The organism is Prevotella corporis DSM 18810 = JCM 8529 (assembly GCF_000430525.1).
In the GTDB taxonomy this organism is placed as follows: Bacteria; Bacteroidota; Bacteroidia; order Bacteroidales; family Bacteroidaceae; genus Prevotella; species Prevotella corporis.
Window position 1 is genome coordinate 1 of sequence record NZ_AUME01000025.1, and the last position, 45614, is coordinate 45614.

Consider the following 45614-nt stretch of genomic DNA (forward strand, 5'->3'; position numbering starts at 1 on the left):
CTTGCCCGTGCGCAAATCCGTCCATCGTCTGCGACGAATTTTCAAGATCACCTTATGGCCTCGAATAGGGAAGTCGGTTATATTAACTGCTTCCATGAACCCCTTGGACTCGAAGGTGGCATTACCTGACAAAGTCTTGTCCATACGTTCGTCAAGACTAATATGAAACTCAGGTCCAACCTCGCAGACAGAAACGATAGTAAAATAATCTAATATTTGAGAAGGCAAAACAAGAGTTGCCAAGGTGCGTAACATTTTTTCTTCCATAATGCGAAGGTCGGAATTATTAAGATAAATAACAAATTATTCCCCCATTGATTTTCTACTGAGCCTTAATTGTAAGTTTATAGTCTAATAATCAATTTTAGGTTAAAAACAAAAAATAAGGTGTAGATAATTCTACACCTTAACTGTTGCGGAGGCAGGACTCGAACATGCGACCTCCAGGTTATGAGCCTGGCGAGCTACCAACTGCTCCACTCCGCGATATTTACCATTTTGCAATCATTGTGAATATATCACCTTCTTGAATGCGAGTGCAAAGGTACTACTTTTTTCTCAATTAACCAAATTTCATTTTGAAAAAAATTCGTTATGCATATTTTTCACTCATTAAATTTAGCTGTATTCTTCGTGTATTGGCATGTCTTACAATTATATTCGCATACTTTAGAAATCTATTGTTTTAATAAATATACATTTCTCAGACTAATTAAAATCGGCCAAAAAGAACAGAAGGCACTCTCCTATCGATCGTTTTTCAACTACAGCTCTGCAAAAGGTGACCTTTTGAACGGTAATAGGTGTCAAATGATTGATTAAAAGATGACCTTTCGTGCCATGAGAACTATCATGTTAATTATCAGGAGATTGCAGTTACATTCTTTTAGGGCAGCCTTGTTTATTTTTATTAGCCTGAATTACAAAAAATAGCCATTAGAAATTCATGCATAAAGATGACATTTTTTCAACTCAAATTGAATTGACATTTGAACGAGTTTCGAAAATTGAATTAACTAAATCAACCAAACATAGTTTTAAAATACGATGTATATAAATTACGTTAATGGCAAAGATCAGTATGCGTTTTAAAAATACACCATCACTCATTGTAATAAGCTAAATCCAATGAATCGAAGTTTTTTATTAAATAATTTGTCAATTAATATTTTTTTTCTACTTTTGCACATACTATTTGTATTGTGCAAATAGTCCTAACTTAAGGATAAAAAAGATGTCTATTTCAAAAACAAGACAAAAATTAGTAGATGTTGCCCGGCAATTATTTGCCAAGAACGGTATTGCAAATACCACAATGAATGATATTGCCAAAGCATCTGGTAAAGGCCGTCGCACTCTTTATACCTATTTTAAAAGTAAAGACGACGTCTATTATGCTGTAATAGAAGCTGAACTTGAAAGATTGTCAGACAAGCTCGACGAAGTTGCAGCCAAAAAGATACCCCCTCATGATAAAATCATAGAGCTCATCTATACACACCTGAGCATGATAAAGGAAACTGTCATGCGCAATGGTAATTTACGGGCAGAGTTTTTCCGGAATATCTGGATGGTTGAGAAGGTCAGAAAAAACTTTGACGAAGATGAAATAGAACTTTTTCAAAAAGTATATACAGAAGCCAAGGCTGACGGCGATTTCGATATAGACAATGTTAAACTGGTAGCAGACATAACCCACTATTGTATCAAAGGCTTGGAAGTACCTTTCATTTATGGCCGATTGGGACATGGCTTAACAGAAGAAACAAGCCGCCCATTAGTTGCTAAAGTCGTCTATGGCGCCTTGGGAAATAAAGGAGTTAAACAGATTCCAGAGGATTCATCCATTAACCACAACATATACAATCATTAATAAATTAAAGAATAAATAACAAATGGGATTATTAACAGGAAAAACAGCCCTTATTACAGGAGCTGCAAGAGGAATTGGAAAAGCAATTGCATTGAAATTTGCAGAAGAGGGTGCAAACATAGCATTCACTGACCTTGTCATTGATGATAACGGAAAAGAAACCGAGAAAGAAATACAAAAGATTGGCGTAAAATGCAAGGGATATGCAAGTAATGCTGCGGACTTCGCACAAACGGAAGATGTTGTTAAACTTGTTAAGGAAGAATTTGGCAGTATTGATATTTTAGTAAACAATGCAGGAATTACCAAAGACGGGCTCATGATGCGCATGACCGAAAATCAATGGGATGCCGTCATTGCAGTCAACCTTAAGAGCGCTTTCAATTTTATCCATTCATGCCTTCCAATCATGATGCGACAGAGATATGGAAACATCATCAATATGGCAAGCGTTGTCGGAATCCACGGAAATTCAGGACAAGCAAATTACGCAGCTTCAAAAGCGGGGCTAATTGCCTTGGCAAAAAGTATTGGTCAAGAGATGGGGCCAAAAGGTATTCGAGCCAATGCCATTGCCCCCGGATTTATTGATACAGCAATGACTCAAGCATTGCCTGATAACATTCGTAAAGAATGGATTTCTAAAATTCCACTTCGTCGGGGCGGTAATACAAATGACATCGCAAACACGGCCCTGTATCTTGCTTCAGACCTTTCAAGTTATGTTTCTGGACAAGTCATTCAAGTCGATGGCGGAATGAACATGTAATCTTGATTATAATAAATTGACAAAATTGTTTCCTAAAAATTAATTGGAAACAATTTTGTCAATTTTATATTAACATTTAATTCAATTTAAATTGACTCCTCTTTACGAAGATAACCATATTATCATTGTTTACAAAGAATGTGGTGAGATAGTGCAAGGTGATAAAACTGGGGACACTCCACTTTCTGAGTCTGTTAAACATTGGCTGAAGGAAAAATATGATAAGCCAGGTAATGTTTTCCTTGGTGTTGTGCACAGACTTGACAGACCTGTCGCTGGAATAGTCGTTTTTGCAAAAACATCAAAAGCACTAAAAAGACTGAATGATATGTTTCGCAAGGGTGAAGTGTCGAAGACATATTGGGCAATCGTTCAGAATGCCCCAGAAAAACAAGATGAGACATTAATCAATTGGCTTGTTCGTAACGAAAAGCAAAACAAGAGTTACGCCCATGAAAACGAAGTACCAAACTCGAAGAAAGCCATTCTACATTACAAAGTTTTAGGATCGTCAGACCATTATACCTTATTGGAAATTAATCTCCAGACAGGACGTCATCATCAAATTAGGTGTCAACTTGCCCACATGGGCTGTACCATCAAAGGAGATTTGAAATATGGAGCGAGGCGTAGCAATCCAGATGGGGGAATTTCACTCTTGGCCCGACGAATAGAGTTTGTGCACCCGGTTTCTCATGATAAGATAATGGTAGAAGCTCCCCTACCCAATGAAAAATTATGGCAAGAAATTACCCCCTGATGACGATAGATTTTATGTTAGTGGGGTTATACTGAACTATAGCATATTTTTCAAGCTGAAAAGTATCATACTGTTCGACATGTAATCATGTCTCGCCAATTCAAGATTCCTCCAACATTAAATTGAGGCATAATAGATATCTGATAGGCTAAAACATACCTATATTTCCGACCACAGAATTCAAAATCACATCGTTACATCATAAATGCTGATGATGTAACAAAAATGCTGTCGGTTGAACTCCCTATTAAGGTGAGGAAGTTGAACCGACAGTAATTACTAATCGTATCTTATTTTTTATAAGGCTTCTATTATATATTAGAAGAAGATGTAACGGTGGTCAACAACGTTTGACTTCAAGATAAGATCTTGGATAAAGTTGCCAACATATTGCATACTCTGTTGAGCACACTGTTGCATCTGAACCGATTCATTATATTTAGAGCCTACGCGCATTGCCTTCTTAGTAACCTGGAACATATAAACACCAGAGTTTCCTTTCACTGGTGCTTTGCAGAACTTGCCTACCGGTGTAGCAGCGACAGCCCCAGACAAAGCTGGCTCAACTGCGCCCATACCCTGGATAAATACCGGTGAAGCAAATGTTATCTGGTTAACAGTGCTAACTTTCGCACCTTTAGCCTGAGCCGCAGCAATACTGTTTACACCTTTCAATTTAGCAATCAGCTTTTCAGCCTTCTTGTCTTTCATCACCTCACGTTTAAGCATCTCCTTCACTTCAGGATCATCCCATGTTCTATAACCCTGTGGATGAACCTTAGTCAATGAAACTACCATAAAGTGATCATTATTACCACACTCATACAGAGGCGAAACATCACCTTCCTTGGCATCAAAAATCCACTTCAAGGCATCACGAGTACCACGAACACCAACAACATTATGCTCTGCAGTTGTGATATTCTTCTGTTCTTGAACCTTGTAGCCGTACTTAGAAGCATTCTTTTCTATATCCGCAAGTGTAGTACTCTTGGCAACAAATTCAGAAAACTTATTGAATGCCATGCCACGTGTATCTTTAGAGAAATCAATAACTTTCTTTATAACAGCTGCAGTTGTCTTTGTCTTTAAGGCACGCTTGTCAAGTACCTGGAGAATGATATTTCCCTGTGACAAGGCAATATTACTTACTTTGGTAATCTCGGCATTCATAATTGCATTAATGAATTGACGGTTTTCCTGATTCATAGAGGTGGCATGCTCATACTGCGAGCCAGTAAACCATACTTTCTCACCCGTCTGACCATATCTTTTAGCAATGGCTTCAAAATCTGCACCATTAGAAAGAGCCTTCTGAATAGAGTCTGCCTTTGACTTGGCAATTTCTGATGTCGCTGCAGCAATCTGAATCTGACGGAACTGTACAGAGTCTGGCAACTGAGCTTTATTCATCACACGGATGATGTTCAATGTGTTGTCCTTTTTGTTTTCAGTGACGGCAGTCGTACCAACACCCAAAGAATCAATCTTAGATGCAATGTCAGGATATGCCTGATAAGCTGCACTACTTACAGGTAAACCAAGATATGGAATTTCGCTACCACTCTTACTTACAACCTGTGATGGATCAGCAGCCTGGCTCAACTGTTGCTGGAGATTTTTCATTTCCTTAACTATAGCATTTCTGTCAGAGGCACTCGCCATAATCTGGAAATCAACATATTTAATATCTCGCGTTTCAACTGTTTGACGAAATGCAGGCTTTAATTCCTCATATTTTGCTTTCAAGTCCTCATCAGAGATTGTAACATCCGCATCCTTAATTGAGCTGTATGGCAATGATGCCAACTGGATTTCAGCTTCTTCATTTTGTTCTGTGAATGCCATTTTGGCTTCTGCCTTGTTTGAAAGCACGCAACTTGCCACCAATGCTTGATATTTCTGACCTAAAAGCTGGGTACGTAGGTTCTTTTCTACAAACATCCAATAGTTATAGGCAACTTGCATTTGCTCTGCCTGCTGAGGGTTCGATGATTTCGCTTTATTATATCCCTCCAGGAACTGTTTCAAAGTATTAACATCAAAGCGACCTGTCTGTTGGTTAATGAAAGGTGTTTGAGCCAATAACGGGTTGGTGCCGTCATTCAACACTGCTTGCAACTCATCTTCGGTAACAGTAAGTCCAACTTTCTCTGCATCTGCCTGAAGCACCTTGTTGCTAACCAACTGTTGCCAAACCTGATCTTTCACTTGATTCAATTCATCTTCTGACAAATTATCACGCTGCATGGTAAACTTTATAGCATCCTGATATTCATCAACCATTTTTTGGTAGTCTTGTACATTGACCTTCTCACCTGAGATTTCGCCAACTTGCTGTCTGGCTTCGCCCTTAATACCATTGCAAGAGCGGAATGCCTCTTCAGCAATAAATGCAAAAAGGCCCAAACCGATAATTACAATCAGTGTGATTCCTCTGCGTCTAATTTTTCCTAATGCTGCCATTTTATTATAATTTTGTATTTTTATTTAATGCTAACTTTGGCAAATTGCCTACAAAAATACGAAGAAAAAGAGAATTATTATAATCTTTTACAAAGAAATCTTTTATAAATCGACTTTTAGCTTAACTAATTCTATTTTTGTCATTGTACTCTTGATGATTTTAAACTTAAACTTGCCTATTTGAATCTCTTCATTCAGTTTTGGAAAACTTTGGTAATTGTGTAAGATGAGCCCTCCCAATGTCATGTACTCATCACTATCAGGCAACTGAAGTTCGAAAAGATTATTAATTTTATCAATCTCCAAACGTGCGGAGAGCAGATACTCGTTCTCTCCTGTCTGTTTTGCTATATACTTATTACTGTCATGTTCGTCTTCTATCTCACCAAATATTTCTTCGACGATATCTTCCAATGAGACGATACCACTGGTACCGCCAAATTCATCAACAACCACTCCTAAGCTTTTTTTCTGCTGCAAGAAAATCTTCATCAACTTTTGGGCAGCCATTGTCTCTGGCACAAAGGGCATTCGACGAATATGAGATTTCCAATCATCACGATTTCGAAACATTTCAGAAGAATGGATATAACCTTCTATATGATCGATATCGTCATTATATACTATTATCTTCGAGTTACCACTTTCAATGAACATCTGTTGCAACTCATCGATTGAACAGGATTTATCAACGGCATTGATCTCCGTTCTCGGCACCATGCAGTCTCTTACTTTTGTATCGGTAAATTCCAAAGCATTCTGAAAAATTTTCACCTCTTCTATCTTGCCTGTATCTTTAGCATTCTCAATAGAACTTTGTACAAGGTAGTCCAGTTCTACTTTTGTGAATGTTCCGTCGCTCTTCTGCTCGGTGATTTTAACACCAAAACATCGAAGCATGATACGTGAGAGCAAAGTAGAGAATCGACTGATAGGCCAAAGGATGATGAAAAACGCATAAGCCGTGGGGGCAAATAACGTGAGCAATTTATTGGGATTGCTCTTGAAGAAAGCTTTAGGAAGAAACTCTCCTGTGAACAGAACAATAATTGTTGACAAAATAGTGTTGAGCAATACTTGCGTAGCAGGTGCAAAGTCCAAGAATATAGTCTTGTTAAAAAGTTCGGCAAATAAAATACCATACAAGACAAGCACAATGTTATTACCAACCAACATGGTAGAAACAAATCCGTTGGGATTGTGAAAAAAGACTTGAATACACCTTTGAGCAATTCCTCTTTTGCCTTTATCCATCTCAGCAAGCATTCGGTTGCTTGACACAAATGCGATTTCCATGCCTGAAAAAAATGCAGACAAGACCAAGGAAAAAAAAATGCCTATGACTAAACTAATATCCAATTTTTATTTATCTTTTAATTACTGGCCCCTTCAGCTTATCGTGCCTAACGGTATCAATATTCAAGGTTGACTGTATGGCAGATTGGTCTCCGCCTGAAGAAAATTCTCTTTTGTCTATAATACTCCAACCTTTTATCTGTCTAATCTCGTAATTTGTCATTTGTTCATCACTCTTAAACCAGTTGCCCTCAAGCTCCTTGTCGGGTGTCTTTAGGTGAGAATATGTATTTGACCAAATCAGATGATTTTGTTCATCCCAAAACAGATTGTTCGTTTGAAACTCAACACCCTGTGAAGTTAAGATTCTTACGTGCCCATTGAGCTTCCAGCGTCTGTCTTTATCGAAATAAACGGCCGTATCACTCTGAATATAACCTACAACATGTTTGGTGAGATCGAATTGTGTAAGAAGGATTCCCTTATTGAATATCCAACGAGAAGGATTCTTATTTTCATTAACTTCCCACTCTTCAGCAACGACGCGATATTTAATTACCCCTGAATCAGAAATGAGCGTATTAACACCATAAGTCACCATTACAGGGACAGAATCCTTGTCACGAATTGCAGGCGCTGTATGCTCATACCCTTCTGAGCATGATGCTAAAAAGGACAGAAATAAGCATATTAATAACAAGTAGGTAAACAAAAGATGAGTAAACCTCATAATAACAGTTTATGAACGAAAAAATCTCAAAGTTGCTATTCTACTTTAAATTTAGCGAACCAACGCTCGTTGAAAGTGAGGCCGATATTGATACGATACATGTTTTCTTTGATAAGCCCTTTCGCATTCTGATTAACCCATTCGCCGCTGATATTCAAAATGCTTCTATTGTTATATCCATTAACAATAGGGATTCCAAAGCCAATACTTGCAGATATTTCACGTGGTCCATCCTGACCATTTATCTTTAAATAGGATGTGGCATAGCTAACACCTGCCCTATAATGAATTCGATTAAAGAAACCTCTGTACCTCTCCCCCTTACAATATTCACCACCTAAAGTATATTTGTGTCTATTATTGAATAATCCACTTGTAATAGAATAATTAGCAACATTATTTACGACTTTAAACTGTGGCATTTCAATATTTTTCCATTGTTGCAATTGGTAGTCAAATCCAATCTTCAACCGATTATTATGATTCAGTAAGAAACCAACACCATAAGTGTGAGGAATGCTCAACACATTGTTAGTAGAAAAATGTGTGGTATCGGACACTAACGTCTGTTGGTTTGTAGAAATCACGTCACAAGTAGCGTCGGCTCCCAACTTATGCCCCAAAGTATATGACGCACCTAAGTTTATCTCATCTTTAGAGGAAACTCTTTGGGTGAACTGTAATCCAAAGTCTAGTTTATAACTCTTAATATCAGCGGAATACGTCTTTGATAATGTGTTTATATAATTGTCGCTATAACGGTTTACAATATCACGATTCAAAGATCCCCAGAAATAAGAAACATTAGCACCAAACGAAACGCACTTGAAAGGTTCCCAACCAAAGCCGAGATACACTTGACGAAGTCCGCCTTTACCAGAAAAAGTATTTGAGTAAGTTGCATTGGGGGAAGAAGGGTTTTGGAAAGCATTGACATTTTCAGTGTTGCTATAGTTATAACCGACGTTGCTATAGGGGATTAAGCCGAAACTAACACCAACATGTTTAAAAGCCCTAAAAGCAGCAACCACATATTCAAGATTACCATTATTGGCATTCTTCCTATGACTATTCTCTTCAAAGTTAGTCATTTGCAAACTGACTCCAGCATCAAAGATAAATGTCAAGGAGTCCAACGATGAGTAAGAAGCTGGGTTTTGATGGTTAATTTGATTATGTTCATGAAAACCATATGCTAATCCATTCATTCCTCTGTTAAAACCAGTTGATTGAGGAGCAAGTGTTCCAAGACCAAATTGGCTGTAGGGAGAGTTGGTTCCGCTTTGCGCCAATGAATTTAGGGAGATGGTCAGCAAAATAGCAGCTGCAAATATCTTTTTCATCAGTTTGTTAATTTCAAAAATAAACTGCGCAAAGTTATGAAAAAAAATCGACATATTTGAAAAAGTATATACTATTTTGTTTTTTAATAAGCTTTCTTTGCGATGTCATTCTTTTTAACTACCTTTGCGACGCAAATGAAGAAAGATTATTTATATATTGTATTTAGCATTTTGCTATCAGCTTTCCAGCTGAGTGCAAACGCGCAAACTGTCACCTATTCCGACTCTGTTGAAATATCTTTGCTCACTTGCTCTCCTGGAAAAGAAATTTGGTCTCACTATGGTCATACCGCCATAAGATACAACGACTATCAAAATGGTAACGACCTGGCTATTAATTATGGACTATTCTCTCCAAGCCAACCCTACTTTATTCTCCGTTTTATCTTTGGACTGACGGATTACCGTGTTGGCATTGAGCCAATGGGAGCATTCCTTGAACAATATAAATACGAAGGACGAGGAGTTATTGAACAAAAACTAAAACTTACTAAAGAAGAGAAATATAAGATTTTCATGGCTTTAAAAGAAAACTTAAAGCCCGAAAACCTTGTTTACCGTTATAATTATTTTTACGATAATTGCACGACAAGAGCTGAAAGGATGCTACTTGATCACATAAATAGGAAAATTACAACCGAAAGTAAGGGGTACTGTTCGGAAAATACATACAGGGAATGTATCCACAAATGGAACAGTAATTATAAGTGGGCTCAATTTGGAGAAGACTTGTTACTTGGTCTAGAAGCGGATGAACCATTTGATACTCATTCAAAGGCCAACTTCCTTCCCGATAATTTAAGAAAATTCTTCAATTATTCGAAAAATAATGGAAAGCCTTTAGTAAAAACAACTATCCAACTCCTAAAAGCGGACAATTATAATACGGGGACAGAAGGGTTTCCAATCTCCCCCATTCAGGTTTCCATTATTTTTGCTATTATTGCAGCTATAGCGCTGATATTAAGGTGGAATACAAATGGCTCTCTATGGTGGATATGGGATTTGTTTCAGATGATTGTATCTGGAATAATTGGAATGATTCTTTTTGCAATGATATTTTCTAAACACCCTTGCGTGAACTTGAATTTTATCATCTTTATCTTCAATCCACTTTGCCTCGTTTTCCTCATCCCTTCAATAAAGAAAACAAAGCAAGGACTCAAGGACTGGTGGTGGACTTTCTGGGGAATATTTATCATCTTAGGATTAACAGGCTGTTTCTTTCAAAGAATACCATTCCCCGTTGTAATTGTGGCATTGTTTTTGCTTTTAAACTGCATTATGCATCATAAAGGAGTAAAAGTTCTCCGATAAAGAACATTATTAATGAACAAATACATTACCGCACTATTTGTAGTGTTAGCAGCAACTGGCGTTGAAGCACAGACTTATAAATCTGCGCTTAAAGCTGCGTTGGAGAATTGCTCTTTGGAGGAAATATATCATCATGTAGAGCAATGTGGTATAGAGACCGAACTTCTACCAATTATTGAAGCTTTCAAGAATATTCAAAAAGAGAAGAAAAAAACACCAACATATAGTAAGGCCAATCTCCTTGTTTGCGAGGATAACACTTCCAAATCTTTTAATGATATTCTCACAAACTATAATAAACAAACACACATATATTTACAGAATCCATCGAATAATGGAACTATTATCATTCGTGCCCCAAACATGAATTGATTTGTTATTAACGAACCAACATATTATTAAGTAGTAAATATTTATATTAATGAGAAGAAAGATCCCTCTTCCAAATAACGAAACAACAAAATGAATTTAAATAAAATCTTAAAGTCACTATTTGGTGACAAATCTACCCGTGATATGAAACAGATTCAGCCTTTCGTTGAGAAGGTGAAAGCTACATATCCAGAAATTCAAGCTCTTTCCAACGATGAACTTCGTGCGAAAACCAAAGAAATTCAAAAATTCGTACAAGATGCAGGAAAGGAAGAACTTGATAAGATTGCCAAACTTCGCGAAACTATTGAAGAAACACCTATCGATGAGCGCGAGGAGATTTTTGATAAGATTGATAAACTTGACAAAGTCGCACTCGATAAGTACGAGGAAGCATTGAACGAAGTAATGCCCGTTGCTTTTTCCATCATCAAAGACACCGCACGCAGATTTGCAGAGAACGAGGAAACGATTGTTACAGCTACCGACTTTGACCGTGAATTAGCCGCCGATCCGCATAAGGACTTTATCACAATAGACGGTGACAAAGCCATCTATCACAACCATTGGACTGCTGGAGGCAACGACCTGAAATGGGAGATGATACATTATGACGTACAGCTTTTTGGAGGTGTGGTTCTGCATCAAGGCAAGATTGCAGAAATGGCAACAGGAGAAGGAAAAACACTTGTGGCCACACTACCGGTATTCCTCAATGCTCTGACCGGGAACGGCGTACATGTGGTAACAGTGAACGACTATTTGGCAAAACGCGACTCGGAATGGATGGGGCCACTTTATGAGTTTAACGGATTATCAGTTGATTGCATTGATAAACACCAACCAAACTCAGAAGAACGCCGTAAAGCCTATCAAGCTGACATCACTTTTGGCACAAACAATGAATTCGGTTTCGACTACCTTCGCGACAACATGGCCGTTTCTCCGGCAGACCTTGTGCAACGTCAACATAATTACGCTATCGTTGATGAGGTTGACTCAGTTTTGATTGACGATGCACGTACACCTCTTATTATCAGTGGGCCAGTACCCAAGGGAGATGACCAAATGTTCGAGGAATACCAGCCCTTAGTAGAGAAACTCTTTGAGGTTCAGCGCAAGCAAGCAACAGAATTACTCTCCGAGGCCCGCCACAAAATTGTTGAGGCAGCTAACATCAAAGACGACAAAGCCCGCCAAGCAATGCTCGAAGAAGGCTTTTTAGCTCTTTATCGTTCTCACAAAGCACTTCCGAAAAACAAAGCTCTCATTAAGTTTCTTTCAGAAGAAGGAATCAAGTCAGGCATGTTGAAAACGGAGGAATTCTATATGGCCAACAACAACCGTGAAATGCCGAAGGCTGTTGAACCCCTCTATTTTGTTACCGACGAAAAACTAAACTCCAGCGATTTAACAGACAAAGGTGCCGCCTGGTTGGCTAAGCAAGTTAATGATGACAAATTGTTCGTGTTGCCAGATATAACAACCGAACTATCATTGCTTGAGAAGGAAAAGAACGATAAGAAGATCGACGAGCAAGAATATATCGACAAGAAGGATACTATGATGGCAAATTATGGTGTCCAAAGTGAAAGAGTTCATACATTACAGCAATTACTCAAGGCTTACACCATGTTTAATAAAGACGACGAATATGTTGTCTTAAACGGTGAGGTTAAAATTGTCGATGAACAAACAGGTCGCATCATGGAAGGCCGCCGTTGGAGCGACGGATTACATCAGGCTGTTGAGGCAAAGGAACACGTAAAGGTTGAAGCAGCTACACAAACTTTTGCAACTATCACTTTACAGAATTACTTCCGTATGTATCACAAACTTGCCGGAATGACGGGTACTGCATCGACAGAAGCTGGTGAGTTCTGGGACATATACAAATTGGATGTTGTTGAGATTCCGACAAACAGACCTATACAGCGACACGACATGGAAGACCGTGTTTACAAGACTGCAAGAGAAAAATACTCAGCTGTTATCGAAGAGATTGAGTCTATGCGCAATAGTGGTCGTCCATGCCTGGTGGGTACAACTTCTGTTGAAATCAGTGAATTACTTAGCAAGATGCTCAACATGCGCAAAATACCACATCAGGTACTTAATGCCAAGCAGCATTTGAAAGAAGCTCAGATTGTTGCTGAAGCTGGACGCTCAGTAAATGGCCTTGGAGCTGTCACCATCGCCACCAATATGGCTGGTCGTGGAACTGATATCAAATTATCACAAGAGGTTAAAGAGGCTGGTGGTTTAGCAATCATTGGAACTGAGCGCCATGAAAGTCGCCGTGTTGACCGCCAGTTGCGTGGTCGTGCTGGTCGTCAGGGAGACCCGGGTTCATCTGTATTCTATGTGTCATTAGAGGACAAGCTGATGCGTCTCTTTGGTTCAGAACGAATTGCCAAAGTAATGGATCGTCTCGGATTTGAGGAGGGAGAGCGCATTGAAAGTTCTATGATTTCAAGTAGCATTGAGCGTGCACAGAAAAAGGTTGAGGAGAATAACTTTGGTATTCGTAAAAGATTGCTTGAATATGATGATGTGATGAACAAACAACGTACGGTTATTTATGAAAAACGCCGTCACGCATTAATGGGTGAACGCATCGGTATGGATATTTCCAATGTCATTTGGGATCGTTGTGTCAATATTGTTGAAAACAATGATTACGAAGGATGTAAAGAGGATTTCCTGAAGGTCCTCGCAATGGAATGCCCATTCAGCGAGGAAGAATTTAACAGTGTTGCCCATACTGAACTTTCAGAACGCAGTTTCCAAATGGCAATTGAGACTTTTGAGCGAAAAACAGAACGTATTCAGACCGTCGCATGGCCAATAATCAAGGATGTATATGAAAACCAAGGTGCTATGTATGAGCGAATCATGGTGCCAATCACTGACGGTAAGCGGGTTTATAACATTCCTTGCGACTTGAAAGAAGCATACGATACTGAAGCGAAATCTGTCGTCAAACAGTTCGAGAAGGTTATTCTACTCCACCTCATCGATGATGACTGGAAAGAAAATCTCCGCCAACTTGACGAGTTGCGTCACTCTGTTCAAAACGCCTCATACGAGCAAAAGGACCCGCTGCTCATCTTCAAACTTGAGAGTGTGAAACTCTGGGATAACATGATTAACGATTTAAACAACCGCACCAGCAGTGTTCTCATGCGTGGTCAGATACCTGAAATGCAGCAAGAACAACAAGTTCAGGAAGCTGCGCCTGAGCAAAGATCTCAACGTTACAATGAGCAGAAAGAAGAATTGATCGATGAGAACCAACAGGCTGCCGCCCACCATGACACCAGAGAGAACGCAGACCAGCCGAACAGGACTCCTTATCGTGCTGAGAAGAAACCACGTCCAAACGACCCATGTCCATGTGGAAGTGGTAAAAAATTCAAAAACTGTCATGGGCGCAATTTAAGATAGACTAAATAATTAATAAGTTTCTATTCCCACAAAATTTCCCAGGAATAGAAACTTATTATTTTAAGAAATACTAATACATCAAAAACATTATCACACAGATGAACTATTTCCATTTAATTATGCGCCAATTGGTCCATTAGGTCGCAAGTCTTTTATTGTACGATTTCCATACATATTACATCCACTGACCATGTTTGTTTAATAAAATATAAAAGCAGCATAAAGTATCAGCAAAGTCCATTGTTGGTATTGATTTTTTACTAAGTTTGCGAAACGATGGATATCTTTATTAAAAAACAGGTAATCATGAAAAATGATCTCTTGAAATCACTCTTTTTATTTATTTTCGTTGGAATATCTTGTATGGCATCTTCCCAAATGGTGTCAAAACCTCTAAAACAAATTCCGAAAGCTGAAACAATGGTCCTCTGTGTCGGGACTATTCACCATCAACATGGAAGCAATCCTAACTATACTTATGCCGACCTTTACAGAATATTAAAAAAATACCAGCCAGATGTTATCTGCTTGGAGATACCGCCATCCTATTTTAGAACAAAACCATATTTGAAGGAAATGACACTGGGTGCCATTTACGGATTAGAACACGGTGCAAAAGTTTATCCGATTGATTGGTGGTCTGAAGGTAATCCGAGAGCCGAACGCAAAGAGTATATGAAAACCGAAGATTATGAAATCAAACAGAAAATGTTGGATTCGCTTTCGCTTTCAGACTCCGTAATGCGTAGATTTGAGAAGGTTTATGGTACAATAGAGCAAGTTTTCAAAGAAAATACAATGGGATATCGTTTTTTTAATGGAAAGGATTATAATTCTTATGTGAAAAATATGTATGGCGGACTTATCACAGTCTTTGGCGATGGATGTATGAATTTGTATTCCGAACAACGCAATGAAAAGATGATGGAAATGATAAATACTGCTATAGATAGCAATCAAGGGAAACGAGTAATAATTCTGACTGGAGCCGAACACAAATATTATTTTGATAATGCGTTGTCAGACCGAAAAGGTGTTCGTTTAAGGCAATTGGCTGACTTTATGCCTTTGGGCAATGAAGCGATGACGCAGGAAATGGAGCAGTACTTGGAACTGGGACTCTCTGATGAATATTATACGAACAAAGAAATAATGTATTGGTCTGCCTTAATTCCTTTCTTGCATGGTCCGAACATGGACGAAAATCCGTACAGTATCCATGCTGAAGCTCTGAAAAAGGCAGAGAAAATCATCAAGAAATGGGAACAATCTTCTGCAAAGAACTCTGTTTTGCTGTATTTCAATCAGGCATGGTATCATCTTTGTACGAAAAATTATAAGACCGCCATTGCATTTTCAGATAAAACCATGAAATATCTGGGAGACGTTCCTTTGGAACTAAAAAACTTTATTATTCCGTTCTTTTGGCGTAATCTCGGCTTTTGTTATGATTTACAAGGAAAGAGAAAGCAAGCTGTACGCGCTTATCTAAAAGGCATCAAATACTGTGAGGAAAAGAAAATGGATACCAAAAATATTGAATACATATTTAAGGACTATGATAAAGTTGCCTATCACATATAGGTTGCCGTCTTATTAATTTATAGAATATTGCTTCGATCTGACTTAATACTGCGCACATCCCCTATTCTCAAATTTGCGTTTTTGTCATAACGGATCTATCGCATACGGTCGTTTGCTATTTTCTCAACTATGATACCCTGTGTCAATGGGTAGTATCTGATTAAAATTTTAACTCCAATCCATATAAGATAAAAAAGATTTACCGAACAGCATAATAACAAAGTCTTACAACACACTTTGCAAAAGGTCACGTATGAGGAAGTAAAAGATGAGCTTCGGGTACTCCAAAGGTAACCAATCATCATGCGGTACCATAACGACTCAACGTTCCCTATGAATTTTCTTACAAAAGATACTTTCTCATAGGATTCAAAGAGGAGAATTTCAAAACAGCAAAGATGGGCTAATGCAGGAATACAACTCTATTGAATACCATATTCCAACTTGATTATCTCACAGTAACATGAAAACAGCCTTGATGTTTCTCATATTTAATATAGCAGCGCTCCTGCCTACGCAAATCATTAAGCACTTCGCTCAACACCCATTTCAAGGTATCATCGCGAACTGTACGCGTAATGGAACTGTACTTATTGTAGGCAATGTCAAATGTTGTCCCATGCAGATGACAACTATTTTCGGTAGCATTACCATTATGGCGTCTCAGTTTCTCGACATCTTCTTTTGTGCGAAGGACGCTCGTCACTAAAAATTTGTTTAGGGGAATCTTCTTAATCTGCAAACTATCCATGAAATTTCGTCCGATGTCCTGAAGAAGAATAGCTGCTCTTGGCACAAGATAAGGAATACTATTTGATAATTTCTTCACATCATAATACGGACTGGCTGCCATATAAACTAGCTCCTTTTTCCTGTTTTCAGCATCAATCCTATTCATAACTGGCTTTACTCCATAGCGCAACGCAGAGGGCAACTGAACATTTTGAGAATCAGGAAAACTTTTTTCATAGCTTACAACGCCTAGGATTTTATTTTCTCTAATTTTGTGGTCAGCGTCGAAAAACAAAGAGGATTGTCTCGACAAAACATTGGACTGCCGATAAATATTTACCGACTCTGCATTTTGCTTGTTGAACTGTGGAATTATCTGAATATTGATAGAATCTTCATTTTCTGCTATTTGATCGTTATATTTTTTTTTTACTATCGAAGGAAAAATGATGCGCACGAGAGCTAATACCATTGTTCCAATAATGAACACTATCAAAAAGCGATTTTTCGTTATTTTAAGCTTGGTTTTCATCTCCGCAAAGGTAATAATAAAATGAGAATTATGAATTATGAATTAAGAATTATTTGTGCGATTCGCTATTTTATATTAACTTTGCGCTTTATAAATATATATAAAAGTTGATAGAAAAGCATATTATTCTTGAAGATATTGATCCCGTAGTGTTCTATGGGATTGGCAATTCCCATCTCCAGATGATAAAGTCGCTTTATCCAAAGCTAAGGATTGTTGCAAGAGACAATATCATCAAGGTACTCGGAGATGAGGCAGAAATAGCTAAAATTGAGGAACATATCGAAAAAATGCAAAGGCATATTGTGAAGTACAACACAATAGCAGAGGAAGATATACTTGACATCATCAATGGCAGACAGTTAAAGGCTGAAGCTGTAAAGGGTGTTTTGGTTTATTCTATTTCAGGGAAGCCCATAAAAAGCCGTTCCAAGAATCAGCAAGAATTAATTGATGCCTTCAACTCGAACGACATGGTATTTGCTGTAGGCCCGGCAGGAACTGGAAAAACCTATCTTAGCATAGCCCTGGCCGTCAAAGCGCTCAAGGAAAAGACAGTCAAACGCATTATTCTTTCACGCCCAGCGGTTGAGGCTGGTGAAAAATTGGGATTCCTTCCTGGAGACATGAAAGAAAAGATCGACCCATACCTTCAGCCATTGTACGATGCGCTCGAAGACATGATACCAGCTGTCAAACTACAAGACATGATGGAGAAGCATGTGATTCAGATAGCTCCACTTGCCTTTATGAGAGGTAGGACGTTAAACGACGCCATTGTAATATTGGACGAAGCACAAAACACAACACCTGCCCAAATAAGAATGTTCCTTACTCGTCTGGGATGGAATTCAAAGATGATTATAACTGGTGACATGACTCAGATAGATTTGCCTCATAATCAAATAAGTGGTCTGAAGGAAGCTTTGAGCATTCTTTCCACCACTGAAGGCATTTCTGTTATCAATTTAAATCAGAAAGATATCGTGAGACATAAGTTAGTTACGAAAATCGTGACGGCTTATGAGGCTTTTGACAAGAAAAAATCGGAAAAGAACGACTCTATAAATTTAACAAAATGAACGCATTAACAAAAACCAATTTCCACTTTGATGGACAAAAAAGTGTTTACCATGGTAAGGTACGTGATGTTTATGACATTGACGACGACCTCATTGTAATGGTGGCTACCGATCGTATTTCGGCTTTTGATGTCGTATTGCCAAAAGGAATCCCATTCAAAGGCCAAGTTTTAAATCAAATTGCTGCAAAATTCTTAGACTTAACAACTGACATCTGCCCTAACTGGAAGTTGGCAACACCAGACCCAATGGTAACAGTGGGGTTGAAGTGCGAAGGCTTTCGTGTTGAAATGATTATTCGCTCAATTCTAACTGGCTCTGCTTGGAGAGAATATAAAAAAGGATGCCGCGAGATTTGTGGGGTAAAATTACCTGATGGAATGAAAGAAAATCAACGATTCCCAGAGCCTATCATAACTCCAACAACTAAAGCAGACGAAGGCCATGACTTGAACATTTCAAAAGAGGAAATTATCAAACAAGGCATCGTTTCTGAAGAAGATTATAACATCATTGAGGACTGGACCCGTAAACTCTTCGCCCGTGGACAGGAAATTGCAGCCAAGCAAGGACTTATTCTTGTCGATACGAAATATGAATTTGGAAAACGTAACGGGCAATGCTATCTTATCGATGAAATTCACACTCCTGACTCAAGCCGTTATTTCTATGCAGACGGTTATGAAGAGAAGTTTGCCAAAGGTGAGCCACAGAAGCAATTGTCAAAAGAATTTGTTCGCCAATGGCTCATTGATCATAACTTCATGAATGAACCCGGACAGGTAATGCCAGAAATTACAGACGAGTATGCGGAAAGCGTAAGCGACAGATACATCGAATTGTACGAGCATATTACTGGCGAGAAATTCAGCAAGGCCAATAATGAAGATATTGAAAAGCGGATAGAAAAGAACGTAAAAGCTTACCTTCTTTCAAGAAAATAAAGTTGAGCACTTGGCTTTGCCATTCATTCTGAAATACTGCAACTACAAAATTGTATGATTGAGATTGTATTAGGGTGTAGCAAAGCCAATAACCATTTGACAGCGTGTATAAACAAGAAAAGATAAATCCTTACAACAAGCAAGGCGATAAAGGAAAATTGGTTGAGGAAATGTTTGATAACATTGCCCCAACCTATGACACGCTAAATCATAGATTATCATGGGAAATTGATAAAAGATGGAGGAAGAAAGCTATCAAACAGTTGCTTCCCTATCAGCCTCAAAGTATATTGGATATTGCCACAGGAACGGGCGATTTTGCAATACAGTCGGCAAAGATGTTGAAACCAAAAGCTATAATAGGTGCTGACATCTCAACGGGAATGATGGAAATTGGGGAAAAGAAAGTTAAAGAGGAAGGTCTTGAGAAAATCATCTCTTTCCAAAAAGAGGACTGTCTTAATTTATCATTTCCATCAAATACGTTTGATGCTGTTACTGCGGCTTTTGGTATTCGCAACTTCCAGGATTTGGATAGAGGCTTAGAAGAAATGCACAGGGTCTTGAAAGTTGGCGGACATTTGTGTATCATCGAATTAACGACTCCTATAAGTTTTCCCATGAATCACCTCTTCAAAATCTACTCAAAAATCGTTCTTCCGTTATACGGTCGAATCATTTCGAAAGACAGAAGTGCCTATGACTATTTGAACAAGACTATTGCCGCATTCCCACAAGGCGAGACAATGATGAAAATCTTCAAAGAAGCTGGATTTTCAAAAGCATCATTTACACGCCTCACTTTTGGAATCTGCACTATGTATATAGCAGAAAAGTAAATATATTTTCTTATGGATAAATACGGACTGATTGGTTATCCATTGGGACATTCATTCTCTATTGGATACTTCAATGAAAAATTTGAAAATGAAGGTATTAATGCCCAGTACATTAATTATGAAATTCCAAAGCTTGACAACCTATTGGAGATTATTAATTCAACACCAGAATTAAGGGGACTCAATGTCACTATTCCATATAAGGAACAGGTTTTGAAGTATTTGGATTATGTCAGTCCAGAAGCAAAGGCCATAGGTGCGGTAAATGTCATCAAAGTTGAACATAAAGCATCCAAAACCATTCTGAAAGGCTTCAACAGTGATGTTATCGGCTTTACTAAGAGTATAGAGCCTCTTTTAGAGCGCTATCACAAGAAAGCACTGGTGTTGGGGACAGGAGGAGCAGCAAAGGCTGTTTATTTCGGCCTGAAATCACTTGGTTTGGAGCCACGATATGTTTCACGCAGGAAAAGTTTGGAAGGGTTAACCTATTATGATTTATCTCCCAAAGTAATAAAAGAGTATAATGTCATCGTAAACTGCACCCCGCTGGGAATGTATCCTAAAGTTGAAGAATGCCCAGAACTCCCCTACGAGTCTATGGACAGCCATACTCTATTGTACGACTTAATATACAATCCTGACGAAACTCTTTTTATGCGGAGAGGAAGACTTAATGGAGCGACAGTTAAAAATGGTTTGGAAATGTTACTTCTTCAAGCCTTTGCAACGTGGGACTTTTGGAATGGTAAAGAATAATAGAAATCAAGAAATAAAATTATCAAATATTATGGACAACAGGTACGCAATGCGCGGAGTCAGTGCAGCTAAAGAAGACGTGCATAATGCAATTAAGAACATAGACAAGGGAATTTTCCCACAGGCATTTTGCAAAATTATTCCAGATATCCTTGGAGGTGATCCAGAATATTGCAACATCATGCATGCTGATGGCGCAGGAACAAAATCTTCATTGGCTTATCTCTATTGGAAAGAGACTGGCGACTTGAACGTATGGCGCGGAATTGCCCAAGACGCCATCGTCATGAATACCGACGACCTTTTGTGCGTTGGTGCTGTTGACAATATTTTAGTGTCTTCAACAATAGGCAGAAATAAAATGCTTGTTCCAGGCGATGTGATCTCCGCCATCATCAATGGCACAGATGAATTGCTGGCAGAAATGAGAGAAATGGGCATCGGAATCTATCCTACTGGAGGAGAAACAGCTGATGTCGGCGACTTAGTTCGAACCATTATTGTTGATTCGACAGTTACTTGCCGTATGAAACGGTCAGACGTAATCGACAATGCCAATATTCGTCCGGGAGATGTCATTGTGGGATTAAGCTCTACAGGACAAGCAACCTACGAAAAGAATTACAATGGAGGCATGGGAAGCAATGGCTTGACAAGCGCCAGACATGACGTCTTTGCGAAATATTTGGCCAATAAATACCCAGAAAGCTATGACCATGCTGTACCAGAAGAGCTTGTCTATAGCGGCAAATATAAATTGACAGACGAAGTCGCTAATAGCCCTGTCAATGCTGGAGAGTTAGTCCTATCTCCTACCCGCACCTATGCTCCTGTTATCAAATGCATACTTGATAAATTGAGAAAAAATATTCACGGTATGGTTCATTGTACTGGTGGTGCGCAGACAAAAGTATTGCACTTTGTCAATAATAATTGCAAAGTCATCAAAGACAACATGTTCCCGATACCTCCTTTATTCCATGCCATAAAAGAATGCAGTGGAACGGATTGGAAGGAGATGTATCAGGTATTCAACATGGGACACCGAATGGAAATTTATGTTCAGCCCGAATTTGCAGAGCAAATCATAGAAATAAGCAAATCATTCAATATTGAGGCACGGGTAATTGGACACGTTGAAGAAGGAAGCAAGAGTTTGATCATTGAATCTGACTACGGTAAATTCGAATACAAATAATGACTATAAAAGAAGCAATACTAAAAAGTCTCGAGGATTTTCCTTGTGGAGCCAGATATAGAGAAGTTTATCAAAATATAATTGATAAAGGGATTTTTACTTTTAACAAAGAGGCAAAAACTCCTTGCGATACGGTTAGTGGAACTTTGAGTACAATGGCAAAGGAAAACGACATACGCATAAAACGTTTTTTGAATGAAGATAATTACTACTGCTATTATTTGTCCAAATACGAAAGTTATATTGAGAACAAACCTATAAAACCGTCGTCGAATAAAATAAATTCTGCTTCCTATAACGAAAGAGATTTGCACCCCATTTTATGCAAATATCTTGATTACTTAGGAATTTTACCCAAAACTATATACCACGAAAAGTCTAAAAAGGGTGAAGAACATCAAAAGTGGGTACATCCAGATATTGTAGGCGCACAATTCATTGAAAGAAAAAACAAAGTCTCAAATTCACTCTTTAAGGCTTTATCTAAGACTACATCTTTAAAACTCTATTCGTATGAGTTGAAGAAAAGAATTGATAATGACTATGACTTAAAAAAATGTTTTTTTCAAGCTGTATCAAATTCTAGTTGGGCAAATTATGGATATTTAGTTGCGTTTGAAATAAATGAAAGCTTAAAAAAAGAATTAGAACGTCTAAACAATTCTTTTGGAATTGGTTTTATTTTATTAAAAGCCGAACCTCATGAAAGTCAAATTTGGTTCCAGGCAAAAGATAAGAATCTCGATTTTAGCACAATAGACAAGTTGTGTGAAATAAATCTGGATTTCAAAGAATTTATAAAACACGTAGAAGCAACTTTAACAGCAGACGAGAAACATTTTGAATCCTCAAAGATCTCTTTACAATACTTTTGCGACAAATTTCCCAAAACAGAACAAGAAATTATAGAATATTGCAACAAACATAAAATTCCGATAGCAGTTGAAGATAATAATTAAATAAAATTATAATAGCACATGGCAGAAAACAACATATTAGAGAAATTAGATGGTCTCGAAGCCAGATTTAAAGAGGTTTCAACACTCATCACCGATCCTGACGTCATTGCAGACCAGCCCAGATACGTTAAACTCACAAAGGAATACAAAGACCTTGGAGACATAATGGGTGCGCGAAAACGATATATAAATTGCATCACAACTATCAAGGAAGCTAAGGATATTCTGGCGAACGAGAGCGATCCTGACATGAAAGAAATGGCACGGTTGGAATTAAGCGAGAACGAAGAGCTACAACCAAGTTTGGAAGAAGAAATAAAGCTTCTACTTGTTCCAAAAGATCCAGAAGATGATAAGAATGTTCAGATGGAGGTGAGAGCAGGAACTGGTGGCGATGAGGCTGCTCTCTTTGCGGGAGACCTTTTCAGCATGTACAAAAAGTTCTGCGATAAGAAAGGATGGACCTTATCAGTGACATCGGTGTCAGAAGGTGCAGTTGGAGGTTTTAAAGAAATCGACTTTGCCATATCGGGAGAAGGTGTTTACGGTGTGCTGAAATACGAATCAGGAGTTCATCGGGTTCAACGCGTCCCAGCTACGGAAACCCAGGGTAGGATGCATACATCAGCAGCTACAGTTGCCGTATTACCAGAAGCGGACAAATTTGAGGTGAACATCAATGAGGGGGATATTAAGTGGGATACATTCCGTTCAAGTGGTGCTGGTGGGCAAAATGTCAACAAGGTAGAATCAGGAGTGCGGTTACGCTACCCATGGAAAAATCCAAATACAGGAGAGGTGGAAGAAATTCTCATTGAATGTACTGAAACACGAGATCAACCAAAGAATAAGGAACGTGCACTTTCACGCTTGCGCACTTTTATTTATGATAGAGAGCATCAAAAGTATGTAGATGATATTGCAAATCGTCGTAAGAGCCTTGTTTCGACTGGAGACAGATCGGCTAAAATCAGAACATACAACTATCCACAAGGCAGAGTGACGGATCACAGAATTGGATATACGACCCATGATTTGCAAGGTTTCATGAATGGTAATATCCAAGAAATTATTGACGCACTCACTGTTGCTGAGAATGCAGAGAAACTTAAAGAATCAGAACTATAAAACATTAAACTCTCTCATCTTTTCTAAAGGTGAGAGATAATTTTAAATTATGAATAGAAAACAATTAGTCGAACAAATCTTTGCCAAAAAGACATTCTTATGTGTTGGTCTTGACACAGACCTCACCAAGGTCCCAGAATTTATTCTACATGACGATAACCCAATATTTAGCTTTAACAAAGCTATCATTGACGCAACTGCTCAATATTGTGTGGCCTATAAACCCAATTTAGCATTTTATGAGTGCTATGGCTTAAAAGGAATCAGTGCCTTTGAAAAGACTATCAAATATTTGAAAAATAACTATCCCAATCATTTCATCATTGCAGATGCAAAACGCGGGGATATAGGAAACACCTCAAAAATGTATGCACACACCTTTTTCAAGGAATACGACCTTGACGCAGTCACAGTTGCTCCATACATGGGAGAAGACTCCATCAAACCATTTCTTGAATATGATGGCAAATGGGTTATACTCTTGGCATTGACCAGCAATAAGGGCAGTTCAGATTTCCAATTGTTTGAAGACAAGGACGGCTCTCGTCTTTTTGAACGTGTAATAACCAAATCTCAAGAATGGAGTACAACAAACAATCTAATGTATGTTGTGGGGGCAACACAAGGTCGCATGTTTGAGGACATCCGCAAGTTGGCTCCAGAAAATTTCCTCTTAGTCCCTGGTATTGGAGCACAAGGAGGTAGCCTACAAGAAGTTTGCAGATATGGTATGATCAAAGAATGTGGACTCCTTGTTAATTCTTCGAGAGGTATAATTTATGCCAGTAAGGATAAAGACTTTGCAGAAAAGGCAAGTATCAAGGCAAAGGAACTTCAAAAAGAAATGGAACAAGAACTTGCAAAACTGTGATTATTATCTGAAATATCAATATATAGATAAAGTTTTCCTTTAATTAAAGTGTACAGAAGAGTAAAAGAATGAACGACAACAAAATAATAAGCGATCCGGTCTTTGGTTTTATCCGCATACCGAAGGGCATTCTCCTTGACATTGTCAAGCATCCTTACATGCAACGTCTGGGCCGAATAAAACAGATGGGGCTTGCATCTGTTGTCTATCCAGGCGCTCAACATACACGATTTCAACATTCTATTGGTGCATTCCATTTGATGAGCGAAGCTATATTATCGCTCCAACATAAAGGAATTTTTATATTTGACAGTGAGGCTGAAGCTATCCAAGCTGCAATTCTAATGCACGATATTGGTCATGGTCCATTCTCCCATGTCCTTGAGAACACCCTGATACAAGGGATTTCACATGAAGAAATTTCCCTTATGATGATGAATCAGATCAATCAGGAAATGAATGGCGAATTAGGGCTCGCCATCAAAATATTCAAGGATGAGTATCCTAAACGTTTCTTACATCAACTCATCAGCAGCCAATTAGACATGGACCGGCTGGATTATCTGCGTAGAGACAGTTTCTTTTCAGGAGTTACCGAGGGAAATATCGGTTCTGCAAGAATAATAAAGATGTTGAATGTAGTAGATGACTCTTTAGTAGTTGATTCAAAAGGCATTTACTCAATAGAAAATTATCTGACCTCAAGGAGACTGATGTACTGGCAAGTCTATTTGCATAAGACAGCTGTCGGATATGAAAAAATTCTTGTTAATACATTGCTGAGAGCCAAAGAACTAGTAAGAAATGGCAAAAAACTTTTTGCATCACCTGCACTCAATTTCTTTCTTCAAAATAATGTCGATGCCAATTTCTTTTTAAATAATCCAGAAGCATTTAAAAAATATACATTATTAGATGACAGCGACTTATGGAGTGCTATAAAGGTTTGGCAAAACAGTGATGACAAAATACTCTCAATTCTGTCTTCTGACTTTATCAACCGTCATCTTTTCAAAGTTGAAATACACGAAGAGCCCATTTCTAACGATGTGGTTGAATACCATAAAAATATACTTTGCCAAAAGCTCAATGTTGAATATAATGACACAAAATATTTAATTGGAAATGATATTATACAAAAAGACATGTATGACATCAACGATGACCACATAAGTATTCTCTCAAAAGATGGTAAACTGAAAGATATAACTGATGCATCGGAAATTCTAAACATCGACCTCTTATCTAAAAAAATTCGTAAATATTATTTTTGTTATCATCGAATATGACAAAAGTTTGTTATCTTTGCAAAATTAAGTACAACTATAAGAATGGAATTTACTGCAAAGCAAATAGCACAATTCGTACAAGGTCGCATTGAAGCTGGTGATGAGAATATAAGCATCAATAACTTTTCAAAAATCGAAGAAGGTGAAAAGGGTTCTATCTCCTTCTTGGCTAATCCCAAATACACACACTACTTATACGATACGGAATGTTCTATTGTATTAGTAGATGAAAGTATTAATATTGATAAACCAACGAAAGCAACACTGATTCGCGTGAAAAACGCCAGAGATTGCGTTGCTAAATTACTCCAGTTATACGAAAATATGAAGCCTAAGAAGCAAGGTATTGATTCTTTAGCTTTTATTTCTTCAAAGGCAACGCTTGGTAAAAATGTATATATTGGTGCATTTGCTTACATTGGCGACAATGTTGTAATAGGCGACAATTCACAGATTTATCCTCATGCGACTATCATGGATAACTGTACTTTGGGAGATAATTGTATTATTTATCCTAATGTAAGTATCTATCATGACTGTAAATTAGGAAATAATATTATCATCCATTCAGGAGCAGTTGTTGGAGCGGACGGATTTGGGTTTGCTCCTAATCAGCAGACCCATGAATATGATAAAATTCCTCAAATAGGAATAGTCACAATTGAAGACAACGTGGAAATCGGTGCCAATACTTGCATTGACCGTTCAACAATGGGTAGTACATTCCTTCGTAAGGGGGTAAAATTAGATAACCTTGTCCAAATTGCACATAACAACGATATAGGTGAGAATACTGTTATGAGTGCCCAAGTAGGCATAGCGGGTTCAACCAAAGTTGGGCAATGGTGTATGTTCGGCGGACAAGTTGGTATTTCTGGCCACATCAAAATTGGAGACAAAGTTTTCCTCGGTGCCCAGTCTGGTGTTCCAAGTAGTCTTGAAAGCAACCAATCGCTTATTGGTACATTACCTATGAAACCTAAATCATACTTCAGGTCTCAAGCATTATTCCAGAGATTACCAGAGATGTACAAGCAATTGAATGCATTGCAAAATGAAATCGAAGAATTGAAAAAGAACAGATAATAAATAATGGAAACTACGAAGCAGAAGACTCTCAAGGGAAGTTTCTCTCTCTTTGGAAAAGGATTACATACAGGAGTAAGTTTGACTGTAACGTTTAATCCTGCACCTGACAATACTGGTTATAAAATCCAACGTATTGATTTAGACGATCAGCCTATTATAGATGCAGTAGCAGAAAACGTTGTCGACACTCAAAGGGGTACAGTCATAGCAAAAGGGGATGTACGTGTTAGTACCATTGAGCATGGTATGGCTGCCCTTTATTCAATGGGAATAGATAACTGTCTCATTCAGATTAACGGTCCAGAGTTTCCTATTCTTGATGGCTCTGCTGCATTGTATGTAGAAAAAATTAAGGAAGTAGGTATTGTTGATCAGAGCGCACCAAAAGATTATTATATAATCCGCAAGAAAATAGAGTACAAGGATGGTAACTCTATTATAACGATTCTCCCAGATGAGCAATTTTCTATAACAGCAATGTGCTCTTTCAACTCAAAATTCATCAGCAGTCAATTTGCTACATTGGACGTTATTGATAAATTTGCCGATGAGATTGCGCCTGCAAGAACATTTGTGTTTGTAAGAGATATAATGCCATTGCTTCAAGCCAACCTCATCAAAGGTGGTGACTTGGACAATGCAATAGTAATTTATGAGAAACAGGTTGATCAAAACACTTTGGACCAACTGGCTGACCTTCTAAAAGTTCCACATATCGATGCAAGTTCAATTGGCTACATTCAACACAAACCATTGATGTGGGATAACGAATGTACACGTCATAAATTATTAGATATCATTGGTGATGTTGCATTAATTGGAAAACCGATTAAGGGACGAATCGTTGCAACAAGGCCTGGACATACTGTCAATAATAAGTTTTCAAGGCTCTTACGGAAAGAAATCCGCAAACACGAAATCCAAGCTCCAATTTACGATCCGAATGATGAGCCGTTGATGGATAACATTCGAATCAGAGAATTACTTCCACATCGTTATCCAATGCAGTTGGTTGATAAAGTCATTGCAATGGGATCAACTAGTATCGTTGGAGTGAAGAATGTAACAAGTAATGAAGCTTTTTTTCAAGGTCATTTTCCCCAAGAACCAGTCATGCCAGGTGTACTTCAGATTGAGGCTATGGCACAATGTGGTGGCCTTCTCGTGCTCTCACAGGTGGAGGAACCAGAACATTGGTCAACCTATTTCCTAAAGATTGACAATGTGAAATTCCGGCAAAAGGTTGTACCTGGGGACACATTGCTTTTTAGAGTTGAGTTACTAAACCCTGTTAGACATGGAATAAGTTCGATGAAAGGTTATATGTTTGTTGGCGACCACGTAGTAGCTGAAGCCTCTTTCACTGCGCAGATAATCAAGAATAAATAAAATATACCACGAAATGAATAAGATTAGCCCAATGGCATTTGTTCATCCAAATGCCAAACTTGGAGAAAATAATATAATTGGCCCTTTCTGCTATATTGACGAAAATACAGTTATGGGTGATAACAATGTACTTCAAAATAGTGTAACCATTAATTATGGTGCAAGGATCGGCAACAACAACGAAATTTTCCCAGGGGCAAGCATATCTACCAAACCACAAGATTTAAAGTTCCAAGGTGAAGATACTATTTGTGAATTGGGCAATAATAATTCTATACGTGAGAACGTAACCATCTCCAGAGGAACAGCCTCAAAAGGAACGACAATTGTTGGCAATAATAATCTCCTCATGGAAAATATGCACATTGCGCATGATTGCATAATAGGTTCAAACACTATTATCGGCAATTCAACTAAATTTGCAGGTGAGGTCACAGTAGAGGATTTTGCTATCATTTCTGCAGAGGTTCTCTGCCATCAGTTTTGTAATATTGGCAGAAATGTGATGATTCAGGGCGGAAGTCGCTTTTCTCAAGACATCCCACCATATATAATAGCAGGGAAAGAGCCTATAAGATATGCTGGCATCAATATCATTGGGCTTCGCAGAAGGGGATTTACCAACGAACAAATTGATCACATACACAATGCCTATCGGATCCTTTACGGTGAAGGAACACGAGAGGAAAATATACAAAAGATAATAGAAACTTTGGAAATCACTGAAGAGATACAACATATAATCGACTTTGTCAGGGCTTCAAAACGCGGTATTATTAAATAGTTGCACTTTTGAAAACCCAGACTTTAATCGTAATAACAGGTCCTACGGGAGTTGGAAAGACAGAATTGGTATTACATATAGCAGAGCGTCTCGGAGTTCCTATTATCAATGCCGATTCAAGACAAATCTACAAAGAACTGCCTATAGGCACAGCTGCTCCATCGGCAGAACAATTGGAAAGAGTAAGTCACTATTTTGTAGGCACCCATCACATCACAGACTATTTTTCGGCAAGTTTATTCGAGAAAGAAGTATTGGACATCATGTCGAATAGCCCTGAATCCTCATTTATATTAAGTGGAGGCTCCATGATGTATATCGATGCCGTTTGCAATGGGATAGATGAGATGCCGACAATAGATGACAAAATACGAAATAAGCTGATGGAACGATTTGAGACAGAGGGTTTGGAATCACTTTGTGACGAACTAAAACAGATTGATCATAAACACTGGGAAATAGTTGATAGAAAAAATCCAAGAAGAGTAATCCATGCTTTGGAAATTTGTCATCAATCAGGAAAAACTTATACTTCATTCCGGCTGAAAAAAAACAAAGAACGCCCCTTCAAAATTGTTAAGATAGGCTTGAACAGAACAAGGGGGGAACTTTACAACCGAATCAATCAAAGAACAATAGAAATGATACAAAATGGTTTGATAGATGAGGCCATGAAAGTTTATCCATTCAAACACCTTAATTCACTCAACACTGTTGGATACAAAGAGATTTTCGAATATTTGGATGGACTTACGACATTAGATGAGGCAATATATAAAATTCAAAGTAATACACGAAAATATGCAAGAAAACAATTAACATGGTTCAAAAAGGATAATTCACTTCGGTGGTTTGATCCAAGTAATGTTGAAGAAATATTAAATTATATTATTAATGCAATTACCTTAATACCTAATTAAGTACTTTTGCGTTTTATATATATAGGGGTTTTAGATTTTAATTAGCATATTTTATTGATACAATGAAAGTTTTTTTTAAATTCATAAAAGAAATAATCAAGGGAATACGCAATTTTTTTCCTTGGTATATAAACTTGTATAAAGGCAGACCATGGTACACAAAAACTGCACTGTCTATAGTTTCGTTAATAGTTTCCATCTTTTTGTATTTTGGGATGGTTGATATAAACTTTCTTTGGCTTTTTGGCAAATCACCAGGATTTATAGAAATAAAAACGCCTCAAACTATTGCAGCATCCGAACTGTATAGTTCAGATTCCATATTAATTGGTAAATTCTTTAAGGAGAACCGTTCACCGGTTCAATATAAAGATGTCACTCCTTTCTTCTGGAAAGCGCTGATAAGCACAGAAGATGAAAGGTTTTATAGTCATCACGGAGTTGACTTCCTTGGGTTGGGAGGAGCATTGAAAGATGCGGTCACAAAGGATGGAGCACGTGGAGCATCTACAATTACACAGCAGCTTGCAAAAAACATGTTCAGAGTGCGCACGCAATATTCCACAGGTCTATTGGGTAAAATCCCAGGAATAAGAATGCTAATAATGAAGAGCAAAGAATGGATAATCTCACTCAAACTTGAGTTAATCTATTCTAAAAAAGAAATTCTGACAATGTATGCGAATACCGTTGATTTCGGTAACAATGCTTATGGAATAAAAACAGCTGCCAAGACATATTACAATACTACCCCTGCGAAATTATCAATCGACCAGGTTGCCACATTAGTTGGAATGTTGAAGGCTACAACTTATTATAATCCTATTTCAAATCCAAAAAATGCATTTGGGAGAAGGAATACTGTTCTATACAATATGATGACACACAATATGTTATCAAAGGCTGAGTATGATTCTATATCGCAGATACGAACAAAACTTGACGTCCATGTGGAGGAAAACTATGATGGACAGGCTCAATATTTCAGAGAATATATTGCGAGCTACCTAAAAGATTGGGCAAGTGATAATGGATACGACCTCTATAGTAGCGGTCTCAAAATTTATACTACAATCGATTCCCGAATGCAGAAATATGCGGAAGAGGCTGCCACCAAACAGATGCGAAAGATTCAACAAGACTTCAACAATCATTGGAGAGGAGAGGACCCTTGGCGAGATGAAAATGGACAATTAGTACCTGGATTCATTGAAGGCATTGCGGAGAAACAACCGTTCTACAAGAAACTGTTGGAAAAATATCCCAATCAGCCTGATAGTGTTTTGTATTATTTAAATAAGCCACATCCCGTAAAACTGTTTGACTATGAGAAGGGACACATTATCAAAGAGATGTCCTCACTAGATTCAATCAGATACATGGTAAAATTCATGCACTGTTCAATGATTGCGATGGAACCTCAGACTGGTGCTGTTAGAGCGTGGGTTGGAGATGTAGATTTCAAAACTTGGAAGTATGACAAGGTAACAGCTCAACGACAACCAGGCTCCACATTCAAACTTTTTGTTTATGCAGAGGCCATGAATCAAGGATTAACACCTTGCGACAAGCGGCGTGACGAATATATAACCATGCAAGTACCAGACAAAAAGACCGGACTTGTCAAGACATGGACGCCAAACAATGCAAGTGGCAGATTTTCGGGAGATTCTATTCCCCTAAAAAGTGCATTTGCACAGAGTATAAATTCTGTTGCTGTTCGACTTGGACAGGAAATGGGAATAAAGAACATCATCAGAACCGCCCAAGACATGGGTATAAAAAGTCCACTTGAGGATGAACCTTCATTAGCATTAGGGTCAAGCGATGTCAACTTGTTGGAAATGGCAAATGCCTATTGTACTGTTGCAAATGATGGTGAATATCACGAACCAGTAATTGTTACTAAAATTCTGGACCAAGATGGCAATGAGGTTTATGTTGCCCCAAAAGACACCAAGCAAGTGTTACAATATAAGAGCGCATTTTTCATGCAAAACCTGCTTAAAGCTGGTGTTACAGAAAGCAAAGGAACAAGTAGGAGCTTGAGGCAATATATATTCAACGATACTGACTGGGGAGGTAAAACGGGGACAACTAACAACCATTCTGACGCTTGGTTCATGGCTGTCAGTCCGAAGTTGGTGGTCGGTGCCTGGGTAGGTGGAGAATACCGAAGCATTCATTTCCGCACAGGAGCATTAGGGCAAGGATCAAAGACAGCATTACCAATATGTGGAAACTTCATCTATTCCATCATGCGTGACAATAAATTCAGGAAATACCACGCTAAATGGGAGTCTAATCCTGATGAAAATATTGACCTCGAGATGTATAACTGCCAAGAAGTGAAACCTCAAAGGCAAGAGCCAGACAGTTTGGAACTCTACTACAGAGAGCAACGGAAAGAACGAGATCAAGAAGATGAAGAGGAGAGCCCTGACGGGATGGAAGAAAAAGAGAATACGGGCATCGCATCGGACGAAGAGGCTCGCAAAACTATTCCGTCTGTTCCCAAACACCAGACTCCACCTATAAACCGCCCCAAGATAGAGCCAATAGAGAATTAAAATATAATGCCAAAAGAGAAAATTGACATTAATAAAATAGAATTGGACAATGAAGGTTTCAAAAAAGCCCTCCAAATTGTCCAATTCACACACAATTCTCTTTTTTTGACTGGAAAAGCTGGAACAGGGAAATCAACCTTCCTTAAATACATTGCCTCTACAACAAAAAAGAAACATATCATTTTAGCACCTACTGGCATTGCAGCAATCAATGCCGGTGGAACGACCCTACACAGCTTTTTCAAGCTTCCATTTCATCCGCTGCTACCAAACGACCAGCAATATTCAGTAAGACATATCAGGCAGACACTGAAGTACAATGGTGAAAAATCTAAACTCATCAGAGAAGTTGAACTTATCATTATTGATGAAATTAGCATGGTTAGGGCCGACATGATTGATTTTATCGATAAGATCCTCCGCATTTACAATCGCAACATGAAAGAAGCATTTGGAGGCAAGCAAATGCTCTTCGTTGGCGATGTCTATCAATTGGAGCCTGTCTTAAAAGCAGAAGACAGAAAGTTGCTACAAAATTTCTACCCAAGTAACTATTTCTTCGATGCAAAGGTGTTTCAGCAATTTCCCTTGGTCAGCATCGAACTTTCAAAAGTATATCGCCAAACAGATCCAACATTCATCTCTATACTTGACAGGATTCGAACCAACAATACGTCCGAATCTGACTTATCGCTTCTTAACCAACATGTACAGGAAACCGACCAAGAGAACGATACCAACGATAAAATGTCAATCACCTTATCCACAAGGCGAGATACTGTAGATTGGATTAATGCGCAAGAATTAGATAAGTTACCCGATGAAGCCGTAACCTTTAACGGAAACATTACAGGCGAATTTCCCGAAAGCAGTCTTCCCACATCAATGGAGCTATCATTAAAGGTGGGGGCACAAATAATGTTTATAAAAAACGATTCCGAAAAACAATGGGTCAATGGTACCATTGGAGTCATTATTGGTATTGACGAAGATGGAGGACTCCTGTATATCCACACAGAAGACGGAGAGAGCCTTCAGGTTCAAAGGGAGATGTGGGAAAACATTCGCTATCATTTCAATGAGCAAGAACAAAAAATCGAGGAGGAGCTGATTGGAACCTTTGTACAGTTCCCTATTAAATTGGCATGGGCCATTACCGTACATAAAAGCCAGGGATTGACTTTCAAAAATGTCGTAATTGATTTTTCTGGAGGAGTATTCGCTGGTGGGCAGGCCTATGTAGCCCTCTCAAGATGTACGAGATTAGAAGGCATCACCTTGCGCGAGCCAATTAAAAGAAAAGATATATTCGTAAAATCGGAAGTGGCTAATTTTGCTAAACACTTCAACAACGAAAGCATCATACAAGAGGCACTCAGTCAAAGTAAAGCCGACAAGGAATATTATGATGCAGCCAAGGCCTTTGACAAAGGAGATTTTGAGTCGTTTCTCGATAACTTCTTCCTGGCTATTCACAGTAGATATGACATTGAGAAGCCCGTCCCTAAGCGACTGTTAAGGCGCAAGTTGCACATCATCAACCAATTGAAGGAGGAGAATAAAAACATCAAGGAAAAATTCAATAAACAAAACGAGTTCCTGAAAAAACTTTCAATGGAATACGTTATCATGGGAAAAGAATGCGAAAGGGAGGGAATGAACCAAGCTGCAATAAATAACTACAAAAAAGCACTTGAACTCTGCCCGGAAAACCCAAAGCCCAAAAATAGAATAGCCAAACTTCTATCGCAAAATTCAGAAAATAGCAACCCCTAATATTCTATCAGACTATGCGTAATTTTTTATATCCGACCTTTAATGTAGCCGTGTTCTTTTGTATGACAGCAGTATTCACGGCATGCGACAATGGAAATATTCGCCATGCTCCTTCAGGAGACACTGTTGCAGCTAAAGCTTTTGCACCTATAGAAAATGACACAATCGTCCCAATTGATCTTAGACAAATTACAAAGATTGCCTTCCCAAAATACAGAATTCATAAAGAAGAACCAATTATCCCTGACTCTATGAGCCTCGCAGCTGATGAAGAAACCGTATCAGGCGGAAACTTCAAAGCAACACTCGTACTCGACACCATACCAACGAAGATTTTTTATGCCCTTGTTGACAGCGCGGCAAAAAAAGACACATGCTGGACCATCAATAAATTTGCATATATCTATGAATGCAAAGACAAACATAACGGCCAATACCAAGTAACATTCAGCAAAGGGAGCACACAAATCATTGTGACCCACATGAATGCGGACTTAGTAAAATCCAAGAGGGAAAAATTAAAACCTGAGAAGAAAAGGCACTAACATGATTGGCAATGTAATTTCTTTTCAACGAATTATTCTGACATCGTACCAGTAGTTTTGGAGACCGCAATACATATCATTAACTCATCTGTCTCGAAATTGAACTTTTCGAATTCAGCATTCTCTGTCATTCCCTTTGTTTGAACTTTACTATAATTCACTTCATCGGCCACCGTCTGTAAGCTCTTAACATTGGAATAGATCACACTTATCCTTACAGGAGTGCCTTTTGCATAACTCACTACAACCAAAAAGCCTGAACCTGAAGAATATTTCCACAACAGGTTTCTCCCCTATTCCACATCTCCTTTCGTGTAATAAACATCGTTCGATGCCTCTTTTGCCTCCCTCGAAAAGGAATAGCCTTTATCAATAATAACGTCCGACGACACACCTTACGTCAAAACTTTAACCACATCAAAACAAATTCACATCAGCATTCTGAGCCCGTGTGCTGATTGCTATCAGCAAGTCAACCGCAATAAATGATCTCTTTCGCATAATAATTAGAAACTATATTGAAAACCTATTGATGCAAATTCCTTCAACTGCCAATAGGCATGATGTCCGTCACGTGTCACACCATCATCGAATCGTGGATAAAGAAAAAATTTTGCACTTATATATTTATTAAACCTCAATGTAAAGGTGTTTTCCCATTCCAATTCTGCGCGTTTGTACGTTGTATAACCATACAATCTGGTTTTCCATGTCAATGCCTCCATCAATTTCCATTCCAGATCGACAGTAAATTCAGAACCATAATCATGCTTTACATGCCTATGCTCATCAATTCCCAAACGTCTGGCCAAGTCTTTCAGACGTGTGTATTTCATATTATAGGCCAAAGGAGCAAGATGAATATTGCCCTTTAACTTATGATTAAGCCAATCCACACTGTAGTCCATACCAAGAGACAGGTTTACATTCAAAGGGGCAAGAAAATCAGCATATAGAACTGGATCATTGGAACGATAGGAATGAGTGAATTGAGAGTAAGCAATCAACTGAACAGCGTAGTACCATTTCTTAGTCGCCTGTAACCCAAACTTAGATGTCAATCGAATCAGGTCCTCTGTAGTCTTGAAACTGTGAAGTGAATCTGATTTTGTGCGCTGCATTCCGAACTTCAACTCTAATCTATTCTCCCATTTGATTTTCTGTTTATTATTATAATTTGCCTCCATCAGTAGTGCAGCAAGTGCAGAGTAGTTGCTCTCACCACCTTTATACCAATTTCCAGATACATAATTTTGTAATATTTGCAATGAATAATCACCCTTGTAAGTCCAGAAATTAGGCTGCATAACCATAACTTCAACTGGAGCAACTTTAGATTCAACGGGGTTTGGAGCCACCTTATCCACAATTTCTACATCTTGACGTATGGGCTCTTCCACATCAACCTGCGATTCTTTTTGAGCCTTTAAATTGCGGTCGGTAGTACCTACTAAATAAGGGTTCTGTAAATAAATCGCCAAGAGATTATTGTCAATTTCATCATTGGAATCAATTGCAAAGGCATTGTGGACAATATCCCTATAATAGGTTGTTGGCAAAAAAAGTCGGGCCTCCTCAGAAATATCCTTCTTAAAGTGCTTGTATTTACCCGTCGAATCATTTAATATTCGTTTCCGCAACAGCAAAAGTGAATCAGTGTATGATTTTACCAATGAGCTTTCATTCGAAATATATGAACTGTAATTGATGTTATTTCCCAACTGAGCATAGGAAAAAAATGAAAAACTGAAAAGAATTAAAATCAAAAAGACCTTACGTATCATTTACTCTATTTTTTATGAGTACAAACTTACACAAAAAAAATGAAAAAGAACTATTTACACTCTAAAAACCAATAATCGCAGCCAAAACTCAAGAGTATATAATCAAAAAAACGGTCTATGTCACAACATTTCACATTCTTACCATAAAATCATCAATCCTGTATCCAATGTGACGTTATCGGTAATATGTCCAAATAAATTAAGTTTTGAATGTCATACTTGACATTTCTCTACAATTTGGCAACGGAACACAATATTACAGTAAATAACTGATAATCAATCAAATAACAATAGCATTCCCAAAGATAAGCTTTAAAAGGCTAAAAGGTAAGCTATTGTAATGCAAAAGCTCACCCATTACACCACAAAACATCATTGTAAATAGAATATAGATAATTATTTTTGCCAACACTTTTGTTATATTAGTAGGAATTACGTCTGCCATGATACAAGGCAATTCGATATAATTTTATCTATTGTTAAGATTTTTAGTTTTTTAGACAGAAAAAACAAAATAATAATAGTCCATATTCATAGTTTTTTACTAACTTTGCACTCTATTAGGATGTAAAAATCGTCTAATACAAATTTATATAAAAACTATCATCGTGACTGAAACAAAGTATATCTTCGTGACTGGTGGTGTGGTTTCCTCGCTTGGCAAAGGTATCATATCATCCTCAATAGGCAAACTTCTTCAAGCGAGAGGTTACAATATAACTATCCAGAAATTTGATCCATACATCAATATTGATCCTGGAACACTGAATCCCTACGAACATGGGGAGTGCTATGTTACGGCTGACGGAATGGAGACCGACCTCGACCTGGGGCACTACGAAAGATTTACGGGCATACAGACAACCAAATCCAACTCAATGACAACTGGACGAATCTACAAAAGTGTCATTGACAAGGAGCGCCGTGGAGATTATCTCGGAAAGACCATACAAGTTGTACCTCATGTTACAGATGAAATTAAGAGGAACATCAAGCTGTTAGGGCAGAAATTTCATTATGATTTTGTTATCACCGAAATTGGAGGAACAATAGGCGATATTGAGTCTGCACCCTATCTGGAGGCTATACGTCAGATGAAATGGGAATTGGGAAAAAGAGCCATCAACATTCATTTGACCTACATTCCTTACCTTCAGGCAGCTGGAGAGTTGAAGACTAAGCCAACTCAACATAGTGTCAAAGAGCTTCAGAGTGTCGGCATACAGCCTGATATTTTGGTTCTGAGAACTGACAAGCATATAGGCGACGACATAAGAAAGAAAGTCGCAGCATTCTGCAATGTTGATTTGGACTGTGTCGTACAGAGCGAGAATCTCCCAAGCATATATGAAGTTCCTGTAAACATGCAGAACCAAGGACTCGACGCAGCAATACTTCGCAAATGTGGAGAGGAAGTAAAACCAACTCCCGAACTTGGACCATGGAAAGCTTTCCTGGAACGCCAGCGCAAGGCAACACAGGAAGTCACCATTGGATTAGTTGGAAAATATGATTTGCAAGATGCTTATAAAAGTATCAGGGAAGGACTTCTCCAAGCCGGTACCTACAATGATCATAAGACCATCATCAAGTTTATCAATTCAGAGAATCTTACTGAAAAGAATATTGCAGAAAAGCTTGCCGGACTTGATGGAATCGTCATTTGCCCTGGATTTGGACAGAGAGGAATTGAAGGGAAGATTATTGCAGCTCATTACACCCGTACCAACAATATCCCCACTTTTGGGATATGCTTGGGTATGCAAATGATGGTGATAGAATTTGCCCGCAATGTTCTTGGATACACCGATGCCAATTCTCGAGAAATTGATGAAAAGACCACCCACAACGTTATAGACATTATGGAGGAGCAGAAAAACATCACCAATATGGGCGGAACCATGAGATTGGGTGCTTACGAATGCGCTATAAAACAAAATTCACGCACGTTCAATATCTATAATCAGGAATTCATTCAGGAACGCCATAGACATAGATATGAGTTCAATAATGAATATGAAAAGGAATACGAAAAGAACGGAATGATGTGCGTTGGTCGTAATCCGGAAAGTGGCCTCATAGAGATTGTTGAAATTCCATCATTGAAATGGTATATTGGAACACAGTTCCATCCTGAATACCAATCAACAGTGCTAAAACCTCACCCACTCTTTCTCGATTTTATAAAGACTGCAATTGAAAATAAGAAAAAATAATGGATAAGAATACTATCGTTGGGTTTGTACTGATAGCCCTTGTACTTTTTGGTTTCGCATGGTGGCAACAACCATCAGCTGAAGAATTGGAAAAACAACGCATAGAACTTAGGAAAGACTCTATTGCAAAAAAAGCACAGGCCGACAAGAACAATGCAAAGATGAAAGCTGGTATGTTGGCTGAGCATAAGACAGACTCTACTGCTTTGTTCTATTCAGCGCTGAACGGCAATGCAAAGGATATCATCCTGAAAAACGACAAGGTTGAGCTTACACTCAACACTAAGGGGGGCATTGTCAAAAAGGCTGTTATAAAGAATTACATCGGGCATAATATAGCTGTAAGAGACGGTTCTAAGGATGATAAAAACGTTACTCTTTTCTCAGGAGACGACCAGAACTTAAACTTCATGCTATCAGCTAAGGAAGATAATATTGAGACGAAAAACTTATATTTCACTCCTTCAAATATTTCGGATTCCACACTTACCCTTACAGCCAGTGCAGGCGATGGAAAATCTATCACACTAAACTATAAGCTTGAAAAAGATTATATGTTGCAACTCAGCCTTCAGACTTCTGGTATGGCTGGGATGTTTAAGCCCGGAGAGAACCAATTACTCGTTGAATGGAATGACAAATGTAAACAACAGGAAAGAGGTTTCACATTTGAGAACCGGTATGCAACATTAACCTACAAAGAGCAAGATGGTAGCACAGACTATCTGAGTGAAACTACTGAAAAAGAAGAAGTAACAGAAAAGCCTCTTGATTGGATTGCATTCAAAAATCAGTTCTTCTCTGCGGTGATTATTTCAAAAGACGGTTTCTCAACAGGGGCAAAACTAAAAAGTGTCCCTATGGAGAAAGGCTCTCACTATTTGAAACAATACCATGCCAATATGGCTACAGCGTTTGACCCATCGGGAAAGAATGCCTCAGAATTTAAGTTCTATTTCGGACCGAATGATTTCCGTTTACTAAATAATATTAAATCGGAAAGAACATTCGGTAAAGATTTAGAAATGCAACGCCTTGTATATCTTGGATGGCCGTTGTTCAGAATCATCAACAGATGGTTCACTATATACGTCTTTGATTGGTTGAGCAAAATATTCCCAATGGGAGTTGTGCTCATTCTCATAACGTTATTGCTGAAAGTTATAACCTTCCCAATGGTCAAGAAGAGTTATATGAGTTCGGCCAAGATGCGTGTCCTCAAACCAAAACTCGACGAAGCTACGAAACAATATAACAAACCTGAAGATCAAATGCAAAAGCAGCAAGCGATGATGCAGATGTATTCAGAATATGGGGTAAGTCCCTTATCGGGATGTTTACCAATGTTGATTCAGATGCCCATCTGGATTGCCATGTTCAATTTTGTACCTAATGCCATCCAGCTTCGAGGAGAGAAGTTCCTATGGATGAATGATTTAAGCACATACGACCCAATTATAACATGGGGTAAAAACCTTTGGATGATTGGAGACCATATCTCCTTGACCTGTATCCTGTTCTGTTCTGCAAATATTCTTTATTCATGGTTTACCATGCAACAGCAAAAGGATCAAATGGTTGGGCAACAAGCAGAACAAATGAAGATGATGCAATGGATGATGTATCTCATGCCTCTTTTCTTCTTCTTCATGTTCAATGACTACTCTTCGGGTTTGAATTTTTATTATTTCATATCATTGTTCTTCTCAGCAGCTATCATGTGGACGCTTCGTAAGACTACAGACGACGAAAAACTTCTGTCGCTCCTTGAGGCACGGAGAATAGAAAACAAGAAGAATCCTAAAAAACTAACAGGATTGGCCGCACGTATGCAAGCACTACAAGAGATGCAGAAGAGGCAACAGGAAGATCTGAAAAGAAAACAAGAAGACCTAAACCGAAAAAAAAGACAATAACTATGAACAAAAGCATTTCAATCGCAATTGCAGCATCATTACTTATGAACAGTGGAATTGCAAATGCCCAAGATGTTAACATCGGAAAGAATAATATTACTCTAAACAGTGATGTTATGACTCCCGAAACACTGTGGGCAATGGGTAGAATAGCACATGCTCAGGCTTCACCTGACGGTAGCAAAATCGTCTATCAAGTTGGTTACTACAGCGTGAAAGAGGACAAGGGACACCAAGTTCTTTGCATGATGGATGCCAACGGACAAAACGTACGCCAACTCACTTCGTCGGCTACAAGCGAAAGTAGCGCAGCATGGTTGGATAATACAACCATTGCCTTTCTTTCAGAAGGACAGATTTGGACAATGAAGAGCGATGGTTCAGCAAGAAAGAAACTGACCAACTCTGAAACAGAAATTGAAGGTTTCCTCTTTTCGCCTGACAGAAGCAAGGTTATTCTGATCAAGAGCACCCCTTATTATGGGACTATCAATAAGAAACCTGCCGACCTGCCAAAGACAACTGGTCTTGTCATTACAGACATGAACTACCGACACTGGGATCACTATGTACAGACCATCGCACATCCTTATTTGGCAGATGTTACAACACAAGGTATCGGAGAGGGATACGATATTCTCGAAGGTGAACCTTTTGAAAGCCCATTGGCGCCATTCGGGGGATCAGAGCAATTTGCTTGGAGCAATGATTCCAAGAAGATTGCATATACTTGCAGGAAGAAAGAAGGTGTGAAATATGCAACCTCAACAGACTCTGATATATTCTTGTACGACCTAGCATCAAAGACAACAAAGAATCTTTGCAAGCCTGAAGGTTATGTAAATCCTGAAACTGATTGTACTAAGAGCCTGCGCAACCAGGCAGTCAATCATCAAGAAAGAGATATGAACGTCGGCTATGATGTCAATCCAAGCTTCTCTCCTGATGGAAAATACATAGCTTGGCAAAGTATGAAGAACGATGGCTATGAGAGTGACAGAAATCGCCTTTGCGTTTATGAGTTTGCTACTGGCAAGAAAACATACGTTACAGAAAAATTCGATTCGAATGTAGATAACTTCGTTTGGGCACCAAACTCCAAGGACTTATACTTCGTCGGATGCTGGCATGCTACCATCAATGCCTATCAGACTAATTTAAAAGGCGAAGTAAAGCAGCTTACTGAAGGTCAGCACAACTACGTCTCTATTGACTTGTTGGGCAATTCAGGAAAAAAACTTCTTGCATTGCGCCAGAGTATGTCGCAGGCAAACGAAATATTCGCTATCACTCCTGCAAAGAAAGAAAAAGCTAGCACACAAACACAGCTCAGCTTCGAGAATAAACATATCTATGATCAGCTTGCTTTAGGCGAAGTTCACGACCGTTGGGTAAAAACCACCGATGGAAAGGACATGCAAGTATGGGTCATCACTCCACCGCATTTCGATCCTAACAAGAAATATCCTACCTTATTATATTGTGAAGGTGGCCCACAAAGTCCAGTGTCACAATTCTGGAGTTTCCGTTGGAACTTCCAAATCATGGCAGCACATGGCTATGTTATCATTGCACCGAACCGTCGGGGACTCCCAGGATATGGAAGTGAATGGAATGAGATGATTAGCCGTGATTGGACTGGTCAGTGCATGAAAGACTATCTTTCCGCTATTGACGATGCAGCTGCTAATCTTCCTTATGTTGATAAGGATAGAATGGGTGCTGTTGGCGCATCCTTCGGTGGCTTTTCAGTCTATTATCTGGCTGGACACCATGATAAGCGCTTCAAGTGTTTTATCTCACATGATGGCGCTTTCAACCTCGATGCAATGTACACAGAAACAGAAGAAGGTTGGTTCAGCAACTGGGAATACGATGACGCCTATTGGAATAAGGACCAGACAGAAGCTGCAAGACGCACCTACGCGAATAGTCCGCACAACATGGTGGATAAATGGGATACTCCCATCCTTTGCATACATGGTGAAAAAGACTACCGCATCAATGCAACGCAAGGTATGAGCGCATTTAACGCAGCTAGATTGAAAGGCATTCCAGCAGAGCTCTTGCTCTTCCCTGATGAGAATCACTGGGTTTTGAAACCACAGAATGGTATACTTTGGCAACGCACTTTCTTCAATTGGCTTGATCGTTGGCTAAAGAAATAATTACAAGAATGTATTTAGCCGCTTTGCGGCTAAATGCTTCTATATAAATATTTTATTACGAATAAATTTACTTAAAATATTATGTCAGACCAAATTAAAACACTAAGAGACTCTGCAGCAATGCGCTGGACAGCTCTCTTGCTTTTATCATTGGCAATGTTTTGTGCCTATATCTTTGTGGACATCCTCTCTCCTATCAAGGACCTTATGGAGACTCAAAGACACTGGGACTCAACCGCATTTGGAACGATGCAAGGTGCAGAAACATTCCTCAATGTATTCGTATTCTTTCTCATCTTTGCTGGTATCATCCTTGACAAGATGGGTGTTCGTTTCACGGCAGTTTTATCGGGCTGTGTAATGCTCACCGGTGCTTTGATCAAATATTTTGCCATCAGTGAGGCATTCATCGGCTCAAGTCTTGAAACTTGGTTTACAGAAAACCTAAACTATATTCCAGGCTTTGACGAACTCGGCGTTTCACCCTTCTATGGGGGTATGCCCGCTTCCGCTAAAGTAGCCGCAATCGGCTTTATGATTTTCGGTTGCGGAACAGAGATGGCTGGTATCATGGTTTCTCGCGGAATCGTAAAATGGTTCAAAGGACGCGAAATGGCATTGGCTATGGGTTCAGAGATGGCCTTTGCACGTTTAGGTGTTGCAACTTGTATGATTTTCTCGCCCTTCTTTGCCAAATTAGGTGGTCACATTGATGTTTCTCGTTCTGTTGCATTCGGTGTTGTACTGATTTGTATTGCCCTTATGATGTTTGTAGTATACTTCTTTATGGACAAGAAGCTCGACTCACAAACTGGCGAAGCTGAAGAGAAAGACGATCCATTCAAAATCAGCGACCTTGGAAAGATTCTTACCAGCATGGGCTTCTGGCTCGTTGCATTACTTTGCGTACTCTATTATTCGGCAATCTTCCCATTCCAAAAGTACGCTGTAAATATGCTTCAGTGCAACCTCACGTTCAATAACATTCCTGCAGACTCATTCTGGGCTTCCCCAAGCGTGACATTTATCCAATACTTTATCATGTTAGCTGTCGCAGCGACAGCATTTGGCTTCAACTTCATGAAAAACAAGACTGTTAAATACATGATGATGACAACGTCAGTGGTATGCCTTATCGCCTATTGCTATATGGGATACATGCGTCAATCAGCTGAATCCATCTTTGCAGTATTCCCACTCTTGGCAGTAGGTATCACGCCTATCCTCGGCAACTATGTTGACCACAAGGGTAAGGCTGCATCCATGCTTATCTTAGGTTCGATTCTTCTGATTATATGCCATCTTACATTTGCTTTCGTTCTCCCATTGTTCAAAGAGAGCCAAGTAGGGGGCGTTATGGTAGCCTACCTCACTATCCTCGTATTGGGTGCTTCATTCTCATTGGTTCCGGCATCTTTGTGGCCAAGTGTTCCAAAGTTGGTGGATGCAAAAATCATCGGTTCTGCCTACGCACTGATTTTCTGGATTCAGAATATAGGTTTGTGGCTCTTTCCAATGCTCATCGGCAAGGTACTCAACAATTCTAACAAAGGTATAACCGACCCAACTAAATACGACTATACAAATCCGCTTCTCATGTTGGCAAGCCTTGGTATCATAGCGCTAGCCATCGGTCTTATCTTGAAGGTTGTTGACAAGAAGAAGCACCTCGGACTTGAAGAACCAAATATCAAGGAGTAAATCCATTTCTCTATTTACTTTGTAACAAAAGAATAGATATAGATAAAAATATTGCTGTCCTGTAAGATTCAAAAGGACATGATAATCTTGCTCGAAGCCCTTTATTATCGGACTTCGAGCTTTCTTTTTCAAAAGTAAGCAACCTTCAAAAAGCGATGGTTCAGGTATTGATTTTTATCGCTCTTTGACAAGGATTTTGGTACTGTCTTATAAAAGTGTGTAAGCTTCTTTTTTCTTATCTTTGTATTTGTAAACTATAAAAAAGAAAAAAATTATTGCTGTCCGGTAAAACTTTTTCAAACAAAATAAATTAGGGCTGACATATCTCACGAGGTATCAGCCCTTTTGGTTATCTTTGTTTTCTCAATATAAGGTACTGTCCTATAAAAGTGTGTAAGCTCCTTTTTTCTTATCTTTGTATTTGTAAACCATAAAAAAGAAAAAAATGAAACTTACACATTCGCAA

At 38.7% G+C, this 45614-nt stretch carries 35 protein-coding genes and 1 tRNA gene; 27 read left to right on the forward strand and 9 right to left on the reverse strand.

Annotated elements, in window-relative coordinates; all coding sequences use genetic code 11:
- On the reverse strand, nucleotides 1-267 hold a 267-nt coding region (locus H515_RS0105530; protein ID WP_028901686.1), incomplete at its 3' end, for an ISAon1 family transposase N-terminal region protein.
- 146 nt (nucleotides 268-413) lie between these two features.
- Nucleotides 414-486 (reverse strand) — tRNA-Met (locus H515_RS0105535).
- Nucleotides 487-1234: 748 nt separating this feature from the next.
- On the opposite strand from H515_RS0105535, the gene H515_RS13035 reads away from it, so the two are divergent.
- The 3 genes from H515_RS13035 to H515_RS0105550 all read left to right on the forward strand — a co-directional run bounded on the left by H515_RS13035 (nucleotide 1235) and on the right by H515_RS0105550 (nucleotide 3402).
- Nucleotides 1235-1873, forward strand: coding sequence for a TetR/AcrR family transcriptional regulator (locus H515_RS13035; RefSeq protein ID WP_051274679.1), 639 nt, complete (start codon nucleotides 1235-1237; stop codon nucleotides 1871-1873).
- A 22-nt stretch (nucleotides 1874-1895) separates the two neighbouring features.
- On the forward strand, nucleotides 1896-2642 hold the full coding sequence (fabG, locus tag H515_RS0105545; RefSeq protein WP_025876306.1) for a 3-oxoacyl-[acyl-carrier-protein] reductase: 747 nt from the start codon (nucleotides 1896-1898) through the stop codon (nucleotides 2640-2642).
- 91 nt (nucleotides 2643-2733) lie between these two features.
- Nucleotides 2734-3402: an RluA family pseudouridine synthase gene (locus tag H515_RS0105550; protein ID WP_025876308.1), complete on the forward strand. Its 669-nt coding sequence runs from the start codon at nucleotides 2734-2736 to the stop codon at nucleotides 3400-3402.
- A 318-nt stretch (nucleotides 3403-3720) separates the two neighbouring features.
- On the opposite strand, the gene H515_RS0105555 is transcribed toward H515_RS0105550, so the two are convergent.
- The 4 genes from H515_RS0105555 to H515_RS0105570 all read right to left on the reverse strand — a co-directional run bounded on the left by H515_RS0105555 (nucleotide 3721) and on the right by H515_RS0105570 (nucleotide 9237).
- Nucleotides 3721-5868 carry a peptidylprolyl isomerase gene (locus H515_RS0105555; RefSeq protein ID WP_025876310.1) on the reverse strand — a complete coding sequence of 716 codons (2148 nt, stop codon included), beginning with the start codon at nucleotides 5866-5868 and terminating at the stop codon, nucleotides 3721-3723.
- 102 nt (nucleotides 5869-5970) lie between these two features.
- Complete coding sequence (locus H515_RS0105560) at nucleotides 5971-7227, reverse strand: hemolysin family protein (RefSeq protein ID WP_025876312.1); 1257 nt, start codon at nucleotides 7225-7227, stop codon at nucleotides 5971-5973.
- Between the two features lie 7 nt (nucleotides 7228-7234).
- On the reverse strand, nucleotides 7235-7894 hold the full coding sequence (gene lptC / locus H515_RS0105565; RefSeq protein WP_025876314.1) for an LPS export ABC transporter periplasmic protein LptC: 660 nt from the start codon (nucleotides 7892-7894) through the stop codon (nucleotides 7235-7237).
- Between the two features lie 35 nt (nucleotides 7895-7929).
- Nucleotides 7930-9237: a membrane protein gene (locus H515_RS0105570; protein ID WP_025876316.1), complete on the reverse strand. Its 1308-nt coding sequence runs from the start codon at nucleotides 9235-9237 to the stop codon at nucleotides 7930-7932.
- Nucleotides 9238-9372: 135 nt separating this feature from the next.
- Between H515_RS0105570 and H515_RS0105575 the strand changes: the two genes are divergently transcribed.
- From H515_RS0105575 to H515_RS0105590, 4 genes are all read left to right on the forward strand, one after another.
- Nucleotides 9373-10554, forward strand: a complete 1182-nt coding sequence (locus H515_RS0105575; protein WP_028901688.1) for an Lnb N-terminal periplasmic domain-containing protein — start codon at nucleotides 9373-9375, stop codon at nucleotides 10552-10554.
- Nucleotides 10555-10566: 12 nt separating this feature from the next.
- Nucleotides 10567-10926 carry a hypothetical protein gene (locus H515_RS0105580; protein ID WP_028901689.1) on the forward strand — a complete coding sequence of 120 codons (360 nt, stop codon included), beginning with the start codon at nucleotides 10567-10569 and terminating at the stop codon, nucleotides 10924-10926.
- A 90-nt stretch (nucleotides 10927-11016) separates the two neighbouring features.
- The gene (secA, locus tag H515_RS0105585; RefSeq protein ID WP_025876318.1) at nucleotides 11017-14373 is read left to right on the forward strand and encodes a preprotein translocase subunit SecA; all 3357 of its coding nucleotides are present in this window, start codon (nucleotides 11017-11019) and stop codon (nucleotides 14371-14373) included.
- 276 nt (nucleotides 14374-14649) lie between these two features.
- Nucleotides 14650-15957: a hypothetical protein gene (locus H515_RS0105590; protein WP_025876320.1), complete on the forward strand. Its 1308-nt coding sequence runs from the start codon at nucleotides 14650-14652 to the stop codon at nucleotides 15955-15957.
- Between the two features lie 448 nt (nucleotides 15958-16405).
- On the opposite strand, the gene H515_RS0105595 is transcribed toward H515_RS0105590, so the two are convergent.
- Nucleotides 16406-17221, reverse strand: a complete 816-nt coding sequence (locus tag H515_RS0105595; protein WP_025876321.1) for a DUF5715 family protein — start codon at nucleotides 17219-17221, stop codon at nucleotides 16406-16408.
- A 107-nt stretch (nucleotides 17222-17328) separates the two neighbouring features.
- Between H515_RS0105595 and H515_RS0105600 the strand changes: the two genes are divergently transcribed.
- From H515_RS0105600 to H515_RS13040, 16 genes are all read left to right on the forward strand, one after another.
- On the forward strand, nucleotides 17329-18303 hold the full coding sequence (locus H515_RS0105600) for a PhoH family protein (RefSeq protein WP_025876323.1): 975 nt from the start codon (nucleotides 17329-17331) through the stop codon (nucleotides 18301-18303).
- Nucleotides 18300-19247, forward strand: coding sequence for a phosphoribosylaminoimidazolesuccinocarboxamide synthase (locus H515_RS0105605; RefSeq protein WP_025876325.1), 948 nt, complete (start codon nucleotides 18300-18302; stop codon nucleotides 19245-19247). Before H515_RS0105600 ends, H515_RS0105605 begins: the two co-directional genes overlap by 4 nt.
- 104 nt (nucleotides 19248-19351) lie before the next feature.
- Nucleotides 19352-20086 carry a bifunctional demethylmenaquinone methyltransferase/2-methoxy-6-polyprenyl-1,4-benzoquinol methylase UbiE gene (gene ubiE, locus H515_RS0105610; RefSeq protein WP_025876327.1) on the forward strand — a complete coding sequence of 245 codons (735 nt, stop codon included), beginning with the start codon at nucleotides 19352-19354 and terminating at the stop codon, nucleotides 20084-20086.
- Nucleotides 20087-20098: 12 nt separating this feature from the next.
- The gene (locus tag H515_RS0105615; RefSeq protein WP_025876329.1) at nucleotides 20099-20845 is read left to right on the forward strand and encodes a shikimate dehydrogenase family protein; all 747 of its coding nucleotides are present in this window, start codon (nucleotides 20099-20101) and stop codon (nucleotides 20843-20845) included.
- A gap of 31 nt (nucleotides 20846-20876) precedes the next feature.
- Complete coding sequence (locus tag H515_RS0105620) at nucleotides 20877-22043, forward strand: AIR synthase-related protein (protein ID WP_025876331.1); 1167 nt, start codon at nucleotides 20877-20879, stop codon at nucleotides 22041-22043.
- Nucleotides 22043-23002, forward strand: coding sequence for a membrane protein (locus H515_RS0105625; protein WP_028901691.1), 960 nt, complete (start codon nucleotides 22043-22045; stop codon nucleotides 23000-23002). The genes H515_RS0105620 and H515_RS0105625 overlap by 1 nt, the downstream gene beginning before the upstream one ends.
- Before the next feature lie 18 nt (nucleotides 23003-23020).
- Nucleotides 23021-24130 carry a peptide chain release factor 1 gene (gene prfA / locus H515_RS0105630; RefSeq protein ID WP_025876333.1) on the forward strand — a complete coding sequence of 370 codons (1110 nt, stop codon included), beginning with the start codon at nucleotides 23021-23023 and terminating at the stop codon, nucleotides 24128-24130.
- 49 nt (nucleotides 24131-24179) lie between these two features.
- On the forward strand, nucleotides 24180-25001 hold the full coding sequence (gene pyrF / locus H515_RS0105635) for an orotidine-5'-phosphate decarboxylase (protein WP_025876335.1): 822 nt from the start codon (nucleotides 24180-24182) through the stop codon (nucleotides 24999-25001).
- A gap of 68 nt (nucleotides 25002-25069) precedes the next feature.
- Nucleotides 25070-26290 (forward strand): HD domain-containing protein, encoded by a 1221-nt coding sequence (locus tag H515_RS0105640; RefSeq protein WP_028901692.1) that lies wholly within the window; start codon nucleotides 25070-25072, stop codon nucleotides 26288-26290.
- 42 nt (nucleotides 26291-26332) lie between these two features.
- Nucleotides 26333-27376 carry a UDP-3-O-(3-hydroxymyristoyl)glucosamine N-acyltransferase gene (lpxD, locus tag H515_RS0105645; RefSeq protein WP_025876337.1) on the forward strand — a complete coding sequence of 348 codons (1044 nt, stop codon included), beginning with the start codon at nucleotides 26333-26335 and terminating at the stop codon, nucleotides 27374-27376.
- 6 nt (nucleotides 27377-27382) lie between these two features.
- On the forward strand, nucleotides 27383-28768 hold the full coding sequence (locus tag H515_RS0105650) for a bifunctional UDP-3-O-[3-hydroxymyristoyl] N-acetylglucosamine deacetylase/3-hydroxyacyl-ACP dehydratase (RefSeq protein WP_025876339.1): 1386 nt from the start codon (nucleotides 27383-27385) through the stop codon (nucleotides 28766-28768).
- Between the two features lie 13 nt (nucleotides 28769-28781).
- Nucleotides 28782-29552, forward strand: coding sequence for an acyl-ACP--UDP-N-acetylglucosamine O-acyltransferase (lpxA, locus tag H515_RS0105655; protein WP_025876345.1), 771 nt, complete (start codon nucleotides 28782-28784; stop codon nucleotides 29550-29552).
- 8 nt (nucleotides 29553-29560) lie between these two features.
- The gene (gene miaA / locus H515_RS0105660) at nucleotides 29561-30472 is read left to right on the forward strand and encodes a tRNA (adenosine(37)-N6)-dimethylallyltransferase MiaA (RefSeq protein WP_025876347.1); all 912 of its coding nucleotides are present in this window, start codon (nucleotides 29561-29563) and stop codon (nucleotides 30470-30472) included.
- A gap of 62 nt (nucleotides 30473-30534) precedes the next feature.
- Complete coding sequence (locus H515_RS0105665; RefSeq protein ID WP_025876352.1) at nucleotides 30535-33042, forward strand: transglycosylase domain-containing protein; 2508 nt, start codon at nucleotides 30535-30537, stop codon at nucleotides 33040-33042.
- A 6-nt stretch (nucleotides 33043-33048) separates the two neighbouring features.
- Nucleotides 33049-34818 (forward strand): AAA family ATPase, encoded by a 1770-nt coding sequence (locus H515_RS0105670; RefSeq protein ID WP_025876353.1) that lies wholly within the window; start codon nucleotides 33049-33051, stop codon nucleotides 34816-34818.
- 14 nt (nucleotides 34819-34832) lie between these two features.
- Complete coding sequence (locus H515_RS13040; protein ID WP_051274683.1) at nucleotides 34833-35363, forward strand: hypothetical protein; 531 nt, start codon at nucleotides 34833-34835, stop codon at nucleotides 35361-35363.
- 506 nt (nucleotides 35364-35869) lie between these two features.
- Here H515_RS13040 and H515_RS0105685 read toward each other — a convergent pair.
- Together H515_RS0105685 and H515_RS14490 are read right to left on the reverse strand one after the other, a co-directional pair.
- Nucleotides 35870-37147 carry a DUF3078 domain-containing protein gene (locus H515_RS0105685; RefSeq protein ID WP_025876356.1) on the reverse strand — a complete coding sequence of 426 codons (1278 nt, stop codon included), beginning with the start codon at nucleotides 37145-37147 and terminating at the stop codon, nucleotides 35870-35872.
- A gap of 280 nt (nucleotides 37148-37427) precedes the next feature.
- Nucleotides 37428-37592, reverse strand: coding sequence for a hypothetical protein (locus H515_RS14490; protein ID WP_154653654.1), 165 nt, complete (start codon nucleotides 37590-37592; stop codon nucleotides 37428-37430).
- 163 nt (nucleotides 37593-37755) lie between these two features.
- Between H515_RS14490 and H515_RS0105695 the strand changes: the two genes are divergently transcribed.
- From H515_RS0105695 to H515_RS0105710, 4 genes are all read left to right on the forward strand, one after another.
- Nucleotides 37756-39363, forward strand: a complete 1608-nt coding sequence (locus tag H515_RS0105695; protein ID WP_028901693.1) for a CTP synthase — start codon at nucleotides 37756-37758, stop codon at nucleotides 39361-39363.
- The gene (yidC, locus tag H515_RS0105700) at nucleotides 39363-41279 is read left to right on the forward strand and encodes a membrane protein insertase YidC (protein WP_025876360.1); all 1917 of its coding nucleotides are present in this window, start codon (nucleotides 39363-39365) and stop codon (nucleotides 41277-41279) included. The genes H515_RS0105695 and yidC overlap by 1 nt, the downstream gene beginning before the upstream one ends.
- A gap of 2 nt (nucleotides 41280-41281) precedes the next feature.
- The gene (locus tag H515_RS0105705) at nucleotides 41282-43447 is read left to right on the forward strand and encodes a dipeptidyl-peptidase Dpp5 (RefSeq protein ID WP_025876362.1); all 2166 of its coding nucleotides are present in this window, start codon (nucleotides 41282-41284) and stop codon (nucleotides 43445-43447) included.
- Nucleotides 43448-43528: 81 nt separating this feature from the next.
- Entirely contained in the window at nucleotides 43529-45148 is a 1620-nt protein-coding gene (locus H515_RS0105710) for an MFS transporter (protein ID WP_028901694.1), read from the forward strand.
- Nucleotides 45149-45614 lie beyond the last annotated feature (466 nt).

Bases quoted from the DNA above. Each gene is read 5' to 3' on its own strand.
- H515_RS0105705 (WP_025876362.1), top strand. From the start codon at position 41,282: ATGAACAAAAGCATTTCAATCGCAATTGCAGCATCATTACTTATGAAC.
- H515_RS0105710 (WP_028901694.1), top strand. From the start codon at position 43,529: ATGTCAGACCAAATTAAAACACTAAGAGACTCTGCAGCAATGCGCTGG.
- H515_RS0105595 (WP_025876321.1), bottom strand. From the start codon at position 17,221: ATGAAAACCAAGCTTAAAATAACGAAAAATCGCTTTTTGATAGTGTTC.
- H515_RS0105685 (WP_025876356.1), bottom strand. From the start codon at position 37,147: ATGATACGTAAGGTCTTTTTGATTTTAATTCTTTTCAGTTTTTCATTT.
- H515_RS0105555 (WP_025876310.1), bottom strand. From the start codon at position 5,868: ATGGCAGCATTAGGAAAAATTAGACGCAGAGGAATCACACTGATTGTA.
- yidC (WP_025876360.1), top strand. From the start codon at position 39,363: ATGGATAAGAATACTATCGTTGGGTTTGTACTGATAGCCCTTGTACTT.
- lptC (WP_025876314.1), bottom strand. From the start codon at position 7,894: ATGAGGTTTACTCATCTTTTGTTTACCTACTTGTTATTAATATGCTTA.
- H515_RS0105580 (WP_028901689.1), top strand. From the start codon at position 10,567: ATGAACAAATACATTACCGCACTATTTGTAGTGTTAGCAGCAACTGGC.
- lpxA (WP_025876345.1), top strand. From the start codon at position 28,782: ATGAATAAGATTAGCCCAATGGCATTTGTTCATCCAAATGCCAAACTT.
- pyrF (WP_025876335.1), top strand. From the start codon at position 24,180: ATGAATAGAAAACAATTAGTCGAACAAATCTTTGCCAAAAAGACATTC.
- H515_RS13035 (WP_051274679.1), top strand. From the start codon at position 1,235: ATGTCTATTTCAAAAACAAGACAAAAATTAGTAGATGTTGCCCGGCAA.
- H515_RS0105625 (WP_028901691.1), top strand. From the start codon at position 22,043: ATGACTATAAAAGAAGCAATACTAAAAAGTCTCGAGGATTTTCCTTGT.
- H515_RS14490 (WP_154653654.1), bottom strand. From the start codon at position 37,592: ATGGCAGACGTAATTCCTACTAATATAACAAAAGTGTTGGCAAAAATA.
- H515_RS0105605 (WP_025876325.1), top strand. From the start codon at position 18,300: ATGAACGCATTAACAAAAACCAATTTCCACTTTGATGGACAAAAAAGT.
- lpxD (WP_025876337.1), top strand. From the start codon at position 26,333: ATGGAATTTACTGCAAAGCAAATAGCACAATTCGTACAAGGTCGCATT.
- H515_RS0105665 (WP_025876352.1), top strand. From the start codon at position 30,535: ATGAAAGTTTTTTTTAAATTCATAAAAGAAATAATCAAGGGAATACGC.
- prfA (WP_025876333.1), top strand. From the start codon at position 23,021: ATGGCAGAAAACAACATATTAGAGAAATTAGATGGTCTCGAAGCCAGA.
- secA (WP_025876318.1), top strand. From the start codon at position 11,017: ATGAATTTAAATAAAATCTTAAAGTCACTATTTGGTGACAAATCTACC.
- H515_RS0105615 (WP_025876329.1), top strand. From the start codon at position 20,099: ATGGATAAATACGGACTGATTGGTTATCCATTGGGACATTCATTCTCT.
- H515_RS0105570 (WP_025876316.1), bottom strand. From the start codon at position 9,237: ATGAAAAAGATATTTGCAGCTGCTATTTTGCTGACCATCTCCCTAAAT.
- H515_RS0105590 (WP_025876320.1), top strand. From the start codon at position 14,650: ATGGATATCTTTATTAAAAAACAGGTAATCATGAAAAATGATCTCTTG.
- H515_RS0105620 (WP_025876331.1), top strand. From the start codon at position 20,877: ATGGACAACAGGTACGCAATGCGCGGAGTCAGTGCAGCTAAAGAAGAC.
- H515_RS13040 (WP_051274683.1), top strand. From the start codon at position 34,833: ATGCGTAATTTTTTATATCCGACCTTTAATGTAGCCGTGTTCTTTTGT.
- H515_RS0105650 (WP_025876339.1), top strand. From the start codon at position 27,383: ATGGAAACTACGAAGCAGAAGACTCTCAAGGGAAGTTTCTCTCTCTTT.
- H515_RS0105575 (WP_028901688.1), top strand. From the start codon at position 9,373: ATGAAGAAAGATTATTTATATATTGTATTTAGCATTTTGCTATCAGCT.
- H515_RS0105670 (WP_025876353.1), top strand. From the start codon at position 33,049: ATGCCAAAAGAGAAAATTGACATTAATAAAATAGAATTGGACAATGAA.
- fabG (WP_025876306.1), top strand. From the start codon at position 1,896: ATGGGATTATTAACAGGAAAAACAGCCCTTATTACAGGAGCTGCAAGA.
- H515_RS0105640 (WP_028901692.1), top strand. From the start codon at position 25,070: ATGAACGACAACAAAATAATAAGCGATCCGGTCTTTGGTTTTATCCGC.